We start from the raw sequence: 56,621 nt of genomic DNA on the forward strand, positions 1-56,621 counted from the left end.
CCCAGCTGAGCTATAGCCCCATCAGGGTGGACCGGTTTGTGCCGGGCCTGGGATGCTTCTCGAAGCGCTTGTCCTCGGGAAGTGGCGGCTTAATACGTGCGGTTTTCGCAGATGGCAAGCCTAAAAAATCGGCCCGGTGAATTTTTCTCGCCCGGGCCGATCCTTGTTCGAAATCAGACGTCTTCTTCGTCGCCGGTCACGCCGATGATGTCGCTCATGTCGTCATCGTCGTCGTCTTCGTCGGCTTCCAGGAAGGTATCGTCGTCGTCATCGCCCTCGATTTCGACGTCGTCGTCGCCCATGTCAGGGATATCGTCGCCGGATGCATCGCCGTCTGCGTCCTCGAGCGAGACCAGTTCGACTTCCGTGCTTTCGGTATCGACTTCGGCCACTTCTTCCTCTTCCTGCGCGGCTTCAGCAGCGGCCGCAGCCGAGCTTTCGACGAAGAAGGAGAGCGGGTAGGTCTTGCCCGTGTAAGGAGAAACGATCGGGTTCCGGTTCAGGTCGTAGAATTTCTTGCCGGTTTCCGGATCGGTACGCTTGGTTCCAAGTTCAGCTTTCGCCACTGTTGAGCCTCGTGATCGTGAGAATGGCCGAACCTGAGTTCGGCAAATGCCGTTGAAACCGGCGTTCTGTTCGGAATTTATAAGCCGGTCCCCATAATCGTTGCGGGCCGCCATGTCAAAGCCTAACTTCATGGGCCGTGACCGCAAGCGCCATGCGCCGCGCCGGATGACCGGGCCGATGCTTTGTGCTAGTGAGCCGCGAATACTCGATGGGCAACGTGACGCCGGCAGTTCCCGGTGGTCAGGACGGATGGGCGACATGTATCAGCCACCGCATTTCAGGGAAGATGATCTCGGCGTCCAGCACGCTCTGATCAGGGCGCATCCGCTCGGCCTCTTGATTACGACCGGCGCCTCCGGCCTGATGGCCAATTCCGTGCCCTTTCATCTCGATGCGGCGGCGTCCGAAAAGGGTACGCTTCGGCTGCATCTGGCCAAGGCCAATCCGCAGTGGCGCGATCTCCAAGATGGCGCCGAGCTGCTTGCCGTCTTCCAGGGCGCCGACAGCTATGTCACGCCCTCCTGGTACGAGACCAAGCGCGAGACCGGCAAGGTGGTGCCGACCTGGAACTACGCCGTGGTGCAGGTGCGCGGCACGGCCCGCGTGATCGACGATGCAGACTGGCTGCTTGCGCAGATCACCGCGCTGACCACGCAACACGAGACGCCGCGTGAAAAGCCATGGGCCGTCAGCGATGCACCGGAGGCTTATGTGAAGGCGCAAATGAAGGGCATCGTCGGCGTCGAGATCGAGATCACCGCCATCGAAGGTAAGTGGAAGGTCAGCCAGAACCGGCCGATCGCCGACCGCGAAGGTGTGGCCGCGGGGCTCGGCGAAACGGCGGGCCAAGGCGAGATGACGGATCTCGTGCGCCTCTATGGCGGCCTCGCTGACGCCGGCAAATAGAGTTGAGACACCGGCCGATCGATATCGGCCGACAGCAATGCCTGAAAACATCGGGCGGGATAGAAAGACAAGCATGCCGACCAGTTCAGACCATTTTGTCATCGCCATCGATGGACCGGCCGCCGCCGGCAAGGGCACGCTTTCGCGCCGCATCGCCGAGACCTATGGCTTCCACCATCTCGACACCGGCCTGACCTACCGCGCCACAGCCAAGGCGCTGCTCGATGCCGGCTTGCCGCTCGATGATGAGGCGACGGCGGAAAAAATGGCCCTCGAGGTTGAACTCGCCGGGCTCGATCGCGATATCCTGTCGAAGCATGAGATCGGCGAAGCCGCCTCGAAGATCGCGGTGATGCCGTCGGTGCGCCGTGCGCTGGTCGAGGCACAGCGCAAGTTTTCGGAGCGTACGCCGGGCACGGTGCTTGATGGGCGCGACATCGGTACGGTGGTCTGCCCGCAAGCACCGGTGAAGCTTTATGTGACGGCTTCGGCCGAAGTGCGCGCAAGGCGCCGTTTCGACGAGATCAAGGCCAAGGGGATCGCCGCCGATTTCGCGGCGATTTTCGAAGACGTCAAGCGACGCGACGAACGCGACATGGGAAGGGCCGACAGCCCTTTGAAACCAGCCGAAGACGCGCACTTGCTTGATACGTCGGAAATGAGTATAGAAGCCGCGTTTCAAGCCGCGAAATCGGTCATCGATGCGGCCTTGAACCGAAATTAAGATTTGAGGCGTTCCGCCAGGCTTTGCCCTGACCGCCTTAAACGACAGCCTGAAATTCCGTCCAAGCGCCGGATTGCCTTCGATGAGAGGGCGGACGGGGATCAGGCTCATTCAACACGAACCAACCGGCGCATACGTGTCCAGATATCCGGACACGCAGGAGATTTCATGTCAGTAGCTACTCCCTCTCGCGAAGATTTCGCGGCCCTTCTGGAAGAATCCTTTGCCAAGAACGATCTGGCTGAAGGCTATGTAACCAAGGGTATCGTAACGGCAATCGAGAAGGACTCCGCCGTTGTCGACGTTGGCCTCAAGGTCGAAGGTCGCATTCTGCTCAAGGAATTCGGCGCCAAGGCCAAGGACGGCACGCTCAAGGTCGGCGACGAAGTCGAAGTTTACGTTGAGCGCATCGAAAACGCTCTCGGCGAAGCTGTTCTGTCGCGCGAAAAGGCTCGCCGCGAAGAGAGCTGGGTCAAGCTCGAAGCCAAGTTCGAAGCTGGTGAGCGCGTTGAAGGCGTTATCTTCAACCAGGTCAAGGGCGGCTTCACGGTTGACCTCGACGGCGCGATTGCCTTCCTGCCGCGTTCGCAGGTCGACATCCGTCCGATCCGCGACGTTACCCCGCTGATGCACAACCCGCAGCCCTTCGAAATCCTCAAGATGGACAAGCGTCGCGGCAACATCGTTGTATCGCGTCGTACGGTTCTGGAAGAATCCCGTGCCGAGCAGCGTTCTGAAATCGTTCAGAACCTCGAAGAAGGCCAGGTTGTTGACGGCGTCGTCAAGAACATCACCGATTACGGTGCGTTCGTTGACCTCGGCGGCATCGACGGCCTGCTGCACGTCACCGACATGGCATGGCGCCGTGTGAACCATCCGTCGGAAATCCTGTCCATTGGCCAGCAGGTCAAGGTTCAGATCATCCGCATCAACCAGGAAACCCACCGCATCTCGCTCGGCATGAAGCAGCTCGAGTCGGATCCGTGGGATGGCATCCAGGCCAAGTATCCGGAAGGCAAGAAGATCTCCGGTACCGTCACGAACATCACCGACTACGGTGCGTTCGTCGAGCTGGAGCCGGGCATCGAAGGCCTGATCCACATCTCGGAAATGTCCTGGACGAAGAAGAACGTACACCCCGGCAAGATCCTGTCCACGAGCCAGGAAGTCGAAGTCGTCGTTCTCGAAGTCGATCCGTCCAAGCGTCGTATTTCGCTCGGCCTCAAGCAGACCCTGGAAAATCCGTGGGCGGCATTCGCTCGCAACCATCCGGCCGGCACTGAAGTCGAAGGCGAAGTCAAGAACAAGACCGAATTCGGCCTGTTCATCGGCCTCGACGGCGATGTTGACGGCATGGTGCACCTCTCTGACCTCGACTGGAACCGTCCGGGCGAACAGGTCATCGAAGAATACAACAAGGGCGATGTCGTTAAGGCTGTCGTTCTTGATGTAGACGTCGAAAAGGAGCGCATCTCGCTCGGCATCAAGCAGCTCGGCAAGGACTCGGTCGGCGAAGCTGCTGCTTCCGGCGACCTGCGCAAGAACGCTGTTGTTTCGGCTGAAGTCATCGCCGTCAACGACGGTGGCATCGAAGTGAAGCTCGTAGACCACGAAGACATCACCTCGTTCATCCGCCGCGCTGACCTCGCTCGCGATCGCGACGACCAGCGTCCGGAGCGCTTCTCGGTTGGCCAGACGGTTGACGCTCGCGTCACCAACTTCTCGAAGAAGGACCGTAAGGTCATGCTTTCGATCAAGGCTCTGGAAATCGCTGAAGAGAAGGAAGCCGTTGCACAGTTCGGTTCGTCCGACTCTGGCGCTTCGCTCGGCGACATCCTCGGCGCGGCTCTGAAGAACCGCGGCGAATAATCGCCAGCCGTCAGGCTTGAAGAATAAGAGAACCCGCCGGAGCGATCCGGCGGGTTCTTTGTTTTGGGGAACTGTTCGTGGCGGTCAACGGTCGTTTCGTGTGGCTACTCCCAGCCGACCATCCGCCGGTAGCGCGCATAGGCCTCATCGCTCGCCGGCGCCATCGGCAGGCCGGGACCCGGCAGCATCAGGATAGGCTCGCCCGCCTCGTCAAGCATCGGCGTTGCGATCGCGGATTGCTGCGCGGCCATGAATGCAACGTCCTCGCTGTCATCCGCGGCAAGGTCGTGCTTCTCAAGCGTCCCCGCCTGGTCCGCGCCATCCTGTTCGTCGCCGTCTTCGTTCTCGTCGCCCTGGTCGATATTGCCGTTGTGGTCTTCGCGGTTCATCTCGCGCGAGCCGGCATCGTCGGTCTCGTCCTTGGCGAAGTCGTAAGGCTGCGGCGCATAGGGCACGCCCTCGATGACCTTCATCAGAACCGGCGCGTAGGTGGCGTCGATCATCTGCCGCGTTGCCGATGGCGTGTCGGTATCCGCTTGTGCCGGCTGCCGCGCGGCCGCCTGCGCCGCCACGGCCTCCAGCGGCGAGGGGGCTGCCTGCGCCGTCATCGGCTTCGCGAGCCCGTTCGCCATCAGCATCTGCTCGGCGGGGCGCTTCAGATTATCCGGTATGTCGGCGATCAGCGTGTCGTCGAGCAGGACGTCGATATCGACCGCCGGCTCGACGTCCGCCGCCTCGAGCAGCGTCTCAGTCGCCTGATCGCGGATGATGACCACGATCATGTCGGTCTCGTCCTTCGACAGCGAAGCCGGAATGCCGACCCAGCTCTTCGGGATGATCGGATCGGCCTTGGTGTCGCGCGTGACTGCTGGCTCGGCGGCGACCTCGGTTGCCTCCGCTTCGGCAGGCAGAGCGGATGCCTCCGCTGCGACAGGCGCTTCCGCCGCTTCGTCGGCCGAAAGCGTGGCGCTTGCGGCGGTGATCGCAGCCTTCGGCTCCGCGCGTTCGGCGACGGGAGCCATTGGTGCTTCGTCGGTCATCGCGGCCTGTGCGGTCGCGTCGCCTTCGTGGTCCGCGTTCCCAGCTGCCGCCGTCGACGTCGCCGCATTCCTGGCTCCAGCGCTCTCAGGCGCTGCGGTCGTGGCGCGGGGTGCTGACGCGACTGTATCGCGATGCAGACTGATCTCCGGCCGCTGCTCCGGGCGCGCCGGCGAACCATCGTTCTGGCTGTAGGATTTGAGAACGGCGCGTGTCGCGAGATCGCGATCCCTCGTGCCGATGGTTTCGAGATAGGCGGCGATGCGCGTCGCGGCGGGGCCGGCCGGGTTCTGTAGCGCTTCGGCAAGCAGCCGCAGCGGGATGGCGTGGCCCTGGGCCGCCAGCTGGCGCTCGATCACTTCGATCTTGGCGGGCGGCAGTTTCTGGATCGCGTCAGCCAGCCGCGATGCGAAGACCAGATCCGGTTCGTTATCGTCGCGCGGCTGCGAAAGCGCCTCTCCGGTGGCGGTCAGCACATTGAGCAGCGCCTCGACCATGCGGGCGCGAACGGCAAGCAGCAGGATGTTGAGCTTGGCCGTGGCGCCGGACGTCAGATCAGGGCTCTCGACCTGGTTGACCGGCGCAACCGCGGCGACACCGCGCACGATGTCGCTGGCGCTCAGCGCCGAGGTGGAGCCCTGCGAGGGAAAGCTTGAGCTTGACGCTGCACGAACCGGAGACAACATGGCATGCTTCCTCTTTCGTAAAATGCGCTGAAGCAGGTTACAGGGGAGCCGCGTTCATCGGGCTGTTTTGCATTCTCCGGCGATGTCGCGTGCCTGGAGGACGCTGCATCGCGCCACGGAATGCTCAGAAGTTAATGAGCATCCTAGTGATTCACCGTTAACGAAGCACTAATCATTCGGTGCGTGGCGGCACACTTAGGCTTTGCGTGGTGAGAAGCCGGCAAGCAATCTCAGCTGTGCGCGAAAATATCCGTCTCGCCCCAGCCAAGCAGGTCGAGCTTGGCGCGGGTGGGAAGGAAGGCGAAGCAGGCGGTCGCATGCTCGAACCGCCCGTCGCGAATGAGGCGGTGGGTGAGCTTGTCGCGCAGCGCATGCAGATAGAGCACATCGGACGCCGCATATTCGAGCTGCGCCTGCGATAGCGTCTCCGCGCCCCAGTCGGAGGATTGCTGGGTCTTGGAGATATCGACCTCCAACATCTCCTTCAGATTGTCCTTCAGCCCGTGCCGGTCCGTATAGGTACGGCAAAGGCGCGAGGCGATCTTGGTGCAGAACACCGGCGTCGTCGTCACGCCGAAAGCATTGAAGAGCACCGCGATGTCGAAGCGGCCGTAATGGAAGATCTTCTCGTGTGTCGGATCCGAAAGAAGCGTCACAAGGTTCGGCGCCTCGGTCTGGCCGGCCGCGATACGGATCACGTCGGCCGAACCATCGCCCGGCGAAAGCTGGACGACGCAGAGCCGGTCGCGGCGCGGCACGAGGCCGAGCGTTTCGGTATCGATCGCGATCGCGCCGGTATAGCGGGCTGCATCGGCGGCGGAAATGTCGCCTTCGTGGTAACGGATCGTCGCGGCCATGCTGTCGTCTTTCGCTGAGTAATGATGTTCTGGCGCTATATAGACCCGAAAGCCGCGATCGCAAACCACGCCATTTGGCGTGACGTGGTATCAATCAGCCGCGCGCGGCATCCGGCGCCTTCCTCTGCCAGTCCGGCAGCGGGAAGATGCGATCGTAGGCGAGATTGAACACGAACGCGTAGACCAGATAGAAGAGCGCGAAGGACACGTCCATCATGAAGGCCTGCAACAGGCTGATGCCGAGATACCAGGCGATCAGCGGCAACAGCGCCACAAGCAGACCACCCTCGAACAGCACGGCATGAAGCACGCGCACGGCAAGGCTCTTCTTCGTGCCGCCGGTCAACCGCTGCATCACATGGTCGAAGCCGAGATTGTAGAGATAGTTCCAGCCCGTGGCGATCGTGGCGCCGGCAACGCCGACGACGCCGATGTCGGCGACAGGCATGCCGAAGGCCAGCGCGCCGAGCGGCGTGACAAGGGCAAGACCGATGATTTCGAAGCTGATGGCGTGACGGATACGGTCGGATGTGGATCGCATGAATAACCCCTGTGGGATAGTTCGGGTCGTCCCGAGTTTTTGCCCAGAAGGGGGAGGTCGTCCTCGCAGCGCTGATATAGTGATCTCGCCCGCCAAGGGCAAGATCGTGATGCTCAGTAGTGCGGCGGCCTTGTGATCGCCGGCGCTTCCAGCGCTTGTTCTTCGAGCGAAAGGAAGCGCTCGGTCAGCCGGTCCAGCTTGGCGCGCGTCTGCTCGACCACCTTCCACTGCTCCGTCAGCTGGTCGGACAGTTCCTCGATCGTCTTTGCCTGGTGGGCGATGGTTTCCTCGAGTTGGGTGATACGATCGGTCTGATCAGACATCGGGCTCTCCTTGCCACGACCGGCCAGATGAACCGGTCATGTGATTGCGCTCTCCAAAGCGGAAATAGGCCGCAAGGTCAATCGTTTCGAGAGGGGGCGCCGCCGATTCACAAAGTGAACCGTTTGGTTACTAAAAGCCCTTGCCGCATCTTTTTTTGTGCGCTAGGCCGATGGGTACCAGGGAGGAATACAGATGGATATCGGCAATGGATTTCTGTATCCGGACCGGCTCTTTCCGGCCGATCCGGCAACGCGCAGCATAGCGCGCGAGCTTTACGAGAGCGTCAGCGGTCTCCCGATCGTCAGCCCGCATGGGCACACCGAACCCTCCTGGTTCGCCGACGACAAGCCCTTCGAGGATGCTGCCTCGCTGCTCGTCATTCCCGATCACTATCTCTTCCGCATGCTGCACAGCGTCGGCGTCAAGCTCGACGATCTCGGCGTTCCCCGCCTCGACGGCAAGCCTGTCTCGTCTGGCCGCGACATCTGGCGCACCTTCGCCGCGCACTATCATCTCTTCCGCGGCACGCCGTCCAGCCTCTGGGTCGATCACGCCATGTCGGCCGTGCTCGGCTGCGAGGAGCCGCTGACATCAGGGAATGCGGACGCGCTCTACGATCATATCAACGCGCAGCTGGCCCTGCCGGAGTTCCGCCCGCGCGCGCTCCACAAGCGCTTCGGCATCGAAACAATCGCCACCACCGAGGGCGCGCTCGATCAGCTCCCGCATCACCAGAAGATGGCCGAGGATGGCTGGATCGGCCGTGTGCGCACCACTTATCGCCCCGATAGCGTCACTGATCCCGATGCCGTCGGCTTCCGCGAAAATCTCGCGAAGCTCGGTGAGCTCACCGGTTGCGACGTCGCGAGCTGGGATGGCCTGATCGAGGCGCATCGCAAGCGCCGCGCCTATTTCCGCCAGTTCGGCGCCACCGCGACCGACCACGGCGTCCCCACCGCGTTTACCGCCGATCTCCCGCATTCGGACAAGCAGCGGCTGCTCGACCGGGCGCACAAGGGCACGCTCGAGGCTGGCGAGGCCGAACTTTTCCGTGGCCAGATGCTGACCGAGATGGCCGGGCTTTCGGCGGAAGACGGCATGGTCATGCAGATCCACGCCGGCTCGCGTCGCAATACCGACCGCGAACTCTTCCAGACGCGCGGACCGAACATGGGCGCCGATATCCCGACGCCGACCGATTGGGTCGGCGGGCTCTCGGCACTTCTCGCGAAATACGGCCATGCGCCGGGCCTGCGCGTCCTGCTCTTCACGCTCGACGAAACGACTTACGCCCGTGAACTGGCGCCGATGGCCGGCCACTGGCCCTGCTTGATGATCGGCCCGCCCTGGTGGTTCCACGACAGCCCGGCCGGCATCCGCCGCTATCTCGACCAGGTGGTGGAGACGGCCGGCTTCGCCAATATGGCCGGCTTCAACGACGACACGCGCGCGCTGCTCTCCATCCCCGCCCGCCATGATGTCTGGCGCCGCGAGGTCTGCGGCTTCCTGGCGACGCTGGCCGCCGAACACCGGATATCGCGCCAGGATGCGGCAATCGCCGCCGCCGATCTCTCCTACGGCAACGCCAAGAAGGCCTACAAGCTGTGACCGAACGACTGACGCGCCTCACCGGCCTCGCACATACAGCCAAGCTCCCCGCCTTCAACCGGGATGTGCTGAAGCCTGGTATACTGCATCTCGGCCCCGGCGCTTTCTTCCGCGCCCACTTCGCGCCCTATACGGATGCGGCGCTGGCGCTTGCCGGCGGCGATTGGGGTATCGAGGTGGCAAGCCTGCGCACCGCCGATGTCGCCGATCACTTGAACGAGCAGAACGGCCTCTACACCATGCTGGTGCGCGACACGGAAGGCACTGTCGCGCATGTCATGGGCCCGATCCTGAAAGCCCATGTCGCGACCCGCAATCCCGACGAACTGTTGGCCAGGCTCGAAGACCCCGCCATCCGAATCGTCAGCCTGACGGTGACCGAAAAGGCCTATGGCTTCGATGCCGCCACCGGCGGTCTCGATCTCAAGCATGCGGATATCGCGGCCGACCTCGCAAACCGCCACACACCGCGCGGCGTCATCGGCTATCTCGTCGAGGGCCTCGCCCGCCGCCGCGCCAAGGGCGTAGCACCCTTCACCCCTCTCAGCTGCGATAACCTGCCAAGCAACGGCGCCGTCTTGAAGCGGCTCGTGCTAGATTTCGCCGGCCGCGTCGATCCCGAGCTCAAGGCCTGGATCGAGGCCAACGTCCCATTCCCCTCGACCATGGTCGACCGCATCACGCCTGCCAGCACCGAGGCCACCTATCGCGACGCCGAAACGCTCATCGGCCGCGTCGATCTTGTCGCGATCGAAACCGAACCCTTCACGCAATGGGTCATCGAGGACAGCTTCGCCAGTGGCCGCCCGCAATGGGAAAAGGCCGGCGCGCTGATGGTCGAGGATGTCTCGGCCTATGAGAAGATGAAGCTGCGCATGCTGAACGGCGCGCATTCGCTGCTCGCCTATCTCGGTTATATCGGCGGCTATGAATTCATCCGCGACGTGATGGACGATACCGGCTTAGCCGCCCTCGCGCGCCGCCACATGAACGCCGCCGCCGCCACGCTCGATCCGGTTCCCGGCATCGATCTGGAAGCCTATGCCGACGAATTGACAGCCCGCTTTGCAAACAAGGCGATCGCCCACCGCACCTACCAGATCGCCATGGACGGCACCCAGAAGCTGCCGCAGCGCCTGCTGGAGCCGGCGACGGAAGCACTGGCCGATGGCAGCAAGGCCGAAACCTACGCCATCGCCGTCGCCGCCTGGATGCGTTACGCGCTCGGCATCGACCGCAACGGCAAGGCCTACGAACTCCGCGACCCCCGCGCCGGCGAGATCGCGGCATTGCTGGCGGACATCCCCCGCAACGGCGGCGCCGTCGCTGCCGCTTTGTTCGCGCTTCCCGGCCTTTTCCCGGTAGCGCTGACGGAAAACCTCGCCTGGACCGAGGATGTGGCCAACAAGCTCGACATCCTCATCCAGGACAACAAGCTGCCGCTGTTCTAGCGGTGGTTACTCATTCGGCATAATGTGATGTGGCGGCGAAGATCTCCGCCGCCACACAAGTGATGATGCTCAAGCCCCCGGCTGGGATCAAAACTCTTCCCAGCTGTCCTGCTTGACCGCGGCGTTGCCGACGAAGGCGCTGGCGAGCTTGTTGCCCAGCGCCTTGACGGGCGATGCGACGGGCCGTTCGGTGCCCTTGGCGGCTCGCAAGGGTGCGGCTGCCTGCTGACGTTGTCCGCCCGAAAGCTTGAACATGGTCAGAAGCTCGTTGAGGGACGACACCTCCTGCGACAGGCTGTGGGTCGCCGCCGTGGTCTGCTCGACCATCGCGGCATTCTTCTGCGTGTCCATGTCCATCTGATTGACGGCGGTGTTGATCTGCTGCAGGCCGGAGCTCTGCTCCTGCGCCGCCTCGACGATCGCGCTGACGTGGTGGTTGATTTCCTGGACTTCCGTCACGATCGATTCCAGCGCCCGTCCCGTGTCGCCCACGAGCTGAACACCCTCCTGCACCTGGGTGTTGGAAGCGGTGATCAGCGTCTTGATCTCCTTGGCGGCGCTTGCCGAGCGCTGGGCGAGCTCGCGCACTTCCTGCGCCACTACTGCGAAGCCCTTGCCTGCTTCGCCGGCACGCGCAGCTTCCACGCCGGCATTCAGCGCCAGCAGATTGGTCTGGAAGGCGATCTCATCGATCACGCCGATGATATTGTTGATCTCGCTCGACGATTTCTCGATCTGCTCCATGGCGGACACGGCGCGGCGAACCACCTCGCCGGACTTTTCCGCACCGGCCTTGGCGCGGCTGACCAACGCACCGGCATCCTGCGCGCGCTTGGTGGAATCCTTAACCGTGGTGGTGATTTCCTCAAGAGCCGCGGCTGTCTGTTCGACGGCGGCGGCCTGCTGTTCGGTCCGCTTGGCGAGATCGTCGGCGGCCGACTTGATTTCGTTCGAACCGGATGCGATCCCCGAGGCATTGCCGGCAATCCGGCTGAGTGTCGATTGCAGCTTTTCGGCCGAATTGTTGAAGTCCATCCGCACCCGATCGAGTCCGTCCGCGAAGGGCTGCTGGATGCGATGCGAGACGTCGCCATCCGATAGATGCGCAAGGCCGTCCGCGAGGTTTTCGACGGCGAACTTGATGGCCTCGGCCTCCTTGGCCTTTTGTGCCTCGCGTTCGATGGTCTGCTGCTCGGACAGGCTGCGGTTTGCCACCGCTTCCTGTTCGAGGCGGGTGCGCTCAAGTGCGTTGTCGCGGAAAACGGACACGGCCTGCGCCATCTCGCCGATCTCGTCCTTGCGTTCGAGGCCGGGGACATTGTCGCGGGTTTCGCCGTTGGCCAGCGTCATCATGCGGTTGCGCAGGTCATGAATGGGGCCGGCAATGCCGCGCGAGATGATCAGCAGCGCCGCGGTGATGCCGAAAAGGAAGACGATGCCGAGAGCGGCCAGCGAGGTGACGATGATGCTGTCGCTTTCGCTGGCGATCGCCTTGCTCGTTTCGCCGATTTCCGTCGTCTTCGCCGTGATGACGTTGGCGATGTCCTTCGACAAGCCGAGGATCAGGTCATCCGCCTTGCCGAGTTCGGCCTTCGCCTGCTCGTCGGCATTCGTTCCGGCAAAGGCGGTGGCCTTGTCGAGAATGGCGATGATCGCGTCGGCCTTGGTGATGAAGCCGGTAATCTCGGTGGCTTTTCCCGGCAGGTTGTCCTTGGCGAGACCAAGGCGTTTCTTCAGCGCGTTGGTGCTGTTGCGATAATACTGATTGGACGCCTGGAATTTGGCGTCGGAGGGATCCTGCAGAGTGATCTGGTAGGCGGCAGCCGAAATGGCGTTCAGGTTGCGATCGGCGCGTGCAAGGTCGATGGTCGCCGCGTTGTCGATGGTGATGAAATCGGAATAGCGCGTGTTGGCGCTCTTGTAGTTGCTGGACACCCACGCGACGCCACCGATGCCAATCAGACAGATCGGAACGATGACAGACAAGATTTTGGTGCTAATTTTTCGGTTCTGCAAAAAGGACACGTAAAACCCCATGATTCGACGGCCGTCCCTGGCTTCCCCGTGTTGGAAGCCGTTGCGACGGTGGAGAAATGGACATTCACGGGGAGACGCTCAGTCATTGAGCGAAGTGGACGGCGACGTCTTGTAAGGCTGTCACGCATAACCCGGGAGCGGGCGAACGAGACCGCAGCGCGGCGAGAGCTCTGTTTTTAAACGAGTTATCGTACGCGGGGTCTCGTGAGACCCGGCCGCGATCCTTAGGTAAACGCAGTTAAGGGAGGGTAAAAGTGCAACAACGAGATCGCCCAATGCGCGCTTCTGACTAAGGCAGGTGCGGCGCATCTGCGCTAGCGGATCGCACGGAGTGTTTACCCCTTGACCCTTTCCATCCCCGGATCATAAAGCGGCGTCAGCGACACCCTGCACGGCACYCGCACCCGCGCGACATCGAGCTCATAGCTGCCCGACAGCACGAATTCCTCGCTCACACCTTCGGCGTTGCGCACATAGCCATAGCCGATCGGCTTGCCCACGGTGTAGCCGAAGCCACCGCTCGAGAGCCAGCCGACGCGCTTGCCATCGCGGTAGATCGTCTCGCGGCCGAGCAGCACCACGTCGGGATCATCAGGCACGAAGCAGGCGAGCATCTTCTTGACGCCCGACGCCAGCTGTCGCTCGATCGCCTCGCGGCCGCGAAACGGCGTGGTCTTCTTCGTCTTCACCGCCCAGCCGAGCCCGGCTTCGATCGGCGTATGGTCAGGCCCGATATCCGAGCCCCAGGCGCGATAGCCCTTTTCCAGCCGGCAGCTCTCGATCGCGCGATAGCCGGCATTGACGAGATGCAGCGGAGCGCCCGCCGCCATCAGCGCGTCATAGGCGGTCGTGGCGTATTCGATCGGCACATGCAGCTCGTAGCCGAGCTCGCCGACATAGGTGATGCGCAGCGCTCTGACCGGGCAGCCGGCGATGCCGATGGTTTTCACGCGGCCGAAGGGGATGGCGGCGTTGGAGACGTCGCTGCTTGTGACCTTTTCCAGCACCGCGCGCGCATTCGGCCCCATCAGCGCCAATACCGAATAGGCCGAGGTCACGTCGACCAGTTCGGCATGCAGATCGTCTGGAATATTGCGGGCTATCCAGTCGAAGTCGTGGGTCGCGAAACCGGTGCCGGTAACGATGTAATATTCGTCCTCGGCGATGCGCGCGCAGGTGAGGTCGCATTCGATGCCGCCCTTGTCGTTCAGCATCTGCGTGTAGACGAGCGAGCCCACCGGCCTGGCCACATCGTTGGCTGCGATCCAGGAGAGTGCTTTTTCCGCGTCGCGGCCCTTCAGCGTGAACTTGGCAAACGAGGTCTGGTCGAAAATCACCGCCGCCTCGCGCACCGCCCTGTGCTCGCGGCCCACCGCCTCGAACCAGTTCTGCCTCTCGTAGCTGTAGACGTCCTTAGGTTCCTCGTTGGCGAAGAGATCGGCGAACCAGTTCGGCCGCTCCCAGCCGAGCTTTTCGCCGAAGCACGCGCCCTGCGCCTTCAGCCGGTCGTAGAGCGGCGATTTGCGGCAGGGGCGGCCGCTGGAATATTCCTCGAAGGGGAAGGCCAGCGTGTAGTGCTTACCGTAGGCTTCCAGCGTGCGGGTGCGCACCCAGTCGGTGTCGAAATGCGGGCGGCCGAAGCGGCGGATATCGACCGGCCAGAGATCGTAGGGCGGCTCGCCCTTGAAAACCCACTCCGCCAGCGCCATCCCCGCGCCACCGGCTGATGCGATGCCGAAAGCGTTGAAGCCGGCGCCGACGAAGAAGTTCTTGAGCTCCGGCGCTTCGCCCAGAATGAAGTTGCCATCAGGCGTAAAGCTCTCCGGCCCGTTCAGCAGCTGCTTGACGCCGACATTCTCAAGCGCCGGCACGCGGCCGAGCGCCTGCTCCATGATCTGCTCGAAATGGTCGAAATTGCTGTCGAGCAGCGTGTAGTGGAAGCCATCGGGAATGCCCGACGTCGCCCAGGGGATCGGGTTCGGCTCATAGCCGCCCATCACGATGCCGCCTACCTCCTCCTTGTAATAGGTCAGCCGGTCGGGATCGCGCAGCGTCGGCAGGTTGGAGGGCACGCCGAAGGATTCGGTGATGATGTACTGGTGCTCGACCGAGACCAGCGGCACGTTGACGCCGAAGCGCGCTGCGAAATTGCGCGTCCATTGCCCGGCGCAGACGACGACGCGCTCGCATTCGATGCGGCCCTGCTCGGTGATGACAGCGCGGATGCGGCCCTTGTCGATCTCGAGGTCGATCACCTCCGTATCCTCGAAGATCGAAACGCCCGCCATGCGCGCCCCCTTGGCGAGCGCCTGCGTGATGTCGGAAGGATTGGCCTGGCCGTCGGTCGGGAGATAGGCGGCGCCGATCAGGTCGTCTGTTGTCATCAGCGGCCAGAGATCGAAGGCTTCCTGCGGCGTCAGAAGCTGCATGTCGAGCCCGAAGGATTGCGCCGTGGTCGCCTGCCGCTTCACCTCGGTCCAGCGTTCCTCGTTGCAGGCAAGCCGCAGGCCGCCATTCATCTTCCAGCCGGTGCCGAGCCCGGTCTCGGCCTCCAGCCGCTTGTAGAGATCGACGGAATAGCCGAGCAGCTGGGTGATGTTGGCGCTGGTCCTGAGCTGGCCGACAAGGCCGGCAGCATGGAAGGTGGTGCCCGAGGTCAGCTTCTTGCGTTCCAATAGCACGGTATCCGTCAAGCCGAGCTTGCCGAGGTGATAGGCCGTCGAGCAGCCGATGATGCCGCCGCCGATGACGACAACCTTGGCGGTCTTGGGCAATTCCTTCACCATGTCATTGATCCTGTTCGGCATAGGCGCGCTCGAAGCGCGCGCGGTTTTCGGCGGTATAGGCGGCGTAGTCGAAGTCGATGGTCGAATGGATTTCCGACACCATGCTCCACAGCATCTCGCGTAAGAGAGAGGCGCATTTCATCGCCTGGTAGCGCCGCCAGAGATCCGGCATCAGCGGCATCTGGTAATAGGCCTCCAGCATCGCCCGCTCAGCCTGTTCGGAAAACTCGTTGTTGGAAGCGAGGCCGCCGAGGTCGAAGAGAGGCGTGTTGAAGCCGGCATAATCCCAGTCGATCAGCCAGAGCCTCTTGCCGTCGTCGAGAAAATTGGCGGCCAGCATGTCGTTGTGGCCGAAGGCGATCTCGAACGGCCCGGTCGCCTGCTCCAGCCGCTCCGCCTTGGTCAGAAGATCGGAAAACAGCTGATGATAGGGGCTGCCGGCAGCATCGAGCGTCGCGATATAGTCGCGTACCACGTGAAACACCCAGAAGATCGTGGCCGTGCCGCGAAATTCGCGTGCGATATCGTGATGGCAGGCGCGCACCAGCGGGATCACGCGCTCCAGCGTCCCGGCGTCGCGCAAGTCCTCGGGCGTCAGCGCTCTTGACTCGATGTAGTCGAGCACCAGCACGCCCGGCGCATGGTGGATCACCGCGGGCGAGAGCCCCGCCGCATGCGCCGCCTTGCTCGCCGCGAGCTCGTTCGATCGGCTGATGTGATGAACGGGGATATCGTCGCCCAGCCGCACGACCCGCTTCAGCGCGCCGTCGCGGACCAGATAGTTGCGGTTGGTGATGCCTCCCGTGATCGCCGAGATATCGATCGGACCATTCCATATGCCAAGCGCATGTATCCGGTCTTCAGGCGTCACGCTGTCCCCCTCGCGGCCTATCCTATTGAAATCTTGGCCAGAGCGGGCGCCGCTGTCAAGCGGGGTAAATCGCCGGGCTAGATCGTCGAGCCCGCGCCGTCGAAGACATGACAGCGCGCCGGGTCGAAATAGGCGGTGACATTGGCGCCGCGCTCCACCTTCTGCTGCCCGTCGAGCGCGATCGTCAGCTGCTGCTTGTCCGGCGTCGTCGTGTAGAGCATCGTCGCGCCGCCGAGGTTTTCCAAAAGGTCGATGTTGACTGAAGACAGCGCGATACCGCCCTTGTCGATCAGCGACAGATGCTCCGGGCGGATGCCGAAGGTCACGCTTTCTCCGGCTTGTGCCGAGACGCGGCGCGGCAGCCGCACGCTGTTGCCGCAGACGTTGATCGTTGTCTCGTTGCCGCCGACGCTTTCGATCTTGCCCTGCAGGAAATTCATCTTCGGGCTGCCGATGAAGCCGGCGACGAAACGGTTGGCGGGGTTGTTGTAGAGGTCGAGCGGCGCGCCCACCTGCTCGATGCGGCCGGAGTTCAGCACCACGATCTTGTCGGCCATGGTCATGGCCTCCACCTGATCGTGGGTGACGTAGATCATCGTATTCCCCAGGCTGCGATGCAGCCGGGAAATCTCGACACGCATCTGCACGCGCAGTTCCGCGTCGAGGTTGGAGAGCGGCTCGTCGAACAGGAAGATGCGCGGCTCGCGCACGATGGCGCGGCCGATCGCGACGCGCTGCCGCTGCCCGCCTGAGAGCGCCTTCGGCTTGCGCTGCAACAGCTTCTCGATCTGCAATATCTGTGCTGCCCGCTGCACCTTCGGCTCGATGTCGGCCTTCTTGTAGCCCGCCGTCTCCAGCCCGAAGGCGAGGTTCTTGTAGACCGACATGTGCGGATAGAGCGCGTAGGACTGGAACACCATGGCGATCCCGCGCTTGGCGGGCGCCACCTCGTTCATCCGCTCGTTGTCGAGCATCAGCGCGCCGCCGGAGATTTCCTCTAGCCCGGCGATCATACGAAGCAGCGTGGACTTGCCGCAGCCGGACGGGCCGACGAAGACGACGAATTCGCCTGGATCGATCGCCAGATCGATGCCGTGGATGACGTCAAGCGCGCCATAGCGTTTCTCGACCTTCTGAAGAACGACGCTTGTTGCCATCTCTTGGGTTTCCTTATCTCGTTCTTGTCTGTCCGTTACCGGGTTCTTGCGCGCCAGTCGGCGTATTTCGGGCTGTCGGGTCCGACAGGCAGGGCGATGTCCTGGCCGCTGTCCGACGATTGATAGATGGCGGTCACCAGCTCCAGCGCCCGCCGCGCATCCGCGGTGCTCACGGGCAGCGGGCCGTTGCCTTCCAGATGGGCGTGGAAATGCGCCATCTGCGTGGTGAAGCGTGGTGCCACCGGCTGCCAGTCGCCGATCACGGCGTCGATCCGGCGCTGCACCTCGTCATTGGCGGCAAGGATCGTCCATGGGTCCTTGCCGGGCGAATAGGCCTCGTGGTTGCTCTCGAAGGTGACGTTCTCGAAATGCAGCCTGAGCCGGCTGATTTCCTGCTGCGAGCCGAGCGTGCAGGAAAGCGAGACGAAGGCGCCATTCTCCATTTGCAGGCTCGCCGAGGCGCAGTCCTCGACCTCAATGTCGTTGACGCGGGTCGCGACACGGCCGAAGACGCGCTTAGCCGGTCCCATCAGGTGCAGCAGCATGTCGTGCGGGTGCAGCGCATGCGTCACCAGCACGCCGCCGAGCTCGGTTGCCCACTTGCCGCGCCAGGGAACGGCGTAATAGGCAGGCGTGCGCAGCCAGAAGGTCTCGACCGAGCCCATATAGGGCTTGCCCGCGATCCCCGCCTCGATGATCCGCTTCGCCTTCTCCACGCCGTCGCCGTAGCGATACTGGAAGATCGGCATCAGCACGCCCTTGGCGGTCTTTTCGACGCGCATGATCTCGTCGACGCCGGATAGCGATCCGGTGAGCGGCTTCTCGCAGATGACGTGCTTGCCCGCCTGAAGGGCAGCCACCACCTGCTCGAGATGGATGCCCGGCGGCGTGCAGATGTCCACGATGTCGATGCTCTCGTCGGCGAGAACCTCGGCAAACGAGGTGGTGCGTCCGGCGATCCCGAACTCGTCGGCCACTTCGGCAAGGCGTGCTTCGTTGAGGTCGCAGAGAACAGCCACCTCGAACTTGTCGGGATGCGGCAGATAGCCTTCGACGATATGCGAGCGTCCGATGCCGCAGCCGATGATCGCAACTCTCTTTATGCTCATGGGGTAGGTCTCTTTGGCATGTTCATTGCGGCCGGCCTCAACGCTTCATGCCCGTCGTGGCGATGCCGTCGATCAGCAGCCGCTGGAAGAACAGGAAGAAGAAGAACACTGGCACCAGCGTCAGCGTCGACATGGCGAACAGCCCGCCCCAGTCCGATGTGCTGCTCGAATCGACGAAGGTGCGCAGGCCGAGCTGGATCGTGTAGGTGTCCATGTCGTTGAGGTAGATCAGCGGCCCGAAGAAATCGTCCCAGGTCCAGATGAAGGAGAAGATCGCCGCCGTCGCCAGCACAGGCAGCGATAGCGGCAGCATGATCTTCCAGTAGATCCGCCAGGCGCTGCAGCCGTCCATCATCGCCGCCTCGTCAAGCTCGCGCGGGATCCCGCGGAAGAACTGCACCATCAGGAAAATGAAGAAGGCGTCGCTGGCGAGAAACTTCGGCACGACCAGCGGCAGGATGGTGTTCACCCAGCCGAGGTTGAGAAACAGCACATATTGCGGGATCAGCGTCACGTGATAGGGGATCATCAGCGTGCCGAGCATGATCGCGAACCAGAAGTTCCGCCCGGCAAAGCGCAGCCGCGCGAAAGCATAGGCCGCCAGCGAACAGGCCACCACATTGCCGGTCACCGTCAGCAGCGAAATCACCAGCGAGTTCCAGAAGAAGCGCCCGAAGGTGATGTCGAGCCCGCTCCAGCCGCGCACGTAGGATGTGAAATCGATTGACGACGGAATGAGCGAGGTGGACGAGAAGATCTCGTTTTCCGGCCGAACCGAGGCCGACACCATCCACAAGAGCGGATAGAGCATCAGCAGCGAGGCCATGATCAGCAGCGTGTGCACGACGATCGAGGCCGGCAGGCTGCGCTTGGTGATGTCGGATGGCGGCGCGGCGACCGCGGATGTGATCCCGTTAGTCATCGTAATGCACCCAGTAGCGTGAGGACAGGAACGAGAAGGCGGTGAACACGGCGATGATCAGCACCAGGATCCATGCAAGAGCGGACGCATAGCCCATGCGGAAGTTCCCGAACGCCTCCTGATAGAGATAGAGCGTGTAGAACAGCGTCGAATTGATCGGCCCGCCCGACCCGCCGGAGATGATGAAGGCAGGCGTGAACGCCTTGAAGGCGTCGATCGTCTGCACCACGGCGTTGAAGAAGATGACGGGCGTCAGCAGCGGCAGGGTGATCTTGTAGAACTGCCGGAACTTCGAAGCCCCGTCGAGGCTGGCCGCCTCGTACATGTCGGTCGGGATCTGGCGGAGACCTGCGAGGAAGATGATCATCGGCGAGCCGAACTGCCAGACGCTGAGCGCCACCAGCGTATAGATCGAGTAGCTCGGATGCGAGATCCAGCTCGGTCCCTGGATGCCGATGTGCGAGAGCGCGGCGTTGACCAGGCCGTCACCGGCAAAGAGCTGCCGCCACAGAACGGCGATCGCCACGCTGCCGCCGAGCAGCGACGGGAGATAGAAGACGGCGCGGTAGAAGGTCAGCCCCCGCACCCCCTTGTTGAGCGCCATCGCCACCAGGAGCGCGAAGATCAGCTTGAACGGCACCGACAAGACCACATAGGTCAGCGTCACCTTCATTGCCGCCGCGAACTTCGGGTCCGCGGTGGTGATGCGCACATAGTTCGCAGCCCCCACCCATTCGGGCGAGCGGATCATGTCGAAATCCGTGAAGGACAGGTAGAGCGACACCAGCGCCGGCCCGAGCGTCAGCCCCAAGAAGCCGAGCAGCCATGGAAGAAGAAAGAGATATCCCGGTCCGTTGGCGGCAAGGAGGCGTCGCCAACGGCTGTCGGCGACCACTCCCTGATATTGCTCCGCCGTCGCGGCCCGGTCAGCCGTCGCGCGCATCGCATTGCTCATGTCGGTCAACCCCGCGCGAGAAGGCGCGTGATCTCGTCGACAAGCTGTTTGCCGGCATCGGCTGGCGTGACCTGGCCGAAGGCGACCTGCTCGGCAAGCTGGCGCAGAACGGTCTGGCCTTCGCCGGCGCCTGAAGGAGGCGGTGGCGGCAGCGGCCCGGCGAGATCGCCGAGATTGGCCACATAGTTCAGCGGGATCTTGCCGACATCATCGAGCATGCCGGCCACGACGTCACGCATCGCCTTCGATTCCGGGATACCGCGCTCGACATCGAGCACCTTGGCGGCTTCAGGATCCTTGACGAAGAAGTTGACGTAGTCGACAGCCTGTTCGAGCGCCTTGGACTGCGCCGAGACCGAGAAGAACATCGACGGCTTGCGGTAGTGGCCGCCCTTCGAGTCCGCCTTGATCAGCGGGTAGTTGTTTAGCGTCAGCTTGTCCTTGACCACGGCCTGGAAGCCGACGAATTGGTTGCTGTGCGCATAGTCGATCGCGGCCTTGCCGAGCGTCAGCGGCGCGGTGTCGATCGTGTCCTTGTAGAGCGCCTGCACATCGGGCGGCACGCAGGCTTGCGCCTCGCGGAACTTGGCCCACATGTCGAACCATTCGGAGGCGTCGTCGGCGCCGAAGGCGATCTTCGAATCCGCCGTGTAGAGCGCCTTGCCACGCTGACGCACGTAGTTTTCGAACAGCGGCTCCGCGCCACTGCCGTCGGCAAAGCCGAAGAAGCCCTTGCGTTTGCCCGCCTTGGTGATCTCGGCGCCCATCTTGCCGAGCTCTTCCCAGGTCGTCTTGTTGGTCGGCATCTCGACGCCGGCTTCCTGCAGCGCCACCGTGTTGACGACGGTTGCCGCCGAATTGGCGCCGAGGCTGACGCCATAGAGATGACCGTCGACCTTGCCGCCCTCGATCTGCGCCGGATCGAAATCGTCGAGATTGAGCTTCGACGGCATGTAGGATTCAAGCGGCGCAAGCGCGCCGCGCCGCGCATATTCGACGATATAGCGGTAATCCATCTGGATCACGTCGGGTGCGTTGCGGCCGGCGACCTGGGTCGCCAGACGCGGCCAGTAATCGCTCCAGCCCAGGAACTCGCCTGTTATCGACGTGCCTGAATTCTTGGCCTTGTAGAGATCCGAAACCTTGTTGGTGCGGTCGGCGCGCGGTTGCGAACCCCACCACAAGAGCCGCAGTCGGGCATCGGCGGCAAAAGCCCTTGGCCCCAGTGCGGACAGCGAAAGAAGCGTGGCTCCCCCCGCAACGAAATTGCGTCTGCTCACACGAAACGTCATCTGTTTTTCCTCCTCCCTTGGGGAGCGCCTCCACACGCTCCCGGCTGGTTTCTCTTGCAACAAATAACTATTTGGTTACAAGCTATGAAGAAGCACCGGGACTGTCAAGCGACATGTGGCGGCGGGATCATCAGGCTTGGTTTTTTACAATCTGTTCATAAACAACTATGAGCGCGAGGTTCAAAGGAAAGGGTAGTAGGGATGGATGGCAGCGGAGAGAAGAAACCGGCCAAGCGGCGTTCACAAGAGCGCGTCCTGCAGCGCGATCCCGAGCGAACGCGCGCCGCCATTCTCGAAGCCGCGACCCGGGAGTTCGCCGAAAATGGCATGGGCGGCGCCCGTGTCGATGCCATCGCCGAGCGTGCCGGCACCAACAAGCGCATGCTCTATCACTACTTCGGCGACAAGGAGCAGCTTTATCTGCATGTGCTGGAGGAAGCCTATGTCGGTATCCGCACCGCCGAGCGCGAGCTCCATATCGGCGACCGCAGCCCGGAGGAGGGGATTGCCGAGCTCGCGCTCTTCACCTGGCGCTATTTCCTCAGGCACCCCGAATTCCTGAGCCTGCTCGGCACCGAAAACCTGCACCGCGCCCGCTGGCTGCGCCAGTCGGTGCGGCTGAAGGAGCTGCATTCGCATCTGATCGTCGAACTGACCGAGGTGCTCGATCGCGGCAAGAAAACGGGCGTCTTCATCGATGCCGCCGATCCGCTGAACGTCTATCTGACCATCGCCTCGCTCGGCTATTTCTACATTTCCAACCAGTACACGCTCTCGACGATCTTCGGCCGCGACCTTGCCGATTCCGGGAATCTCGACGCCTGGGAACGCCATATCGTTCACGTCACGCTTGCCTCGATCAAAGCCTGATCGCTGAAATTTAGCCCCGGCTATTGACAGCGCCGCTTCTCCTCTGCCATCAAGTAACTGTTTGGTTACTGGCCGGGAGGAGCCGCGCGGCATCGCGCGTCCGGCATTGCAACACGGTTTTGCAGGGAGGCAGACATGGCACGTCTAGGAATAATTCTGCACGGCGTAACGGGCCGCATGGGCTACAATCAGCACCTCGTCCGCTCGATATTGGCGATCCGCGATCAGGGTGGCCTGACGCTGAAGTCAGGCGAAAAGCTCGAGATCGACCCCATCATCGTCGGCCGCAACGCCGCCAAGATGGAAGAGCTGGCGAAGCGCCACGGCATCAAGCGCTGGTCGACCGACCTCGACGCGGCGCTCAAGAATCCCGACGACCAGATCTTCTTCGATGCCGGCACCACGCTGATGCGCGCCGAACTCCTGTCGCGGGCGCTCGATGCCGGCAAGCATGTCTATTGCGAAAAGCCGATCTCGGATGATCTCGAAGTCGCCATTGCGCTCGCCCGCAAGGCGCGCGGCTCGGGTCTCAAGCATGGCGTCGTGCAGGACAAGCTCTTCCTGCCCGGCCTGCGCAAGCTGGCGCTGCTGCGCGACAGCGGCTTCTTCGGCAAGATCCTCTCCGTGCGCGGCGAGTTCGGCTATTGGGTCTTCGAAGGCGATTGGGGTGTGCCAGCGCAGCGCCCGTCCTGGAACTACCGCAAGGCAGATGGCGGTGGCATCATTCTCGACATGCTCTGCCACTGGCGCTACGTGCTCGACAATCTTTTCGGCGAGGTCAAGTCGGTCTCCTGCCTCGGCGCCACCCATATCGGCACCCGCGTCGACGAACAGGGCAAGCCCTATCATTGCGACACCGATGACGCCGCCTATGCCACTTTCGAGCTCGAGGGCGGGGCGATCGCCCATATCAATTCGTCCTGGGCGGTGCGCGTGCGCCGCGACGATCTCGTCACCTTCCAGGTCGACGGCACCCACGGATCGGCCGTCGCCGGGTTGACGAAATGCTGGACCCAGCACCGCGTCAACACGCCAAAGCCCGTCTGGAACCCCGACCAGCCGCAGACGATCGATTTCTACAAGACCTGGGACGAGGTGCCGGACACGCAGTCCTTCGATAACGGCTTCAAGGTGCAGTGGGAGATGTTCCTGCGCCATGTCGCCGAGGACGCGCCCTGGCCTTACGGTCTGGAGGCCGGCGCCAAGGGTGTGCAGCTAGCCGAACTCGGGCTGAAATCCTGGGCCGAACGCCGCTGGCTCGATGTGCCGGCGCTGGAGTTCTGAGCCATGCCTGATATAGCGCGCTATACACTCATGGTGATCGCGCCTGTTGTCCCGCACGAGAGCGGGGCCTGGCAAACATGGTAGACGATCTATCCATCAACCTCGCGACCATTCGCGAGCAATGTGGCTTCGCCGAAGCGGTCGATCTCTGCCTGAAGCACGGCATCACCTCGATCGCCCCCTGGCGCGATCAGGTCGCCAAGGTCGGGCTCGACGAGGCGGTGCGCATCGTCCGCCAAAACGGCATCAAGCTCACCGGCCTCTGCCGCGGCGGCTTCTTTCCGGCAGCCACGGCGGCGGACCGCCAATCCGCGATCGACGACAACAAGCGCGCTGTCGATGAGGCAGCCGCTCTGGGCGCCGATTGCCTCGTGCTTGTGGTCGGCGGGCTCGCCGGCGGCTCGAAGAATATCGATGAAGCGCGCAACATGGTGGCGGACGGCATCGCCGCCACGCTGCCGCATGCCCGCGCGAGCGGCGTGCCGTTGGCGATCGAGCCGCTGCATCCCATGTATGCCGCCGACCGCTCCTGCGTGAACACGCTCGGCCAGGCGCTCGACATGTGCGAGACGCTGGGCGAGGGGGTGGGCGTTGCGATCGACGTCTACCATGTCTGGTGGGACCCCGATCTGGCACGCCAGATCGCTCGTGCGGGTCAGCTGAAGCGTATTCTCGCGCACCACATCTGCGATTGGCTGGTGCCGACACGGGACATGCTGACCGACCGCGGCATGATGGGCGATGGCGTCATCGACCTGAAGGGCATAAGACGGATGGTGGAGGTATCAGGGTTTTATGGCGCGCAGGAGGTCGAGATATTCTCGGCGCTGAACTGGTGGAAACGCCCGGCCGACGAGGTGATCCGCACCTGCGTCGAGCGCTTCCACGACTGCTGCCGGATCTGATTTGGCAGAACAACATTTTCGTTTCCGCACGCATGAAGGAGGATCATTCGATGGAGAAACGCCGCTTCGCACTGATAGGCACCGGAAATCGCGGAACGACCATGTGGGGCAAGGAATTGCTGGCCGGCTGGCGCGAGCATGTGGATCTGGTGGCGATCGTCGACACCAATTCGCTGCGCGCCGAACGCGCCCGCACCATGATCGGCAGCAACGCCCCGATCTACGAGAATATCGACGCCATGCTCGCCGAACAGCAGGTCGACATGGTCATCGTCTGCACGCCCGATTATACGCATGACGACATCGTTGTGCGGGCGCTGGAAGCGGGCATCGACGTCATCACCGAAAAGCCGATGACCACAGCCGTCGACAAGATCCGCCGCATCCTCGATGCCGAAAAGCGCAGCGGCAAGCGCGTCGACGTCTCCTTCAACTACCGCTACGCGCCGACGGCCGCCAAAATCAAGGAGCTGCTCTCCTCGGGCGAGATCGGCCGCGTCACCTCCGTCGATTTCCACTGGTACCTGGATACCAAGCACGGCGCCGATTACTTCCGCCGCTGGCACGCCTATACGGAAAATTCCGGCAGCCTCTTCGTCCACAAGGCCACCCATCACTTCGATCTCCTGAACTGGTATCTCGACAGCGACCCCGAGGCCGTCACCTCGTTTGCCGACCTGCAGAATTACGGCCGCAAGGGCCCGTTTCGTGGCCCGCGCTGCAAGCTCTGTCCGCACTCAGGCGAGTGCGATTACTACCTCGATCTCGAGGCCGATCCCTTCCTCGACGCGCTCTATGAAGAACCCTCCGAGATCGACGGCTATTTCCGCGATGGCTGCGTCTATCGCGAGGATATCGACATCCCCGACACCATGGTGGTCAGCCTGCGCTACAGGAACAACGTCCACGTCTCCTATTCGCTGAACACCTTCCAGCCGATCGAAGGCCACCACATAGCCTTCAACGGCACCGAGGGGCGGATCGAGCTGCGGCAGTTCGAAAAGCAGCCATGGGAAACGCCGGATGAGGATACGATCCTCCTGATCCGCAATTTTCCGAAGGGCAGGGAGCCGGTCGAGCGCATCGTCGTGCCGCATTTCTCCGGCGGCCACTATGGTGGGGACGACCGCATGCGCAACATGATCTTCAAGCCCGGCATGGAAGACCACCTCGGCCAGCGCGCCGGCACCCGCGCCGGCGCCATGTCGGTGCTGACGGGGATCGCGGCGCTGTCGAGTGCGCGCAGCGGCAAGGTGGTCAAGATCGCCGATCTGATGCCGGAGCTGACGGGCGGCGATGCAAGCCCGGGCCTGAAGGCCGGTTGATGAATGCTGATGGCGAAAGGCCGGCAGATCGTTGCCGGCGCTAGCGTCTCCTCAGGCGCCGACGGCGACCGCTTCCTTCGCCGCCGCGACCTCGATCATCGCAACCCAGTTGCGCGCGATCTGAAGACCGCTGGCATCGGCCGCAGCGCCATCCACGGGAGCGAGATCGGGATGGCGCTCCAGCCAGCCGGGCTCCATGCGCTCGATCGTCGCCTCGAAGCCCGTCTTCCACCCCTCGACCACCGCGCGGCTGGCCTCGAAATGAAACTGCGTGCCATAAGTCGCCCGGCCAAGCCGGAAGGCCTGGTTGCGCACGAGTGGGCTGGTCGCCAGCAGGCAGGCGCCCTCAGGCAAGGTGAACGTATCGCTGTGCCACTCGAAGGTGGTGAAATCGGCATCGAGACCCGAAAGCAGCGGATCGGCCTTTCCCTCGTCCGTCATCTTAACGGGTTTCCAGCCGAACTCCAGCTGCCGGCCGAGATGGTTTTCCGCGCCATAGGCGCGCGCCAGGATCTGCGACCCCAGGCAGATGCCCATCACCGCCTTGCCCGCTTCGCAAAAGCGCTGCATCAGCCGCGCCAACGCGGGCAGATAGGGGTAGTTCGCGTCGTCGAGCGCATCCTGCTCCCCGCCGAGAACGACAAGCGCGTCATGCTCGAAGATGCTCTGCGGCAATCGGCCGTCGAGATAGGGCTGGTAGATGTCGAGCGCGGCATTGGCCTCGGCCAGCGCGATGCCGAGCGAACCCAGCGACGTGTTCTTCATGTTTTCGACCACAACAACCCGCATCGGCATCTCCTGTCTTCCTTTGAGCGACAGGAAGAACACCAAGCCATCGTGCATTGCAATATCCGTTGCGCAGCATCCGGTCACTTCGTAAGCTCGGCGCAACTGGAACGACATGCCCGAAGCCCGACGGAAAGCGCCATGACCGAGAAAAAAGCCCGCGTGACCATTCTTTATTGCACCCAGTGCAACTGGCTGCTGCGCGCCGGCTGGATGGCGCAGGAACTGCTGCAGACCTTCACCGACAGCCTCGGTGAAGTGGCGCTCATCCCCGGCACCGGCGGCAATTTCGAGATCCGCGTCGATGATGAGCTTATCTGGGAGCGCAAGCGCGACGGCGGCTTTCCCGGCCCCAAGGAGCTGAAGCAGCGCATCCGCGATATCATCGACCCCGATCGCGACCTCGGCCACACCGACCGAGCGTCGAAGGAAAGCTGAGCCGTACCCGGCAGGCTCAGCTCGCTCCTAGTCGTAAGGCGAGTTGCAGGTCTTGTAGATCCCCTCATAGGTCACGAAGCGATCCGTCCTGGGATTGTAGCTGCGATATTGATTGCGGCACCAATCGACATGGAAGTTGCGATCGGGCGTGTTCGGCCGCGCGGTCCGCGTCTGTGGCTGCGACGGCTTATAGCGCGTCGGCGGCTGCGGATTATAGTATTGCGGCGCCGGGCCCATTTCGCGCGGGCGATAATAGGTCGGTCCGGTCGCGGTCGGCGGCCGGTAGTTCGGCTGTATGTAGGATGGCGTGAACGATTGCGTCTTGCCGAAGGTGAAGCAGCCGCGAAAATCACACATGGTCTGCACACGCACGATATCTCGATTGCCGATATTTTCGGGAGCGGGCGCCATCGGCATGGCCGAAACCTGGCTGAACGGCATGACGGATAGAATCATAACAACCGGCAATTTCTGAAAAACGCGCATCGCACCATCCTTTTCCTTGAATGACATATAGTGCGCCCGCGCTTTCTTGGCATCGCCCGAAATCCCCGACCGCCCAAAAACCCACCTTTCCCGGCCCTGGCCTCAGACTTTTTTGCGTGGTGTCAGAAAAACTTCAAAAACCCTGTTGACACCAACGGGCCACCCCCGTACATGGCTCTCCGTCGCCCAGATGGCGGAATTGGTAGACGCGCCAGCTTCAGGTGCTGGTACCCGAAAGGGTGTGGAGGTTCGAGTCCTCTTCTGGGCACCATTCCATTTTTGAGAAACATAGATTTCTCAACTATTTCAAGACTTAGCAAGTATCTTCGATACGCTTTCCGGTTCACCGGAAGCCCTCACGGGGCTTGTCTTGAAATGCGCTAGGCTCACTAAAGCCGGAACTTGGCAGTATCGTCGGCGGATACCAACAGCGATCTCCACCATCCTAGATCAAGGCGAATTTGAGCGGTCTCTTGGGGATACTCGCCCGGAGGCATCGAAGGCTTATCCACGGATAGACGTGGAGTTTGACCGACTGGTCGTGGATGCCGCTCGCCTCGCTGTCGAGCCCCCGAAGCCCGATAGCCCCCTCGAGGTTCACCGGGCGGCGCAACGCCTCGCTGAACAATGGGCGAAGCAGCCGGTTTTCGTTGGGGGTCGAGAAGTCGCCGGGGATCATCCTGATGCCGCTGACGTTCTTCGCGAACATCGGGGCCTCCCGCGTTTAAGCCATTTTTAGACTAAGCAACCGCTGCTGCCATCCCCAGGCAAATATCGTCATCTAGAAGAATGCCGCTCGTTAGTCTGGTGACCATCTCGTCATATGAGAACCGCCAGTTCAACGCTCCCGTCCCGTCCGCTTTCGCATGGTTGACCGGATTGAGCTGATAATGCGTCTCTTCCAGCGTCAGCCCATAAACAAATGTTTCAGCAAGCTGATAGTTCTGATCGAAAAAGCTAGGCTGCATAGCGACATTGTAGGTGAGATGGCTTGCGATGAAACGAGCCTCAACACTCGCATAAGCTATACCGGCATATCTCTTGCCTTGGGGCATATCTATCCCGGTGCCGAAGAACTGACGGGCAAGCATTATGCTTAGGTCGTACGCATTGGTATCGTCGCCGCGAGCCGTCAAAATCTCGTACAGGAAGTCATGGAGAAGCTTTTGAGACTTCTTACGCGGCGTGAAATAGGCATCTGCCCTACCGGCCTTGTCTCTTATCGCAAGAGGAAAGAAGAACGGATCTTCATTGGACTTTCGAGAGAACTTAGTGATCGTGAACAGCTTTCCCAAATCGGGCCGCAGTTCAATGATGGTGCCAAGTTCGGACGTGGCTCCGTAGAATATGCTCTCGCCCTTTTCATTAAAGCGGCCTTTGGAAGCGAAGACCGCTGGCGGATAGATAAGTTCCGAAACATTCTGAAAGAGACGTGCGCGCTCGTTCCACCTCGCCCGGTAAATAGCTTCATTTTTGAGGGTGATCGCGCTGAAAATTCCGCCCTCTGTGACGCTCTTCAACAGTGTGGCTCTCGTATCGTCCCCACCTGCACCGATGGGCTTGGCCTTCAATCGCTCAATTTTACGCTTCATCTCAAAATACTTAGGGGATGAAATCTTCATCTCTTTCGCCTCTGCAAAATCAGCGTGGGTCCTTCGCGATTGTCGCTGCTACCGGATTTTCGCACAAGCGGCCAACTACGCCATTGCACCTAAAAGGTGGCTGGCTTAACGTAATGCTGCGGTCCACAATCCCGGAAGCACTCGGAGGGTTGAGACCGCTCTAAGAGACTGAAATAACGGCCGAATTGCCGATTTATTCGGCGGTTCGATTTGGTGCCGGAACACCTCTTCTGGGCACCATTCCATTTTTGAGAAACCTAGATTTCTCAATTAATTTGAGACTTAGCAGGTACATTTCGTACGCTTTCCGGTTCACCGGAAGCCCTCACGGGGCTTGTCTTCATTTGCGTCAGACTTATTGAATCCGAGCCTTTGCATTGTCGTGCCGGATACCAACGGCAATACGGATCATTTCCAGCTGTTGTTCACACTCCTCTTAATCCCCGCGAGGTGCGTGAGAGGGTGAAGCTCACCCAGGCCCAGATGGCGCCGCTGATGGGTATGAGCCTCTCCGGCTACCGCAAGTGGGAGCAAGGTCAGCGTCGCATCAGTGGCCCAGCTGCGGCGTTGTTGAGGGTAATTGAAAAGGAGCCGGATGCCGTGCGCAGGGTTCTGACGGGCAGTGCGCGCTGAGCCAGCGCCCATTCGTTACTGCCTCATGGCAAGTGCCGATAAGCCTATTTCTACCTCTGCCCGCACAGGCATGTTTTCATGCAACTCTGCCAAGTATTGTAGCGCAATCTGTCCCTTAGATAAGCCCCAATCTCTTTCCATCCTCTTCGAATGATGTTTAGGTCACTCCGCTGGGAGGCGACGATATTCATCGATAGTATTCGAGGGACCGGGTGCTGAATGACGAACGTGACGTCTTCTTCCGATAATGGCCGCCGCATCACGCTGAGGGTCGATCTGACGGGCGTGCTTGCCTGTCTGCTCATGGCCGTCATCATTGGCTGTGCCGTCATGAGCTATGGCACAAGACATCGGATCGACGACGTCGTGCAGCCGGTCGGGCCGAAGGCCACGCAGCAGCAGGCGGTCGATGGCGATGTCGCCAATGGTGGCTAGCAGTCCCGCATGCAGGGCGGCCGTTCGGGTCGCCGCTTGATCATCACCATCTGAGATAACGACGGCCGAGGGCCGCGCCGATGGCGGTCACCAGCGCAATCGCGATCGTGTACCAGGTGGCGACGAAGAGCGGGCTGTCGTCGATGCAATGCCAGGCGTAGAGCGCTGACGCGATCGTGCTGGCGGCAAGGCCGGCGGCAGCACCCGCAAGCGCCGGTCGGCGCGGCGCACCGGCCCGGAGCGCCAGGATGAATCCTGCAAGCGGCGCGATCGACAGAAGCGGGATGAGCGCCAGGCAATAGGCTGCATTGTGCCCCATCATCTGCGGTTCCCAAAGCTCTCGCGGCAACACCTGGAGCTCGATGAGAACGGCAGCCGCAAGCACGCCTGTCGGCGCCAGAAGCGCCCACGACGCGGCGCTGACGGGGACGTCGGGGCGGCCGATGCGAAACACGATCGTCGATGCGAGAATGGCGAGCACCAGCATCAGGCTCACCTTGAAGAGCACGCGGACGGTACCGACCATGCTCGTGATATCGTGGCGGATGCCGATCGCGAACACCAGGATCAGCGCCGAAACGACGACGCTTGAAACGAGCGCCGTCTTCAGCGCGCGCCCCAGCCGCATCCGGACAGGCGCGTCCTCGGTCAACAGGCTGATCAGCTCATTCGTCTTCAACACGTCCACTCCGATCGTCCGTCTCGCCGCGATAAAAGGCGGCAAGTTTCTTCAGCGCCCGGTGCAGCGAAACGCGCACCGCACCCTCGCTCATCTTCAGCCGCTCCGCCGTTTCCCGGATCCCCGCGCCGCCGATCGAGATCGAGCGAACGATGTCGCGCTGCGGATCCTTCAGCCGTTCCAAGAGGTGGATGGCGTCGAGCCGGTCCATCGCATCGGCGGCCTCATCGTCGCTCGCAACCGTTTCCATCACATCCTCGATCGGCACGCTCACATGCCGTCCGCGTCGGCGCAGGCTGTCGATCAGCTTGTTGCGCACGATGGCCGACAGCCACGGACCGATCGGCCGCGCCGGGTCCCAGGTGCCGCGTTTCAGGTGCACCGCAAGCAGCACTTCCTGCACCACGTCTTCCGCCTCGCTTGCCGGCGCGCCGAACTGCTCGCAACGCCTTCGCGCCATGGCGCGCAGATGCGGCGTCACCGCCAGAAGAAAGCGCTGATAGGCCTGCGCGTCGCCATCAAGCGCCCGTCGCATCCAGTCTGCCCATTCCTCTTCACGCGCCGAATAAGTCACCCGACATCATCCTCTACGAACGGGCACATGCAGTTGTTACCGGACCTTGGAAATATTTCGCAGACCTCGCAAGGCCGCATCGCTTAAAAAGCGTCGCGGGGGCGAGCTGAAACCTGTTGAGGAGGGGAAAAGGCCCGCTTAGCGGACGGGCTGGTAATGACCGCGCAGCGGCACCTGGCTGCCGGTGGAAATCACGCCGTCGCGGTCGCACACATAGACGGTCATCGGCATTCCGCCGGAGCGGAAGATCTCGTCGTAGCGCCGGCGCACGAATTGCGTCTCGGTGCGGCAGGTCAGTTTCGGCTCCAGCGAAGGGTCGGTCGGCGCCTTGACGCCGGGCAGGTTTGGATAGGGATAGGCCGATTGCACCCGCCCCTGGCCGGCGCGCGCCCAGTCGGTCGAAAACGCCGGCGCGGGAAGAACGCCGCTCGAAAGCGTCAGCGCCACGAGAACGATTTTTTCGAAATTACCAAGCCGCATCAATTCCCTCCGGCCGTTTGCCGGTCTCTCTATCAATGCTCTGGATGTAAGCATGCCATTGTTGAGCATCAAGCGGAAGCACGCGCCGCTCCCGCAAACGTGACCTCATGCGAGCCTATGCCGGCTTGCGGAAATAGCCGCGAAACGTCGGGTGGGCAAAGAGGCTGGCGAGGATGGCAAAGCCCGCGCCGAGGAGGAAGCCGGCGAAGAACCCGCCGATGACGCCGGCAATCAGCAGCGCCGTCTTGCCCGGCCCGTTGGCCTTCAGCGGCGGCTCGGCCTGCGAGATCACCCGCACATTGCTGCGCGACAGGCTCTGCTCTTCGCTGGTCTGGCCCGACCGCTTCAGCACGGTCTCGTAGATATCGCGCGCGGCGGTCGCCTTGCGCTGCAATTCGTTGAGCTCGACCTGCTTGTCGGAGGTGTTCACCTGCAGGGCTTTTTGAACCGAGAGCTCCTTGGAAACAGCATCCTCGGCCTTCTTCGCCTGCTGGTATTCGCCCTGCGCCGTGCTCGCCAGCCGCTGCAGCTCGCCGCGGATCTGGTCGGATATGCTGTTCAGCGATGAGCGCGCCGCCTGCAGGCGCGGATGGCGCGTGCCCATCTGGCTCTCGAGGCTGCTCACCATGGCGGCCTGCGTCGAATATTGCTGGCGCAGCGTTGCAAGCGCGGTTGAAACGCCGCCGCCCTGCGAGGTGCCGCCGACCACGTCCTCGAAGCGCAGGTTGGCGGCAGCATCGGCGCGTGCTTTTGCCTGGATCGTCTTGTCCTGCGCGGTCACCAGCAGCGTGTTGAGCGAGGCCAGGCGCTGATCGGAGATCAGCCCGTTCTGCGTCGAGGCCATGTCGTTGTCGGCGCGGTAGGTCTCCACCGCCTGCTCGGCCTCCTGCACTTTCTGGCGAAGGTCGGTCAGGCGGTTGTCGAGTGTGGTCGAGGTATCCTGGTAGAGCCCGGTGCTTGCGCCGTCTTCTTCCTGCAGGAAGGACGCGACGACCTGGTTTGCCAGCCGCGCCGATTTCTCGGCATTCTTAGTGGTGACGTCCAGCGAGACCACATAGGTGGAGCTCTGGCGGGTGATCACCAGCGCCTTCTGCAGCGCGCTGACGACGGCAGCGCTATCGGCCCGGCCGGCGTTGAATTCTGGATCCTGGTCGAGCTTCATCGCATCGGCGACGCGGCGCATCACGTTGCCGGAGCTCAGGATCTGCACCTGGCTGTCGATCATCGCCGAGATCATCTCGGGCGAGGGACCGGAGGCCTGCGTGCTGGGATCGTTGAGGCCGATCTGGCGCGGATCGAAGTAGAGCGTCGTGTTGGCTGTGAATTTCTGCGTCGACATCGGCAGCACGACTGCGCCGGCAACCGCGCCAAGCACGGAGAGACCAAGAATGAGGAGGCGCTTGTTCCAGATCGCCTGGATCGCCGAGCGGGTGTCGAGCAACGGTCCGCTTTGTTCCGGCACGTGGACGACGGCGGGCGCGATCACGGGTGCAGCGACAGGCTCCGTCACCGGCGTCGTAAGGGGCGCTGGTGCCGCCTCGCGCGCGACGGTGCTGGCGGATCGAGGCGCAGCGTCGGCGCTCGGCTGGATCGGCGTGTCGCGCTCGGTCGTCCGCGCGGGCTCGGCGGCGGGCGGTACCGGTCTCGATCGGCTCTGCGGTTGCGTGTCTTGCGGGGGGCCGTCGGTGATCAGTGAGGTGGGCGCAGGCTTGGCGGGCACGAAGTCGGACGGGCGCAGCACCGGTCCGGGCGTGCCGGTCCGGTTGGGCTCGGTGTTCGGCGGCTCATAGCTGCGCCATTGCGGCAGCCGGCCAACCTTGTTCCTGTCAAACTGGTTCATGCGCGCGCTCGTTGCTCGCCTTTAAAATACTGGCGACGTGAGCTCGACTTTAGAAATCCTTAGCTAACGGACCGTTAAGATGCCGGGAGAGCATGAAGACGAATGATCGGCTGAAGCCTGGAAGCGGTATCGATGAGCAACAAATCCTCCCCCCGGCGGCGCCTCGCGGCGGCCGTCCTGGCAACGATCTTGCTCCAGGCCGGTGGCGCCAGCGCGCAGGGCACATGCCTGCAGGGCATCAACCTCTCGGGCGCTGAATTCGGCGAGCGCGGCGGCGAGGTTTTCAAGGCTTATGCCTACCCATCCAAGGAAACCATCGCCTATTTCGCCAAGAAGGGCTTCAACACGGTGCGTCTGCCCTTTCTATGGGAACGCCTGCAGCCCGAGCTCGGCAAGCCGCTCGACGAAGCCGAGCTGCAGCGTCTGAAGGACGCGGTCGAGCTTCTGCGCAAGCAGCACCTGACCATTATTCTYGATCCGCACAATTACGCCCATTACGACAAAGTGATGATCGGCACGCCGCCGGTCACCGATACCGCCTTCGCGGAATTCTGGGCGCGGTTGGCGATCGAATTCTCCAATCAGGAAGATGTGATCTTCGGCCTGATGAACGAGCCTTATGACATCGGCGCGGATGCCTGGCTGAAGGCCGCCAATGCCGCGATCCGCACGATCCGCGCGACGGGGGCGAACAATCTGATCCTCGTTCCCGGCACCCGCTTCACCGGCGCCCATTCCTGGCAGGCGGATGCGCCGGGTGGCGCCAACGGCACGGTCATGTTGGGCGTTCGCGACCCACGCAAGAACTACGCATACGAGGTGCACCAGTATTTCGATCAGGATTCCTCCGGCATGCACGCAGAGTGCAGCGGCAACGACAGCGCGCTCAATGCGGTGACTGCAATGACCGACTGGGCGAAGAAGAACAACACGCGCGTCTTCCTCGGCGAGTTCGGCGTATCGCAGGACAAGTCCTGCGTGGCGGGTCTCGGTCGCGTACTCAATCACATGCAGGCAAACCCGGATGTCTGGCTCGGCTGGACCTATTGGGTGGCGGGCGACTGGTGGCCGGAGACCGAGACGCTGAACGTCCAGCCGCGCAACGGCAAGGATCGCCAGCAGATGACGGCGCTGGAAAACGCCATTAAAGCCCCGCCCGCCGATAAGGCCAAGTGCAAGACACTGGTGGATTGAGGCCATGGCAGGCAAGGGCACGACCGTTAAAGAGCCGATTGATTACAGCATCCTTGCTGTCAGCGTGCTCGGCGTGACCTACAACGCCATCCTTGCCTTCATCAATCACAACATCATGCCGCTGACACCAACCGCCGTGGTGATGAGCGAGATCCTGATCCTCGCCTACAGCTTCGGCTATATCCTGAAGAAGGGAATATTCGAGGAGGATATCATTCCTCTCGGCTATCTTCTCGCGACGATCGTGCTGACTGTCTACGTGATGGTCATCAACAAGGCCGGCTATATCGATCATCTGCGCAATGTCCTGATCATCTTCGCCTTCACCGTTCTCGGCCGCTGGAGCAACGAGCGAACGCTGCGGCTCGCCTTCAAGATCTGCTGCCTCACGGTTCTGGCCGTGCTGGTTTGCGAGATAATCTCGACGCCCGCCTATGTCGCGCTCGTCCATCCGGCGGAGTATTTCCAGAACACCCGCGGCGTGCCCCCCGCCACCTATAGCGATTCAGGTCTGTTTCGCGGCGCGCTCGGCTTCGAGGGCCGTTTCTCGTTCGGCCTGATCGATCATCGCTCCTCCTCGATCTTCCTTGAGCAGGTGTCGCTCGCCAATTTCTGCGGCGTCATGGTCATCTATCTTGTAAGCTTCGCCAATCGCATCACGCTGTTCGATCGCCTGATCTTCGTCACCACGATCGTGCTCATCCTGGTGACCAACGACACCCGCACCATGCTGATCTTCGCCATCGTCAGCGCCGCCGGCTATGTCATCTATCCCTTCATCCCGAAGATCTTCAATTTCCTGATGATGCCGGGTATCGTCATGGTCGGCTTCATCATCCATGCCTTCAAGCCGAACGCCCATGACGACGACTTCGTCGGCCGCATCAGCGGCACGGTCCGCAACATCATCGCCATGGATCTGCCGGCAACGATGGGGCTGGAGCTCGACAAGGCCACCACCTTCGTCGACAGCGGCTACGTCTACATCACCTACGGCGCCACCGTCTTCGGCCTCATCCTCTTCTGGCTCTTCGTCTCCTTCTATCCGGCCGGCCAGACGCCGAACCAGAAGCGGCTCTGCCATTCCCTGTCGCTCTTCATGTTTCTGAACCTGATGATCGGCTCGACCGCGATTTTCTCCATGAAGACCGCCGGCCTCGGCTGGCTTCTCGTCGGCTTTCTCAAATTCAACGAGGGCACCGCGGCCACGGCGGGGATGCGCGGTTCCACGACGCAAAGTGAACGGACTCCGATAGGAAACGCCGTAAGCTGACGGTCGATGGGATGTTCCGGCCATTGAGGCCGCTCTTCTCGATAAACTTGGTGCAGCGGCGTGAGCGTCGTGCTTGATCGGCCATGGCGCTTTGATCTAAGCACGCTCGACGGTCGATGCCGCCTAAACAAGGCCGACGCTTGAACAAGGCCAATGGCTAAACAAGGAATATGACGCATGACGCAATATGTACTGACGGTAGCCTGCAAATCGACACGCGGCATCGTTGCGGCGATTTCGACCTATCTGGCCGATAAGGGCTGCAATATCATCGACAGCTCGCAGTTCGACGATCTCTCAACCGGCATGTTCTTTACCCGCGTCAGCTTCATCTCCGAAGAAGGCGCTGCGCTGTCTGCTATCCGCGAAGGCTTCCAGCCGATCGCCGAGAAATTCGCGATGACCGCGGAGATCCATGACGGCGACCAGCGCATGAAGGTGTTGCTGATGGTCTCGCGCTTCGGTCACTGCCTGAACGACCTGCTCTACCGCTGGAAGATCGGTGCGCTGCCGATCGATATCGTCGGCGTCGTCTCCAACCACTTCGATTATCAAAAGGTCGTCGTCAATCACGACATTCCGTTCCACCACATCAAGGTGACGAAGGAAAACAAGCCCGAGGCCGAAGCGCAGATCATGCAGATCGTCGAATCGACCGGTACGGAACTCGTCGTGCTCGCCCGCTACATGCAGGTGCTCTCCGACGCCATGTGCAAGAAGATGTCCGGCCGCATCATCAACATCCACCACTCCTTCCTGCCGTCTTTCAAGGGTGCTAACCCCTACAAGCAGGCCTATGAGCGTGGCGTGAAGCTGATCGGCGCCACCGCGCACTACGTCACCGCCGACCTCGACGAAGGCCCAATCATCGAACAGGACACCGCGCGCATCACCCATGCGCAGTCGGCCGATGACTACGTGTCGATCGGCCGTGACGTCGAGAGCCAGGTTCTCGCCCGCGCCATCCACGCCCATATCCACCACCGCGTCTTCTTGAACGGCAACCGCACCGTGGTCTTCCCGGCAAGTCCGGGCAGCTACGCCTCCGAGCGCATGGGCTAAGCACTTGGTATCGGGCGTCCTCTAATTCCTTGGCCAGTAATTCCTGGGCCGGTAATTCCTAGTGATGACGCCCGATCCCTTGCTTGCCGATAGCAAGCTGTCGATTATCTGCTTATTGTGCAGGATCGAATCGTGCGGTGGGGGAATACCATGACCGATGAAACGCTCGCTCAGCGTCTCGAGCTTCCGCGTCCTGATGTGACGGCCGAGGAAGCCGGAGACATCCTGCAGTCGCGTTACGGTCTGTCGGGCCAGCTCAGCGAACTCGGAAGTCAGCAGGACCGCAACTACCGCGTCGATACCGGCGATCAGACATATGTCCTGAAGATCTGCCACATGATCTACGAGACGATCGAGCTCGAGGCGCAGAATGCCGCGATCCGTCATCTCGCCGGCATCGAGGGCGCGCCGCGCGTGCCGCGCGTGGTCGCCTCCACCGATGGCCAGGACATCGTCGCCGTCGTCGTCCGCGACCAGACCTATCAGGTTCGCCTGCTCGAATATCTCGAAGGCGAGGGGCTGACCAAGCCCTCCCATCTTCCCCGGCAATCCGTGGCGGCGCTGGGCGCGCTTTGCGCCAATCTCGCCAAATCATTGGCCGATTTCGACCACCCCGGCCTAGACCGCAATCTGCAATGGGACCTGCGCCGCGCCGGCCCGGTCGCCGTCCAGCTCCTGTCGGCGATCACCGATGGCGCCGCGCGTGACCGCATCGCCAAGAACATGGTCGCCGCCGTTCGTCGCGTGCAGCCCTTCGCGCCGGCGCTGCGCCTGCAGGCCGTCCATCACGACGTCACCGGCGACAATGTCGTCAGCCGCCGTGACGAAAAGGGCCGCCTCATCCCGGATGGCGTCATCGATTTCGGGGATATCATCCGCGGCTGGCTGGTCGGCGATCTCGCCGTCACCTGCGCCTCGCTGCTGCACCAGGCCGATGGCGACCCCTTCTTCGTGCTGCCCGCCGTCAAGGCTTATCACGAGGTCTATCCGCTGAAGGAAGAGGAGCTCAGGGCGCTCTGGCCACTGGTCGTCGCCCGGGCCGTCATCCTGGTGGCGAGCAGCGAGCAGCAGATCGCGATCGATCCCGAAAACGAATATGTCCGCGCCAACCTCGTGCTCGAGCAGCGCATCTTCGATACCGCCATCGCCGTTCCCTTCGATCTCATGGAAACGGCGATCTTGAAGACGGCGGGCATCGAGCTCCCCGCTGTTGCGACCGAGCATTGGCATCCGCTGCTGCCGGATCTCGATCTTCAAAACATGCTCTATGTCGACCTCGGCGTCGAAAGCCAGCACTTCGCCGCCGGCAATTGGGGCCAGGGCGATATGGACTGGCGCCTGCTTGCCCGCGCCGCCTCCGAGGCAGATGCCGCCGCCACCCGCTACGGCGAATACAGGCTGTCGCGCGCCCGCCTGCTGAGCACCAGGCCGTCGGCCACCTACGCCCTGCATGCCGATATCTGCCTGGCCGCCGGCAGCGCGATCGCTGCCCCTTTTTCTGGCCGTATCAGCTGGCAGAACCACCATCTCGTGCTCGAGGGTGCCGATATCAGCCTCCATCTCGACGGTCTCGACCCATCGGTCGAAGACGGTGCCGAGCTCGAATCGGGCCAAGCGATCGGCGTGGTCTCCGGCGAGCAGGGTTCGCTCGGCGGCTTGCGCGTGCAGCTCTCGACGCTGAAAGGCGCCGAGCCGCCGCTCTTCTGCACGCCCGCCGAAGTCTTCGCCTGGTCGACGCTCTGCCCGTCGCCGGCAGTCTTGCTCGGCAAGGGCGTCGAGGCGCCGAAGCCCGTGGACGCGGAAATCCTTGCCGTCCGCACGGCCCATTTCGCCGCCGCCCAGAAGCATTATTACGAGACCCCGCCGCGCATCGAGCGCGGTTGGAAGGAGTACATGTTCGATGTCGAGGGCCGCGCCTATCTCGACATGGTCAACAACGTCACCATTCTCGGCCACGGCCACCCGCGCCTGGCGGATGCCGTCGGCGAACAATGGCTGCGGCTGAACACCAATTCGCGCTTTCACTACGCCGCCGTCGCCGATCTCTCCGAGCGGCTGGCGGCTCTGGCCCCCGAAGGTCTCGACACCGTCTTCCTGGTGAATTCGGGGTCGGAGGCCAATGATCTTGCGCTGCGGCTCGCCTGGGCGCACACCGGCGCGCGCAACATGCTGAGCCTGCTGGAGGCCTATCACGGCTGGTCGGTGGCGAGCGATGCCGTCTCCACCTCGATCGCCGACAACCCGCAGGCGCTGACGACGCGCCCCGATTGGGTCCACCCGGTCGCCGCGCCCAACACCTATCGCGGCGAGTTTCGCGGCCCCGATTCCACCGGCGACTATCTGCAGAGCGTTGTCGCCGCGCTGGAACTGATCGACGCCAGCGGCGAGCGGCTGGCGGGCTTCATCGCCGAGCCGGTTTACGGCAACGCTGGTGGCATCGCGCTGCCGCACGGCTATCTCGCCGCCGTCTATGGCCAGGTGCGGGCCCGTGGCGGTGTCTGCATCGCCGATGAGGTACAGGTCGGCTATGGCAGGCTCGGCCATCATTTCTGGGGCTTCGAAGAGCAGCAGGTGGTGCCCGATATCATCACGGTCGCTAAGGGCATGGGCAACGGCCACCCGCTCGGCGCCGTCATCACCACCCGCGCAATCGCCGATTCGCTGGAGAAGGAAGGCTATTTCTTCTCCTCGGCCGGCGGCAGTCCGGTCAGCTCCGTCGTCGGAATCACCGTGCTCGACATCATGGCCGACGAGGCGCTGCAGCAGAATGCCCGCGAGATCGGCGATCGGCTGAAGGGCCGGCTGGTGGCGCTGATGGATCACCATCCGCTCATCGGCGCCGTGCATGGCATGGGGCTTTATCTCGGCGTCGAGTTCGTCCGCGACCGCGAAACGCTGGAGCCGGCGACTGAGGAGACAGCGGCAATCTGCACGCGCCTGCTCGAACTCGGCGTCATCATGCAGCCGACCGGCGATCATTTGAACGTGCTGAAGATCAAGCCGCCGCTCTGCCTTGCCGCCGAAAGCGCCGATTTCTTCGCCGACATGCTGGAAAAGGTGCTGTCCGAGGGCTTGTGAGCGGCCTTATTAGGCCGCCCCGCCTGCCTGGCCGTCCAGCCAGGCCACCAGACCATCCAGCGTCTGCAGCCCGTATTCGACGGCGCCAAAGCCGATGACGAACTGACGCCGCGCGCGGGTGGGATGCAGCTGGCGCATGGTCAGCACCGTCTTACCGTCGGTCTGCTCGTCGAAGGTCACCGTCACCCTGAAGCGATCGGGGTCCTCGGGGTCGGGCGTGCCGTAGTCCATGACGATCCGCTCGTTGGGCACGATCTCGAGGAAGCGCATGAGATTGGGAAAGCGCTGCTCCCGGCCCTCGAACATGCCCACCATGTCGAACCGCCACACGCCACCTTCGCGGATATCGGCCTCGATGCTCTCGATCGCAAGGCCGGCGGGACCATACCATTGCGCCAAGGCATTGGGGTCCATCCAGGCAGCAAAGACCCTGTGGCGGGGATGATTGATGACCTTCACCAGTACGATTTCGCGGTCCAGAGACCAGCTGTCAAACGGATCTGCCATGTGCTTCAATCTCCTCCCACTTCATCTTGCGTATTGTCGAGATAAGTCTCCAGGCGATCCAGCCGCTGGCTCCAGCGCAGCCGCTCGGATGCCATCCAGTCCGCCGCCTCGTCGAAGCGCGCCTGCACCAGACGGCACCAGCGGCTACGGCCGCGCTTCTCGCTGGCGATCAGCCCGCAGTCCTCAAGTACCTTCAGATGCTGGACGAAGGAGGGCAGGGCCATGTCGAAGGGCTCCGCCAGGATGCTGACCGATACCTCGCCCTCGGCCAGCCGCGAGACCACCGCGCGGCGCGTGGGGTCGCTGAGGGCGTGAAAGGCGAGGTCGAGCGGGGTCGAATGATAGGGCATGTCGTTTTTTACGGCAGGCTGGATTGCGGGTCAATATTAGAAAGGTGCTTGCCTTAGTGATTTAATCTGATACAAAGGCAATAGCCTTAGTATCTAACCTGTGAGGAGGATGGCACGATGGCAGTTCGTATCGATCTCGTGATCTCGCTGGATGGTTTCGCCACGACGACCGACCAGACGCCCGAAGTCCCGTTCGGCGAGGATTGGCCACGTCTCGTGGGCGCTTACATGGCCACGCGGACCTTCCGCGAACGCGTCTTCAAGGACACCAGCGGCAGCGGCACCACCGGCCTCGACGACGACTATGCGCGGGCCTATTTCGAGAATATCGGCGCCGAGATCATGGGCGCCGGCATGTTTGGACTGCTCAATTTTCCCGACGATCCGGACTGGCGCGGATGGTGGGGCGACGAACCGCCATTCGGCTGCCCGGTCTTTGTTCTCACCCACAGGAAGCGCCCGTCGATCGAGATGGCCGGTGGCACGACGTTCCACTTCCTCAGTGCCAATCCGGTCGATGCGCTGGCGCAGGCGACGAGGGCGGCCAACGGCAAGGATGTACGCATCGGCGGCGGACCGACGGTCGTGCGCGATTTTCTGAAGGCCGGTCTCGTCGATCAGCTTCATGTCGCGATCACGCCGATTCTTTTGGGTCGCGGCATCCGCCTGTGGGATGATTTGCGCGGCCTCGAAGCGGGTTACACGGTCAAATCCGAAACCGCTCCCAGCGGCACGATCCACCTGACTTTCAAGCGTTAATCGCCACGCGCGGGCATTAACCATTTCGGTCATTTCGAGGCTTACAGACTTTTAATCAAAAGCCCCATTGCCGGAATCAGACGCACTCCCTATCTCTGGCTGCGAGCGGCGGAGAGTTCCGTATCGTCATACCAAGTGCACAAAGACCTGCTAATGGTCTTCTCGTGAATTCGGATTTGGCGGAATGATATTTTCCTAATCGCCGACATTTTGACACGTTTCGGAATATGTTTCCGACAGTTCGTTATGTATTCTCTACAAATAAGGTAGATTATACGGAACGCCAACCGCCGGTCCCGGCATGCCCCGGGGCCCGAAGCAAGCACGACGCAGAAGAAAGGAATGAGACATGAACGACTTTGAAATTCTTGCCACGCTCCTGATGCGCCCGGTGCTTGGCAGTGACCGTCCGGGCGCTCTCTCCCGCCCGAACTGTCGAATGTGACCTTCGTCCCCCCTTAAACGGTAAAAGACAAGTCAATTCGCCATCGCCGACGCACTCCGCGCGGCAGGAGTTCTATGCATGAAAAAAGAAGTTATCGAATACGCAGGCGTGCCCGTTGGCATCGTCATTCCCGATGAAAATCGGCTGAAATTCATCGCCGTGAAGTATCACGTCCACGATCTCGACGAGCAGCACTTCAGCTCGCCGGCCGAGGTCAAGCACGCGATCCACGACCTGATGACCCGCCGTCATCCCAAACCCATCCATGCCTGAGGGCATGGTTCGATGCCGGCTTGAAATGGCCGGGCGAAAACAATTCGAGGATATCTGACCGGTCCCGCCTGAAGCGGGGCCGGTCTTGTTTTTTGGCCTTCCATATCGTCCTATCGCCTCCTGCTGATCGCCCTGTTCGCGAAAAGCCCACTGACGAAGAGGACGCAGCGCTTGCTCAATTTGCTCACCGATATCGAAGGCCTCTCCGTCGGCCACGCCACGGACGTCGGCCTCGGCTCCGGCGTCACCGCCATCGTTTTCGATAAGCCGGCGGTGGCCTCCGGCGTCGTGCTCGGCGGTGCACCGGGCGGCCGTGATACCGCGCTGCTCGACCCGTCGATGACAGTAGCCGAAGTCGATGCGTTCGTGCTCTCGGGCGGCTCCGCCTTCGGGCTCGATGCCGCCGGTGGCGTCCAGGCCGGCCTGCGCGCCATGGGTCGCGGCTTTCCGGTCGGAAACCAGCGCGTCCCCATCGTTCCGCAGGCGATCCTGATGGACCTCCTGAACGGCGGCGACAAGGATTGGGGCCTGCAATCGCCCTATCGCGATCTCGGCTACGAAGCCTTCCGCGCTGCCGCGAAGGGTTCTTTCGCGCTCGGCACGGTCGGCGCCGGCACCGGCGCCACCACGGCGACCTTCAAGGGCGGCCTCGGCTCGGCCAGCGCCCGCTCGTCAGCCGGCCACACGATCGCGGCCATCGTCGCCGTCAATGCGCTCGGCTCGGCGACGGTGGGCGAGGGGCCGCATTTCTGGGCGGCGCCTTTCGAACAAGACAGTGAATTCGGCGGCCTCGGCCTGCCGCAGGCGATCGACGCGCGCGATACCGCCATGCGCCTCAAGGGCATGAACACCACCGCCACGACCATCGGCGCCATCGTCACCGACGCGGTGCTGACCAAAGCCGAAGCCCATCGCCTCGCCATCATGGGCCATGACGGCTTTGCTCGCGCGCTGTTGCCCGCGCATCTGCCGCTCGATGGCGACACCATCTTCTCCGCCGCCACCGGCGCGAAGCCACTCGGTGGGCTACCCGAATTCCTGGAACTCTGCCACCTCGCCACGCTTGTCATGGCCCGCTCCATCGCCCGCGGCGTCTATGAGGCGACGGCCCTTCCAGTGGAAGGCACCCAGCCGGCATGGCGGGACCGCTATGCCGATTGCGTCTGATGGATTAGAGCATGGTATTGGTCCGAATGCGGAGACGGTGAGATGCAGATACGCGCCCTGATGTATTTCGACGAACTGGTCCGCACCAATTCGATGCGCCAGGCCGCCGAAAACCTGAACGTCGCGCCAACAGCGATCAGCCGACAGATCGAGAACCTCGAATATCATTTCGGCGCGCCGCTGGTGGAGCGTAGCGCCCGTGGCGTCAAGCTGACGGCCGCCGGCGAGTTGCTCGCGGCCCGCGCCGGCCGGACCCTGCGCGAGCTCGATCATGTCGGCCAGCTGATCGAGGATCTGAAGGGCCTGCAGGCAGGCCGTGTCGCCATTCACGCCAATGGCGCCACCGTCGCCAATCTCCTGGCGCCGGCCCTGGCCGAATTCAGCCTCAAATATCCCAAGCTGCATTTCGAGGTCACCATCTCCAGCGCCCGCCAGGCCGTCGAGGCGGTCAATGGCGGCGAGGCGGATATCGCCGTCACCCTGTTTGCGCCGGCCGTATCGGGCACCAAGGTCCGCCTGCGCTCCGAGATCGCCTACGACCTGATCGTCGCGACAGGCCATCCTGCAGCCGAGCGACAGGAAGTGAGCCTCAAGGATATAGCCGACTATCCATTGGCGCTGCCCGACCAATCCTTCGGCTTCCGCCAGGCTTTCGATACACTGTTCGAAAAGGCCGGGCTGAGCTTCGATGCCGTCTTCGTCACCAGTTCGCTGGAGATGCTGAAGGAACTGGTGCTGAGCGGTGCCGCCGCCACGCTGCTGCCGGCGCTGACGGTGCGCCGCGAGATCGAGGCCGGCCAGCTGCGGGCCGTGCCGCTGGCGCCAAGAAGCGCCATCCGCACCCATGTTGATCTCTGTGTCGCGCCCGATCGCCAGCTATCCTTTGCCGCCTCCAAGCTTCTCGATTTCATCGAGCGCTTCATGCGCGAGCGCGCCGGCGGTCCGGTCGGCAAGGGCTGAGGAAATGCAACGACCGCCAACCGACGGTCTTTGACTTGTATCGCCTTGGGCTTGCATCGAGCGGGAAATTCCTGTGTAGCTCTTTCGGCTACACTGAGCACACAAAATCGTCATTGTGTGTGCACAGGCGCAATGACACTCTATCGGCAATCGGCCAGTTGCAGCAAGCGGCGGCCATGAAGGGGACATGATGATCAAGCTTTCGCTCGCGCCTTCCGCGCGCCTCGTTCGTCGTCTTTCGCTTGGGGCCGCCGTCTCGGCCGGGCTGGTGATGCTGAGCCTGACGCCGGCTGAGGCCGCCAAGACCACGCTCAGCCTCGGCATGACCATCGAGCCCACGGGCCTCGACCCGACGATCGCCGCCCCCGTCGCCATCGGCCAGGTCACCTGGCAGAACGTCTTCGAGGGTCTGGTGACGATCGACGAGGCCGGCAAGGTTCAGCCGCAGCTGGCGAAAAGCTGGGAGATCTCGCCGGACGGACTGACCTATACGTTCAAGCTGCGCGAAGGCGTCACCTTCCATGACGGACAGGTCTTCGATTCCGCCTCCGCCAAATTCGCGCTCGACCGTGCCCGCGGCAAGGATTCCGTCAATCCGCAGAAGCGCTTCTTCGCCTCCATCGCTTCGATCGATACGCCCGATGCCGCGACACTGGTGCTGCATCTTTCCGAGCCCACCGGCAGCCTGCTCTATTGGCTCGGCTGGCCGGCCTCCGTCATGGTGGCGCCGAACTCTGCCGCCGACGATAAGACCAAGCCCGTCGGCACCGGCCCCTTCAAGTTCGTCAGCTGGRCCAAGGGCGACAAGGTCGAGCTGGAAAAGAACGCCGGCTATTGGAACAAGGACGTGTCGGTCGCGCTCGACAAGGTGACTTTCCGCTTCATCGCTGATCCGCAGGCGCAGGCAGCCGCGCTGAAATCCGGCGACGTCGACGCCATCCCCGAATTCGCAGCGCCCGAGCTGATGACCTCCTTCGACGGCGATGCCAGGCTGACGACCAAGATCGGCAACACCGAGCTCAAGGTCGTGGCCGGCATGAACAATGCCGAAAAGCCTTTCAACGACAAGCGCGTGCGCCAGGCGCTGATGATGGCGATCGACCGCAAGACGGTGATTGAAGGCGCCTGGTCCGGCTTGGGCACCCCGATCGGCAGCCACTACACGCCGAATGACCCCGGCTATGTCGACCTGACGGCCAAGCTGCCCTACGATCCCGAAAAGGCCAAGGCCTTGCTTGCGGAAGCCGGCTACCCCGATGGCTTCACCTTCACCATCAAGTCGCCGCAGATGGCCTATGCGCCGCGCAGCGCCGAAGTCATGCAGGCCATGCTCGCCGAAATCGGCGTCACCATGACCATCGAGCCCACCGAATTCCCGGCCAAGTGGGTCCAGGACGTGATGAAGGACCGCGCCTACCAGATGACCATCGTCGCCCACGCCGAGCCGATGGACATCGACATCTATTCCCGCGATCCCTACTACTTCAACTACAAGAACCCTGAATTCAACGCGCTGATGAAGAAGGTCCAGGAAACCACCGATCCGGCCGCGCAGGCCAAGATCTACGCCGAAGCCCAAACCATCCTCGCCGACGACGTCCCCGCCCTCTTCCTCTTCGTCATGCCCAAGCTCGGCGTCTGGGACAAGAAGCTGAAAGGCCTCTGGGAAAACGAGCCGATCCCGTCGAACGTGCTCACCAACGTCTCCTGGGACGAGTAGGTGGCGGGAGGGTTTGTGTTGGTGGGAGAGGTTGGAGAGGTGAGGGTAAGCGATACGCTGACGGCAAGCACCGAGCTTGCGGCCCCCCCTCATCCGACCCTTCGGGCCACCTTCTCCCCGTGGGGGAGAAGGGGAGGTTTGCGCGAGCGGCTCACCACGAGTCTCTTCTCCCCAACGGGGAGAAGGTGCCGGCAGGCGGATGAGAGGGCCACACGCGCGACGTTCACTTACGGCGAAACCGCAAAGAGCCATCGCCCTACCAAGGTTACCCCCCTCTGCCCTGCCGGGCATCTCCCCCACAAGGGGGGAGATCGGCTAGACGCATCCGCTCGCTCCGACCTCAACGTTCAGCAATGCCATCGCAACGATTCGATCTCCCCCCCTGTGGGGGAGATGTCCGGCAGGACAGAGGGGGGTATCGCGGCCACCGAGCCTGCGGCCCCCTCATCCGGCTGCCGCCACCTTCTCCCCGCTGGGGAGAAGAGACTCGTAGCGGGCCGCTCGCTCCCTCTTCCCTTCTCCCCGACGGGGGGCGGAAGGACGGGTCGAGACCAGCGGCTCGGCCCCGGTCAGTGGCCCGAAGGGTCGGATGAGGGGGCTCCGCACGCCGGGAGCAAACGCACCGATCTCCCCACCCCAAGAGCCGCCGCATGATCGCCCTCGTGCTCCGTCGCGTCGCCGGCCTCGTCCTCACGCTGCTTGTCGTCTCGCTGCTGATCTTCGCCGTCATGGACATGCTCCCCGGCGACCCGGCCTCGATCATGCTCGGCACCTCGGCCTCGCCGGAAACGCTCGCCGCCCTCCGTCACGAACTCGGCCTCGACCGCTCGCTCCTGGTGCGCTACGCCGAATGGCTGGCAGGCGTCTTCACCGGCGATCTCGGGCGTTCCTACACCTATGGCGTCCCCGTCGCCGGCCTCATTCTCGAGCGCCTCGCCGTCACCCTGCCGCTCGCCCTCATCGCCATCCTGCTCTCCGTCGCCATCGCCATCCCCCTCGGCGTCACCGCGGCCTCCAGGCGCGGCGGTATTGTCGATGCGATCGCGGCCGTCTTCTCGCAGGTCAGCATCGCCGTGCCGGCCTTCTGGGTGGCGCTGCTGTTGATCATCCTGTTTTCGACCACGCTCGGCCTGATGCCGGCGGGTGGTTTTCCGGGCTGGAGCGCCGGTGTCTGGCCGGCACTGAAGGCCTTGCTGATGCCGGCAGTGGCGCTGGCGCTGCCGCAGGCGGGCGTGCTCACGCGCGTCACCCGCTCGGCGGTGCTGGACACGCTGCATGAGGATTTCACCCGAACCGCCCGCGCCAAGGGTCTGTCATCAGCCACCGTGCTCTGGCGCCATTCGGTGCCCAATGCGCTTGTGCCGATCCTCACCATTCTCGGCCTGCAAGCCACCTTCCTGGTGGCCGGCGCAGTCCTGGTCGAGAATGTCTTCAATCTCCCCGGCCTCGGCCGTCTCGCCTATCAGGCGCTGTCGCAGCGCGATATCGTCGTCATGCAGGATGTGGTGCTGTTCTTCGCCGGCCTCGTCATCCTCATGAATTTCCTGGTCGATCTCTCCTATCTCGCGATCGACCCGCGTCTGAGAAAGGGGATCTGAGATGGCACCCCTGGTCTCGACCGCAACAAATATCGGCCGCCGCCGCATGCGCGGCGTCAAGCGCGTCAACCTCATCATCGGCGCCGCGATCGTCGCGTGTCTGGTGGCCATCGCGCTCGTGTCGCTCGTCTGGACGCCGCTGCCGCCGACGAAGATGCAGATCATCCACAAGCTGCAGCCGCCTCTCGGCTTCGGCCTTCTCGGCACGGATCAGCTCGGCCGTGACGTGCTCTCCATGCTGATGGTCGGCTGCTGGAATTCGCTCTCGATCGCCATCGTCGCCGTCGCCATCGGCGGCACGCTCGGCACCATCGCCGGTCTTGCCGCGGCCGCCTTTCGCGGCATCTCCGAAACGCTTCTGATGCGCGTCTGCGACGTCATCTTCGCGCTCCCGCCGATCCTCTCGGCGATGATGCTTGGCGCCTTCCTCGGCGGCGGCCGGCTGACGGCGATCGCCGCCATCGCAACCTTCCTCATTCCGGTCTTCGCCCGCGTTGCGCTGGCAAGCGCGCTGCAGGCCTGGAGCCGTGATTATGTGCTGGCAGCCCGCGCGCTTGGCAATACGCGGCTGGCGATCTCGCTCCGCCACGTTTTGCCCAATATCATGAGCCAGCTCATCGTCCAGGTAACCATCCAGCTTGGCCTCGCGGTGCTCACCGAAGCGGGCCTCAGCTTCCTCGGTCTCGGCCTTGCCCCGCCGGCGCCGAGCTGGGGGCGGATGCTGGCCGATGCGCAGACCTATCTTGCCCTTGCTCCCTGGCTCGCCATCCTCCCCGGTCTCGCCATCGCGCTCTCCGTCCTCGGCTTCAACATGCTGGGCGACGGCCTGCGTGATCTCCTGGATCCCCGTGAGGCCAGCCGCTGATTGAAAAAGGCCGCTGATTGAACAAGCCGCTGATTTGATGATGTCATTTTGAAAGACCGCGCCATGACCGAGATCGACCTGAGCATCCGCGACCTGAAGCGGCACTTTGCGGCGAAGAGCCTGTCTCCGCTGGAATACTGGCTGGCGCTGGAGCCGCATATCGCGGCCTGGGAGCCGCACATCGCCGCGCTCTATCTTTACGATCCCGACGCCGCCCGCGCGCAGGCCAAGGCCTCCACTGAACGCTGGGCGAAGGGCGAGACGCTGGGCCCGCTCGATGGCATCCCGGTCACGCTGAAGGAATTGATCGCTACGAAAGGCCAGCCCGTCCCGCTCGGCACCAGGGCCGTGGAGCTGACGCCGGCGCTAGAGGACGCCCCCCTCGCCGCCCGCATGCGCGAGGATGGCGCCATCATCTTCGCCAAGACCACGTGCCCCGACTACGGCATGCTCTCCTCCGGCCTCTCGAGCTTCCACAAGCTCAGTCGCAATCCGTGGGATGTCAGCCAGAATCCCGGCGGTTCCAGCGCCGGCGCCTCGGCGGCGGCAGCAGCCGGCTATGGCCCGCTCCATATCGGTACCGATATCGGCGGCTCCGTGCGGCTCCCGGCCGGCTGGACCGGCATCTTCGGGTTCAAGCCCAGTCACGGCCGCATCCCGGTCGATCCATATTACGTCGGCCGCTGTGCCGGGCCGATGACGCGCACAGTCGATGATGCGGCGCTCGCCATGGCGACGCTCTCGCGACCGGACTGGCGCGACGGCACCAGCCTGCCGCCAAACGACATCGACTGGACCGATCTCGATATCGATCTTTCAGGCATGCGCATCGGCCTGATGCTCGACGCCGGCTGCGGCCTTGATGCAGAGGACGAGGTGAAGGCGGCGGTCGTTGCGGCGGCAAAACAGTTCGAGAAAGCCGGCGCCGTCATCGTGCCGGTCGGTCCGGTGCTGTCGCGGGCGATGCTCGATGGGCTCGACAATTTCTGGCGCGCCCGCTTCTGGGGCGATATCGAGGGGCTGAGTGAGGAGCGCCGCGAGAGCATTCTTCCGTATATCTACGGCTGGGCCAAGGGCGGAGCCGATGTCAGCGGCGTTGCCGCCGTCAAGGGCTTCAACCAGACGATCGAGATGCGCAAGGCCTGCGGCGCGCTGTTCGAGACGGTCGATGCCGTGCTGTCGCCCACCAATCCCATCGTCTCCTATCCAGCCGAATGGGCCTCGCCGACCAACGATCCGGCCCGGCCCTTCGAGCACATCGCCTTCACCGTTCCCTGGAACATGTCGGAGCAGCCGGCCTCGTCGATCAATTGCGGCTTCTCCCGATCCGGCATGCCGATCGGCCTGCAGATCGTCGGCCCCCGCTTCGACGACATGCGCGTTCTGAGACTGTCGAAAGCCTTCGAGACATGGTCCGGCGGCGTCACCGCATGGCCGAAGCCGCCGGTCAGCTGATCGGTCGACGATAACCGTTGGGCTGCTCGTAGAGCCAGCCGATGCGCTGCACGGCCTCTTCGAAATTCTCGCGCACCACCGTCATGGTATGGCCGGTCGCGTGCAGGATCGTCTCCGCATCCTCCATGATCGCCACATGCCCCTTCCAGAACACCAGGTCGCCGCGTCGCAGCTCCTCGCGGGTTATCGGTGTGCCAAGCGCTGACGCCTGCATGTCGGTGTCGCGCGGCGCGGCGCGGCCGGTCATCAGCATGGAAAGCTGCACCAGGCCGGAGCAATCGATCCCGAGCCCGGAGCGTCCGCCCCAGAGATAGGGCGTTTCGACAAAGCGGGCCGCGATGTCGACATAGTCGACACGATCAAGCGCGCCGATCGGCTGCACATGCTTGGCGAAAATGGCAGTGCCGTCTTCAAGCGTCACATAGTGGTTGCCGCGCGCCTCCGCGGTGCCGGCCACCGCCACGCGGCTGCCCATCGAAAGAATGTCGTTATAGGGTTTGCGCAGCTCCGGCTCGCGATAGAGGAAGGTGCGCTGAACGGTGACGATATGGGTGGGCGCGGGCACCTTATCGCTCACAGCGCTCTCGGGCAGATAGCCGACGTAGTTGTCGGACCGAGCCTTGATCCAGCACCATCCGTCGGCGCGGTCGAGCACGGTCACGTCCTCGCCGAACAAGAGTTCGGTGTCGATACCAATGGTCGCGTCCGGTCGCGGCCGCAGCCCCACGACGGGCACGGTAACGCGTGCCGGCGTCCCGTCGGTAAAGCGCTGCGCCGTGACCTGTCCTTCCAGCCCGCGCTCGGCGAGGTCTTCCCTGAAGGCGTGCAGGCGGCGGTCGAGCGTGGTCATGGTCTTGTCCTCAAAGTCACAGCCGGCGCCCGTGCTCGCGCACGCGGTCGCCCAGTTTTTCCAGGTAAAGCGCGCCGCCCACGGTGCGCTTGATCAGCACGTTGCGCCGGTCGCTGTCGTCGCGCACCCGGTCCACCAGCCCCATCTCGCCCATCGTATCGAGCGCCCGGGTGATGACCGGCTTGGTGACATTGAGCTCGGCGGCCAGTCCGCGCACGGTATGCGGCGGCGGCACGAGATAGATATGCAGCAGGATCGCCATCTGGCGCAATGTCAAATCGCGGTCGTCGTGGCGAACCTGGTCGAGCGAGACGCCATGCCAGAGCCCGAGCGCCTGCGATGCGATCAATTCGATCGGCACGGCCCCTCCCGCATTCGTTACGCCTGCGTTCCATTTTCCGGCACACACTCGCGCAACGCAATGGGGCGGCTGATCTGCCGCCCCACAGGGTGAATAAAATTTTAACGATCGGAGTCTAGCGCACGCTCTCGCGGATGTGGTGGTAAAGCGCCCGGATCGCCTGCGCCTCGCCGCCGCCGGGCGAATGCGGACGCTCCGAAGGCGCCCAGCCGTAAATGTCGAAATGCGCCCAGCTCTTGGCATGGCTGACGAAGCGCTTGAGGAACAGCGCCGCCGTGATCGCTCCCGCCATGCCGCCTGCCGGTGCGTTGGTGATGTCGGCGAACTTGGCGCGGATATCCTTTTCGTAGCCGGCATAAAGCGGCAGCCGCCACAGCGGATCGTCGGTCTCGATGCTCGATTCCATAAGGTCTCGCGCGAGATCCGTATCGTCGGTGAAGAAGGGCGGGAGATCAGGTCCGAGCGCCACGCGTGCCGCCCCCGTCAGCGTCGCCATGTCGATCATAAGGTCCGGCTCTTCCTCGTCGGCATAAGAAAGCGCGTCGGCGAGGATCAGGCGACCTTCGGCGTCGGTGTTGTCGATCTGCACCGTCAGGCCCTTGCGGCTCTTGTAGATGTCGCCGGGGCGGAACGCGTTGGACGAGATCGAGTTCTCGACCACCGGGATGACGACGCGCAGGTCGACCTTCAGCTTGGCGTCCATGATCATGAGCGCCAGGCCCATGACGTTGGCAGCCCCACCCATGTCCTTCTTCATCAGAAGCATGGAGGAGGCGGGCTTGATGTCGAGACCGCCGGTGTCGAAGCACACCCCCTTGCCGACCAGCGTGATCTTGCGATGCCCCTTCTTGCCCCAGCGCAGCTCCATCAGGCGCGGCGCGTCGGCGCTGGCGCGGCCGACCGTGTGCACGAGAGGGAAGTTATGCCGGAGGTCGTCGCCCGAGATCACCGAGATCTCCGCCTTGTAATGCGCCGCAAGCCCGCGGAACGCCGCTTCCAGCTCGTTCGGGCCCATGTCGTTGGTGGGTGTGTTGATCAGGTCGCGCGCAAGGAACACGCCGGCCAGCTGCCGCTTGATATCGGCGGCATCGGCATCGCGCGGGATCATCAGCGTGCCGGCCGGCTGCTTTTCGGATTTGTAGCGGTCGAAGCGGTAGCTCCCGAGGCCGAAGCCGAGCGCCAGCCGGTTGGCCGTCAGCGGCGCCGTCTCGATGTGCCAATCGCCCGCCGGCAGCGCGCGCGCCAGCTTGCCGGTGATATAGGGCTGTTCCGAAGGATTGGTGCCGAGGCCGAAGAGAGCCCCGCCGAGATGGCCTTCCGAAGTCGGGATCAGCAGCAGCGAGCCGCTCTCGGCCTTGTAGCCTGCCTTCTTCGCCCAATCGAGCGCGATCGGATCGATCGTCCCGGTTTCGATATGCGCCGGCGTGACGGCGAAGATCGGCAGGGTCTGGCCGCCCTTGCTATTGAAGGGGGTCGGTCTTTCGATGAACTGGAACGGGGGCATTGTTTATCCTTAGGCGTCGTCCGGGAATCGCATCTTAACGTTCCGTTAGGGTTAACAGACTATTGCTTGAGCGTAGATTGCGTCAAAGCCTTTCCCTGTTCCGCTTTTAGGTCAGGCGCCGATTTCTGATTTCAGGAAACCGCGATGACTGCTTTGGTCGACACTTATTCGAAAACCCGTCTTCTCCAGTGCGCGGCAACCGCGATGCTGGCCCTGATGCTGGCCGGCTGCAACACCACCAAGGACAAGATGACCACGGGCTCCATCCCGGTCGCGCTGAACAAGCCGGTCGAGACGATGAACGATCAGGAAGTGCGCTCCGCCACCGATCGCGTCGGCCAGGCCTACGAGAAGAACCCGCGCGATCCCGTCAACGGCGTCAACTACGCCAATCTCTTGCGCATGCAAGGCAGGGATGCCCAGGCGCTTGCTGTCATGCAGCAGGTGGCGATCGCCAATCCGCAGGATCGCAACGTGCTGGCCGCTTACGGTAAGGCGCAGGCCGCCGCCGGCCAGCTGCAGCAAGCGCTCGACACCATCGGCCGAGCCCAGACGGCCGATCGTCCCGATTGGAAGCTCGTCTCCGCCCAAGGCGCCATCCTCGATCAGCTCGGCCGCTCGAGCGAGGCGCGCCAGCGCTATCGCGACGCGCTCGATCTGCAGCCGGGCGAGCCGTCGATCCTCTCCAATCTCGGCATGTCCTACGTGCTGACCCGCGACCTCAGGACCGCGGAAACCTATCTGCGCCAGGCAGCAAGCCAGCCGACGGCCGATAGCCGCGTGCGCCAGAATCTCGCGCTCGTCGTCGGCCTGCAGGGCCGCTTCCCGGAAGCTGAAAAGATCGCCCGCGGCGAACTCTCGCCGCAGCAGGCCGATGCCAACGTCGCCTATCTCCGCTCGATGATGTCGCAGCAGAATTCCTGGCAGAAGCTCGCCGCCAAGGATGTCGGCGCTGAAGCAAGCAGCGCCAACTGATTAAAGCCTACCGGCCGCTCAGGCCTGACACGACAAGCTGCAGGCCAAGCCCGGCCATGACAGCGCCGGCCGCGCGGTCGATCCATTTCTTCGCGGCGAGATAGATTAGGCGTGGGTGCCGGGCCGAGAAAGCCAGCGCCACGATCGTGTACCATCCGGCCTCGACGGCGAAGACCCCAAGCGGGATCGCCACGAACAATTCCAGCGGAATGGTCTTCGGCAAGAGTGCCGCGAAAATGCTGGCATAGACGACGATCGTCTTCGGATTGCTGACCTGTGTCAGGAACGCCGTCATGAAGCTGCGGCCGACGGCGCGGTTGGCGGCGGTCGTCTCGCCGATCTCGAGCGGCTCGCCGGCGCCGCACCAAATCCTGTAGGCGATATAGGCGAGATAGAGCCCGCCCGCGACCTTCAGCGCCAGATAAAGCCACCCGAACTGCGAGAGCAGGGCCGTCAGCCCCGCCAGCGCCAGGATGCTGAACAACACCCCGCCGAGCCCCATGCCGGCAGCCGCCGCAAGCCCGTCGACGCGCGAGCGCGACACGGCGATCCTGGAGACGAGAACGAAGCTCGGCCCGGGGCTCATCGCCCCGATCGAGAGCGTTGCTATAATGCTGAGAAAGACGCTGAGTGACGACATGGCGATGGTCCGTGGGTGGGGGTGACGTCGTCGAATGTCACACGACCCCGCGCGGCGGTCCATCCTAAAAATCGGTAGTGCTCGGTCGAGGCGCTTAGAACCGGTCGGCGACCTGGATACCGGCGGGTCCGAGAATGACGGCGACCAGAACCGGCAGGAAGAACAGGATCATCGGCACGGTAAGTTTCGGCGGCAGCGCGGCGGCCTTCTTCTCCGCCTCGTTCATGCGCTCGTCGCGGCCTTCCTGGGCAAGCACGCGCAGCGCCTGCGAGACCGGCGTACCGTAGCGATCGGCCTGCATCAGCGCCTGCACGACAGACTGCACGATCGGAATCTGCGTGCGCGTACCGAGGTTTTCGAGCGCCACGCGGCGATCCGGCAGGAAGGAGAGCTCGGCCGTCGTCAGCACCATTTCTTCGGCGAGCGGCGGAGAGGCTTCCCCGAGTTCTTCAGAGACGCGGCGCATCGCGGCTTCGATCGAAATACCGGATTCCACGCAGATCAGCATCAGGTCCAGCGCGTCCGGCCAGGCGCGCTTGATCGAATGCTGCCGCTTTTTCATCTTGTTGGAGATGAAGATGTTCGGTGCGTAGAACCCGACATAGGCAAAACAGAGCGTCGCGAGAAAGCGGATCGGCGTCGGCTTGTCGACAAGGTGGTCGAGGCCGAACACCCAGAAGATCGCCAGCGCGAAAAAGCAGAAGGGCAGGAGGAAGCGCGCGACTAGGAACATGTTGAGCGCGTTTTCCGAGCGATAGCCCGCCGCGCGCAGCTTGTTCATGGTGTTCTCGTCGACCAGCGCCTCGCGCAGGTTGAAGCGTTCGACGATCTGGCGAACCGAGCGGTTGTTCTGCGTGCGCAGCGACGCCTTGCTGCCGGTCGATTCCGCGTTCATCCGCGCGCGTTCGCGGGCGCGCATCTGCTCGCGCTCCGTCGAGACCGCCTTCATGCGCTGGTTGAGATCGCCGCGCTCGAAGAAGGGGATGGCGAGCGTGTAGAGCGTCGCGAACACCGCGAGCGCCACCAGCACCGCGATCAGCATCGAAGGGTCTGTCAGGGAACTCGCAAGATCGGACGACATCGCATTGCCTCGGTTAGATATCGAAATTGACCATGTTGCGCATGACGAAGATGCCGATCGACATCCATACCGCCGATGCGCCCATGATCAGGTGACCGCGCGGGTCGGTGAAGAGCACCATCATGTATTGCGGCGAGGTCATGTAGACGAGCGTCGCGACGATGAACGGCAGCGCGCCGATGATGACGGCGGAAGCCTTGGCTTCCATCGAAAGCGCCTTGACCTTGGCCTTCATCTTCTTGCGTTCGCGCAGCACCTTGGAGAGGTTGCCGATCGCTTCCGAAAGGTTGCCGCCGGCCTGCGATTGAATGGCGATGACGATCGCAAAGAAGCTCACCTCCTGCAGCGGCATGTGGTTGACCATGCGCGTGCAGGCATCGGGCACGCTGAGGCCGACCTGCTGGCTTTCGACCACGCGCCGGAACTCGCCCTTGACCGGCTCCTTGC

Annotated in this window: 54 protein-coding genes and 2 tRNA genes (2 of these 56 cut by a window edge); 26 read left to right on the top strand and 30 right to left on the bottom strand. The window is 62.9% G+C overall.

Features of this window, described 5'->3' with window-relative positions; translation table 11 throughout:
* Both AC1DOG_RS13445 and AC1DOG_RS13450 read right to left on the bottom strand, forming a co-directional pair.
* Positions 1-20, bottom strand: a tRNA-Ala gene (locus AC1DOG_RS13445); it reaches 56 nt to the left of the window's first position.
* A gap of 153 nt (positions 21-173) precedes the next feature.
* Positions 174-566, bottom strand: a complete 393-nt coding sequence (locus AC1DOG_RS13450; protein ID WP_018899129.1) for a TIGR02300 family protein — start codon at positions 564-566, stop codon at positions 174-176.
* Positions 567-825: 259 nt separating this feature from the next.
* Between AC1DOG_RS13450 and AC1DOG_RS13455 the strand changes: the two genes are divergently transcribed.
* The 3 genes from AC1DOG_RS13455 to rpsA all read left to right on the top strand — a co-directional run bounded on the left by AC1DOG_RS13455 (position 826) and on the right by rpsA (position 4,066).
* Positions 826-1,473 (top strand): FMN-binding negative transcriptional regulator, encoded by a 648-nt coding sequence (locus AC1DOG_RS13455; protein WP_477928620.1) that lies wholly within the window; start codon positions 826-828, stop codon positions 1,471-1,473.
* 73 nt (positions 1,474-1,546) lie between these two features.
* Entirely contained in the window at positions 1,547-2,197 is a 651-nt protein-coding gene (gene cmk / locus AC1DOG_RS13460) for a (d)CMP kinase (RefSeq protein ID WP_477928622.1), read from the top strand.
* 168 nt (positions 2,198-2,365) lie between these two features.
* Positions 2,366-4,066 (top strand): 30S ribosomal protein S1, encoded by a 1,701-nt coding sequence (gene rpsA, locus AC1DOG_RS13465; protein ID WP_018899132.1) that lies wholly within the window; start codon positions 2,366-2,368, stop codon positions 4,064-4,066.
* 104 nt (positions 4,067-4,170) lie between these two features.
* Here rpsA and AC1DOG_RS13470 read toward each other — a convergent pair whose 3' ends face one another.
* The 4 genes from AC1DOG_RS13470 to AC1DOG_RS13485 form a co-directional block, all read right to left on the bottom strand.
* Entirely contained in the window at positions 4,171-5,790 is a 1,620-nt protein-coding gene (locus AC1DOG_RS13470; protein ID WP_477928624.1) for a hypothetical protein, read from the bottom strand.
* 230 nt (positions 5,791-6,020) lie between these two features.
* A complete protein-coding gene (locus tag AC1DOG_RS13475; RefSeq protein ID WP_477928626.1) occupies positions 6,021-6,647 on the bottom strand; it encodes a ribonuclease D in 627 nt (208 codons plus the stop codon).
* 94 nt (positions 6,648-6,741) lie between these two features.
* Positions 6,742-7,188 (bottom strand): PACE efflux transporter, encoded by a 447-nt coding sequence (locus tag AC1DOG_RS13480; RefSeq protein ID WP_477928628.1) that lies wholly within the window; start codon positions 7,186-7,188, stop codon positions 6,742-6,744.
* Between the two features lie 113 nt (positions 7,189-7,301).
* Positions 7,302-7,511 carry a SlyX family protein gene (locus tag AC1DOG_RS13485; RefSeq protein WP_018899136.1) on the bottom strand — a complete coding sequence of 70 codons (210 nt, stop codon included), beginning with the start codon at positions 7,509-7,511 and terminating at the stop codon, positions 7,302-7,304.
* A gap of 193 nt (positions 7,512-7,704) precedes the next feature.
* Between AC1DOG_RS13485 and uxaC the strand changes: the two genes are divergently transcribed.
* Both uxaC and AC1DOG_RS13495 read left to right on the top strand, forming a co-directional pair.
* Positions 7,705-9,120, top strand: coding sequence for a glucuronate isomerase (gene uxaC / locus AC1DOG_RS13490; protein ID WP_477928631.1), 1,416 nt, complete (start codon positions 7,705-7,707; stop codon positions 9,118-9,120).
* On the top strand, positions 9,117-10,571 hold the full coding sequence (locus AC1DOG_RS13495) for a mannitol dehydrogenase family protein (RefSeq protein WP_477928633.1): 1,455 nt from the start codon (positions 9,117-9,119) through the stop codon (positions 10,569-10,571). Before uxaC ends, AC1DOG_RS13495 begins: the two co-directional genes overlap by 4 nt.
* Before the next feature lie 87 nt (positions 10,572-10,658).
* On the opposite strand, the gene AC1DOG_RS13500 is transcribed toward AC1DOG_RS13495, so the two are convergent.
* From AC1DOG_RS13500 to AC1DOG_RS13535, 8 genes are all read right to left on the bottom strand, one after another.
* Positions 10,659-12,608, bottom strand: a complete 1,950-nt coding sequence (locus AC1DOG_RS13500; RefSeq protein ID WP_477928635.1) for a methyl-accepting chemotaxis protein — start codon at positions 12,606-12,608, stop codon at positions 10,659-10,661.
* Positions 12,609-12,943: 335 nt separating this feature from the next.
* A complete protein-coding gene (locus AC1DOG_RS13505; protein WP_477928637.1) occupies positions 12,944-15,394 on the bottom strand; it encodes a GcvT family protein in 2,451 nt (816 codons plus the stop codon).
* Between the two features lies 1 nt (position 15,395).
* Positions 15,396-16,265, bottom strand: a complete 870-nt coding sequence (locus AC1DOG_RS13510; RefSeq protein ID WP_477928639.1) for a phosphotransferase — start codon at positions 16,263-16,265, stop codon at positions 15,396-15,398.
* Between the two features lie 77 nt (positions 16,266-16,342).
* Positions 16,343-17,422, bottom strand: coding sequence for an ABC transporter ATP-binding protein (locus AC1DOG_RS13515; RefSeq protein WP_018899141.1), 1,080 nt, complete (start codon positions 17,420-17,422; stop codon positions 16,343-16,345).
* A gap of 35 nt (positions 17,423-17,457) precedes the next feature.
* The gene (locus tag AC1DOG_RS13520) at positions 17,458-18,531 is read right to left on the bottom strand and encodes a Gfo/Idh/MocA family protein (protein ID WP_477928642.1); all 1,074 of its coding nucleotides are present in this window, start codon (positions 18,529-18,531) and stop codon (positions 17,458-17,460) included.
* A 37-nt stretch (positions 18,532-18,568) separates the two neighbouring features.
* Positions 18,569-19,453 carry a carbohydrate ABC transporter permease gene (locus AC1DOG_RS13525; RefSeq protein ID WP_018899143.1) on the bottom strand — a complete coding sequence of 295 codons (885 nt, stop codon included), beginning with the start codon at positions 19,451-19,453 and terminating at the stop codon, positions 18,569-18,571.
* Complete coding sequence (locus tag AC1DOG_RS13530; RefSeq protein ID WP_026283119.1) at positions 19,446-20,408, bottom strand: carbohydrate ABC transporter permease; 963 nt, start codon at positions 20,406-20,408, stop codon at positions 19,446-19,448. The genes AC1DOG_RS13525 and AC1DOG_RS13530 overlap by 8 nt, the downstream gene beginning before the upstream one ends.
* A 5-nt stretch (positions 20,409-20,413) precedes the next feature.
* A complete protein-coding gene (locus tag AC1DOG_RS13535; RefSeq protein WP_477928645.1) occupies positions 20,414-21,700 on the bottom strand; it encodes an ABC transporter substrate-binding protein in 1,287 nt (428 codons plus the stop codon).
* 201 nt (positions 21,701-21,901) lie between these two features.
* On the opposite strand from AC1DOG_RS13535, the gene AC1DOG_RS13540 reads away from it, so the two are divergent.
* From AC1DOG_RS13540 to AC1DOG_RS13555, 4 genes are all read left to right on the top strand, one after another.
* Entirely contained in the window at positions 21,902-22,570 is a 669-nt protein-coding gene (locus AC1DOG_RS13540; protein WP_477928647.1) for a TetR family transcriptional regulator, read from the top strand.
* Positions 22,571-22,705: 135 nt separating this feature from the next.
* Positions 22,706-23,854, top strand: a complete 1,149-nt coding sequence (locus AC1DOG_RS13545) for a Gfo/Idh/MocA family protein (RefSeq protein ID WP_477928649.1) — start codon at positions 22,706-22,708, stop codon at positions 23,852-23,854.
* 77 nt (positions 23,855-23,931) lie between these two features.
* The gene (locus AC1DOG_RS13550) at positions 23,932-24,759 is read left to right on the top strand and encodes a sugar phosphate isomerase/epimerase family protein (protein ID WP_477928651.1); all 828 of its coding nucleotides are present in this window, start codon (positions 23,932-23,934) and stop codon (positions 24,757-24,759) included.
* Positions 24,760-24,809: 50 nt separating this feature from the next.
* The gene (locus AC1DOG_RS13555) at positions 24,810-26,084 is read left to right on the top strand and encodes a Gfo/Idh/MocA family protein (RefSeq protein WP_477928653.1); all 1,275 of its coding nucleotides are present in this window, start codon (positions 24,810-24,812) and stop codon (positions 26,082-26,084) included.
* Between the two features lie 51 nt (positions 26,085-26,135).
* On the opposite strand, the gene AC1DOG_RS13560 is transcribed toward AC1DOG_RS13555, so the two are convergent.
* Entirely contained in the window at positions 26,136-26,873 is a 738-nt protein-coding gene (locus AC1DOG_RS13560; protein WP_477928970.1) for a type 1 glutamine amidotransferase, read from the bottom strand.
* A gap of 138 nt (positions 26,874-27,011) precedes the next feature.
* On the opposite strand from AC1DOG_RS13560, the gene AC1DOG_RS13565 reads away from it, so the two are divergent.
* Complete coding sequence (locus tag AC1DOG_RS13565; protein WP_113197242.1) at positions 27,012-27,308, top strand: Rdx family protein; 297 nt, start codon at positions 27,012-27,014, stop codon at positions 27,306-27,308.
* Between the two features lie 27 nt (positions 27,309-27,335).
* On the opposite strand, the gene AC1DOG_RS13570 is transcribed toward AC1DOG_RS13565, so the two are convergent.
* Positions 27,336-27,794, bottom strand: a complete 459-nt coding sequence (locus tag AC1DOG_RS13570) for a BA14K family protein (RefSeq protein ID WP_477928656.1) — start codon at positions 27,792-27,794, stop codon at positions 27,336-27,338.
* A 184-nt stretch (positions 27,795-27,978) separates the two neighbouring features.
* Between AC1DOG_RS13570 and AC1DOG_RS13575 the strand changes: the two genes are divergently transcribed.
* A tRNA-Leu gene (locus AC1DOG_RS13575) sits at positions 27,979-28,065 on the top strand.
* A gap of 174 nt (positions 28,066-28,239) precedes the next feature.
* Here the strand turns inward: AC1DOG_RS13575 and AC1DOG_RS13580 are convergent.
* Entirely contained in the window at positions 28,240-28,503 is a 264-nt protein-coding gene (locus AC1DOG_RS13580; protein WP_477928658.1) for a hypothetical protein, read from the bottom strand.
* A 31-nt stretch (positions 28,504-28,534) separates the two neighbouring features.
* The gene (locus AC1DOG_RS13585) at positions 28,535-29,416 is read right to left on the bottom strand and encodes a hypothetical protein (RefSeq protein WP_477928660.1); all 882 of its coding nucleotides are present in this window, start codon (positions 29,414-29,416) and stop codon (positions 28,535-28,537) included.
* A 450-nt stretch (positions 29,417-29,866) separates the two neighbouring features.
* Here AC1DOG_RS13585 and AC1DOG_RS13590 point away from each other — a divergent pair, with 450 nt between their 5' ends.
* Positions 29,867-30,049 carry a helix-turn-helix domain-containing protein gene (locus AC1DOG_RS13590; protein WP_477928662.1) on the top strand — a complete coding sequence of 61 codons (183 nt, stop codon included), beginning with the start codon at positions 29,867-29,869 and terminating at the stop codon, positions 30,047-30,049.
* Positions 30,050-30,268: 219 nt separating this feature from the next.
* Positions 30,269-30,484: a hypothetical protein gene (locus AC1DOG_RS13595; RefSeq protein WP_477928664.1), complete on the top strand. Its 216-nt coding sequence runs from the start codon at positions 30,269-30,271 to the stop codon at positions 30,482-30,484.
* Between the two features lie 43 nt (positions 30,485-30,527).
* On the opposite strand, the gene AC1DOG_RS13600 is transcribed toward AC1DOG_RS13595, so the two are convergent.
* The 4 genes from AC1DOG_RS13600 to AC1DOG_RS13615 all read right to left on the bottom strand — a co-directional run bounded on the left by AC1DOG_RS13600 (position 30,528) and on the right by AC1DOG_RS13615 (position 34,057).
* Entirely contained in the window at positions 30,528-31,166 is a 639-nt protein-coding gene (locus AC1DOG_RS13600; RefSeq protein WP_477928666.1) for an NrsF family protein, read from the bottom strand.
* Positions 31,150-31,737, bottom strand: coding sequence for a sigma-70 family RNA polymerase sigma factor (locus tag AC1DOG_RS13605; RefSeq protein ID WP_477928668.1), 588 nt, complete (start codon positions 31,735-31,737; stop codon positions 31,150-31,152). The genes AC1DOG_RS13600 and AC1DOG_RS13605 overlap by 17 nt, the downstream gene beginning before the upstream one ends.
* Positions 31,738-31,875: 138 nt before the next feature.
* On the bottom strand, positions 31,876-32,217 hold the full coding sequence (locus tag AC1DOG_RS13610; protein WP_477928670.1) for a hypothetical protein: 342 nt from the start codon (positions 32,215-32,217) through the stop codon (positions 31,876-31,878).
* A 115-nt stretch (positions 32,218-32,332) separates the two neighbouring features.
* Positions 32,333-34,057: a GumC family protein gene (locus AC1DOG_RS13615; RefSeq protein WP_477928672.1), complete on the bottom strand. Its 1,725-nt coding sequence runs from the start codon at positions 34,055-34,057 to the stop codon at positions 32,333-32,335.
* A gap of 132 nt (positions 34,058-34,189) precedes the next feature.
* Here AC1DOG_RS13615 and AC1DOG_RS13620 point away from each other — a divergent pair, with 132 nt between their 5' ends.
* The 4 genes from AC1DOG_RS13620 (at position 34,190) to AC1DOG_RS13635 (ending at position 40,664) form a co-directional block, all read left to right on the top strand.
* The gene (locus tag AC1DOG_RS13620) at positions 34,190-35,251 is read left to right on the top strand and encodes a glycoside hydrolase family 5 protein (protein WP_477928674.1); all 1,062 of its coding nucleotides are present in this window, start codon (positions 34,190-34,192) and stop codon (positions 35,249-35,251) included.
* A gap of 4 nt (positions 35,252-35,255) precedes the next feature.
* Positions 35,256-36,524 (top strand): hypothetical protein, encoded by a 1,269-nt coding sequence (locus tag AC1DOG_RS13625; protein WP_477928676.1) that lies wholly within the window; start codon positions 35,256-35,258, stop codon positions 36,522-36,524.
* A gap of 177 nt (positions 36,525-36,701) precedes the next feature.
* Entirely contained in the window at positions 36,702-37,586 is an 885-nt protein-coding gene (purU, locus tag AC1DOG_RS13630) for a formyltetrahydrofolate deformylase (protein WP_477928678.1), read from the top strand.
* Positions 37,587-37,736: 150 nt separating this feature from the next.
* Positions 37,737-40,664, top strand: coding sequence for an aminotransferase (locus AC1DOG_RS13635; RefSeq protein ID WP_477928680.1), 2,928 nt, complete (start codon positions 37,737-37,739; stop codon positions 40,662-40,664).
* Between the two features lie 9 nt (positions 40,665-40,673).
* Here the strand turns inward: AC1DOG_RS13635 and AC1DOG_RS13640 are convergent, their stop codons facing one another.
* Both AC1DOG_RS13640 and AC1DOG_RS13645 read right to left on the bottom strand, forming a co-directional pair.
* Positions 40,674-41,171 carry an SRPBCC family protein gene (locus tag AC1DOG_RS13640; protein WP_477928682.1) on the bottom strand — a complete coding sequence of 166 codons (498 nt, stop codon included), beginning with the start codon at positions 41,169-41,171 and terminating at the stop codon, positions 40,674-40,676.
* A gap of 5 nt (positions 41,172-41,176) precedes the next feature.
* A complete protein-coding gene (locus AC1DOG_RS13645) occupies positions 41,177-41,521 on the bottom strand; it encodes an ArsR/SmtB family transcription factor (RefSeq protein WP_018899165.1) in 345 nt (114 codons plus the stop codon).
* A gap of 117 nt (positions 41,522-41,638) precedes the next feature.
* On the opposite strand from AC1DOG_RS13645, the gene AC1DOG_RS13650 reads away from it, so the two are divergent.
* The 8 genes from AC1DOG_RS13650 to AC1DOG_RS13685 all read left to right on the top strand — a co-directional run bounded on the left by AC1DOG_RS13650 (position 41,639) and on the right by AC1DOG_RS13685 (position 50,763).
* Positions 41,639-42,280, top strand: coding sequence for a dihydrofolate reductase family protein (locus tag AC1DOG_RS13650; protein ID WP_477928685.1), 642 nt, complete (start codon positions 41,639-41,641; stop codon positions 42,278-42,280).
* A gap of 523 nt (positions 42,281-42,803) precedes the next feature.
* Positions 42,804-42,998, top strand: coding sequence for a hypothetical protein (locus AC1DOG_RS13655; protein WP_018899167.1), 195 nt, complete (start codon positions 42,804-42,806; stop codon positions 42,996-42,998).
* A 171-nt stretch (positions 42,999-43,169) separates the two neighbouring features.
* The gene (locus tag AC1DOG_RS13660; protein WP_477928687.1) at positions 43,170-44,165 is read left to right on the top strand and encodes a P1 family peptidase; all 996 of its coding nucleotides are present in this window, start codon (positions 43,170-43,172) and stop codon (positions 44,163-44,165) included.
* 42 nt (positions 44,166-44,207) lie between these two features.
* Entirely contained in the window at positions 44,208-45,125 is a 918-nt protein-coding gene (locus tag AC1DOG_RS13665; RefSeq protein ID WP_477928689.1) for a LysR family transcriptional regulator, read from the top strand.
* Between the two features lie 190 nt (positions 45,126-45,315).
* The gene (locus AC1DOG_RS13670) at positions 45,316-46,845 is read left to right on the top strand and encodes an ABC transporter substrate-binding protein (protein WP_477928691.1); all 1,530 of its coding nucleotides are present in this window, start codon (positions 45,316-45,318) and stop codon (positions 46,843-46,845) included.
* 650 nt (positions 46,846-47,495) lie between these two features.
* Positions 47,496-48,443 carry an ABC transporter permease gene (locus AC1DOG_RS13675; RefSeq protein ID WP_477928693.1) on the top strand — a complete coding sequence of 316 codons (948 nt, stop codon included), beginning with the start codon at positions 47,496-47,498 and terminating at the stop codon, positions 48,441-48,443.
* A gap of 1 nt (position 48,444) precedes the next feature.
* Positions 48,445-49,308, top strand: coding sequence for an ABC transporter permease (locus AC1DOG_RS13680; RefSeq protein ID WP_477928695.1), 864 nt, complete (start codon positions 48,445-48,447; stop codon positions 49,306-49,308).
* A 63-nt stretch (positions 49,309-49,371) separates the two neighbouring features.
* The gene (locus tag AC1DOG_RS13685; RefSeq protein WP_477928697.1) at positions 49,372-50,763 is read left to right on the top strand and encodes an amidase; all 1,392 of its coding nucleotides are present in this window, start codon (positions 49,372-49,374) and stop codon (positions 50,761-50,763) included.
* On the opposite strand, the gene AC1DOG_RS13690 is transcribed toward AC1DOG_RS13685, so the two are convergent.
* The 3 genes from AC1DOG_RS13690 to AC1DOG_RS13700 all read right to left on the bottom strand — a co-directional run bounded on the left by AC1DOG_RS13690 (position 50,756) and on the right by AC1DOG_RS13700 (position 53,478).
* A complete protein-coding gene (locus AC1DOG_RS13690; RefSeq protein WP_477928699.1) occupies positions 50,756-51,613 on the bottom strand; it encodes a C40 family peptidase in 858 nt (285 codons plus the stop codon). The genes AC1DOG_RS13685 and AC1DOG_RS13690 overlap by 8 nt on opposite strands.
* Positions 51,614-51,629: 16 nt before the next feature.
* Positions 51,630-51,974, bottom strand: a complete 345-nt coding sequence (locus AC1DOG_RS13695; protein ID WP_477928701.1) for a MarR family transcriptional regulator — start codon at positions 51,972-51,974, stop codon at positions 51,630-51,632.
* A 115-nt stretch (positions 51,975-52,089) separates the two neighbouring features.
* Entirely contained in the window at positions 52,090-53,478 is a 1,389-nt protein-coding gene (locus AC1DOG_RS13700; RefSeq protein ID WP_477928703.1) for a leucyl aminopeptidase family protein, read from the bottom strand.
* 144 nt (positions 53,479-53,622) lie between these two features.
* On the opposite strand from AC1DOG_RS13700, the gene AC1DOG_RS13705 reads away from it, so the two are divergent.
* Positions 53,623-54,453 carry a tetratricopeptide repeat protein gene (locus AC1DOG_RS13705; protein WP_477928705.1) on the top strand — a complete coding sequence of 277 codons (831 nt, stop codon included), beginning with the start codon at positions 53,623-53,625 and terminating at the stop codon, positions 54,451-54,453.
* 7 nt (positions 54,454-54,460) lie between these two features.
* On the opposite strand, the gene AC1DOG_RS13710 is transcribed toward AC1DOG_RS13705, so the two are convergent.
* From AC1DOG_RS13710 to AC1DOG_RS13720, 3 genes are all read right to left on the bottom strand, one after another.
* Complete coding sequence (locus tag AC1DOG_RS13710) at positions 54,461-55,093, bottom strand: LysE family translocator (RefSeq protein ID WP_477928707.1); 633 nt, start codon at positions 55,091-55,093, stop codon at positions 54,461-54,463.
* A gap of 94 nt (positions 55,094-55,187) precedes the next feature.
* Positions 55,188-56,174 (bottom strand): type II secretion system F family protein, encoded by a 987-nt coding sequence (locus AC1DOG_RS13715; RefSeq protein ID WP_111563096.1) that lies wholly within the window; start codon positions 56,172-56,174, stop codon positions 55,188-55,190.
* A gap of 13 nt (positions 56,175-56,187) precedes the next feature.
* A protein-coding gene (locus AC1DOG_RS13720; RefSeq protein WP_113009722.1) for a type II secretion system F family protein crosses the window boundary here: on the bottom strand, positions 56,188-56,621 show its end. The gene runs 574 nt beyond the window's last position; the window shows 434 of its 1,008 coding nt (coding positions 575-1,008); its start codon lies beyond the right edge, outside the window; it ends in the stop codon at positions 56,188-56,190.

The sequence above is a fragment of the Rhizobium sp. 01N48 genome, from assembly GCF_056399145.1.

Bases quoted from the DNA above. Each gene is read 5' to 3' on its own strand.
- AC1DOG_RS13455 (WP_477928620.1), top strand. From the start codon at position 826: ATGTATCAGCCACCGCATTTCAGGGAAGATGATCTCGGCGTCCAGCAC.
- cmk (WP_477928622.1), top strand. From the start codon at position 1,547: ATGCCGACCAGTTCAGACCATTTTGTCATCGCCATCGATGGACCGGCC.
- rpsA (WP_018899132.1), top strand. From the start codon at position 2,366: ATGTCAGTAGCTACTCCCTCTCGCGAAGATTTCGCGGCCCTTCTGGAA.
- AC1DOG_RS13470 (WP_477928624.1), bottom strand. From the start codon at position 5,790: ATGTTGTCTCCGGTTCGTGCAGCGTCAAGCTCAAGCTTTCCCTCGCAG.
- AC1DOG_RS13475 (WP_477928626.1), bottom strand. From the start codon at position 6,647: ATGGCCGCGACGATCCGTTACCACGAAGGCGACATTTCCGCCGCCGAT.
- AC1DOG_RS13480 (WP_477928628.1), bottom strand. From the start codon at position 7,188: ATGCGATCCACATCCGACCGTATCCGTCACGCCATCAGCTTCGAAATC.
- AC1DOG_RS13485 (WP_018899136.1), bottom strand. From the start codon at position 7,511: ATGTCTGATCAGACCGATCGTATCACCCAACTCGAGGAAACCATCGCC.
- uxaC (WP_477928631.1), top strand. From the start codon at position 7,705: ATGGATATCGGCAATGGATTTCTGTATCCGGACCGGCTCTTTCCGGCC.
- AC1DOG_RS13500 (WP_477928635.1), bottom strand. From the start codon at position 12,608: ATGGGGTTTTACGTGTCCTTTTTGCAGAACCGAAAAATTAGCACCAAA.
- AC1DOG_RS13515 (WP_018899141.1), bottom strand. From the start codon at position 17,422: ATGGCAACAAGCGTCGTTCTTCAGAAGGTCGAGAAACGCTATGGCGCG.
- AC1DOG_RS13520 (WP_477928642.1), bottom strand. From the start codon at position 18,531: ATGAGCATAAAGAGAGTTGCGATCATCGGCTGCGGCATCGGACGCTCG.
- AC1DOG_RS13525 (WP_018899143.1), bottom strand. From the start codon at position 19,453: ATGACTAACGGGATCACATCCGCGGTCGCCGCGCCGCCATCCGACATC.
- AC1DOG_RS13530 (WP_026283119.1), bottom strand. From the start codon at position 20,408: ATGAGCAATGCGATGCGCGCGACGGCTGACCGGGCCGCGACGGCGGAG.
- AC1DOG_RS13535 (WP_477928645.1), bottom strand. From the start codon at position 21,700: ATGACGTTTCGTGTGAGCAGACGCAATTTCGTTGCGGGGGGAGCCACG.
- AC1DOG_RS13540 (WP_477928647.1), top strand. From the start codon at position 21,902: ATGGATGGCAGCGGAGAGAAGAAACCGGCCAAGCGGCGTTCACAAGAG.
- AC1DOG_RS13545 (WP_477928649.1), top strand. From the start codon at position 22,706: ATGGCACGTCTAGGAATAATTCTGCACGGCGTAACGGGCCGCATGGGC.
- AC1DOG_RS13550 (WP_477928651.1), top strand. From the start codon at position 23,932: ATGGTAGACGATCTATCCATCAACCTCGCGACCATTCGCGAGCAATGT.
- AC1DOG_RS13555 (WP_477928653.1), top strand. From the start codon at position 24,810: ATGGAGAAACGCCGCTTCGCACTGATAGGCACCGGAAATCGCGGAACG.
- AC1DOG_RS13560 (WP_477928970.1), bottom strand. From the start codon at position 26,873: ATGCGGGTTGTTGTGGTCGAAAACATGAAGAACACGTCGCTGGGTTCG.
- AC1DOG_RS13565 (WP_113197242.1), top strand. From the start codon at position 27,012: ATGACCGAGAAAAAAGCCCGCGTGACCATTCTTTATTGCACCCAGTGC.
- AC1DOG_RS13570 (WP_477928656.1), bottom strand. From the start codon at position 27,794: ATGCGCGTTTTTCAGAAATTGCCGGTTGTTATGATTCTATCCGTCATG.
- AC1DOG_RS13580 (WP_477928658.1), bottom strand. From the start codon at position 28,503: ATGTTCGCGAAGAACGTCAGCGGCATCAGGATGATCCCCGGCGACTTC.
- AC1DOG_RS13585 (WP_477928660.1), bottom strand. From the start codon at position 29,416: ATGAAGATTTCATCCCCTAAGTATTTTGAGATGAAGCGTAAAATTGAG.
- AC1DOG_RS13595 (WP_477928664.1), top strand. From the start codon at position 30,269: ATGACGAACGTGACGTCTTCTTCCGATAATGGCCGCCGCATCACGCTG.
- AC1DOG_RS13610 (WP_477928670.1), bottom strand. From the start codon at position 32,217: ATGCGGCTTGGTAATTTCGAAAAAATCGTTCTCGTGGCGCTGACGCTT.
- AC1DOG_RS13615 (WP_477928672.1), bottom strand. From the start codon at position 34,057: ATGAACCAGTTTGACAGGAACAAGGTTGGCCGGCTGCCGCAATGGCGC.
- AC1DOG_RS13625 (WP_477928676.1), top strand. From the start codon at position 35,256: ATGGCAGGCAAGGGCACGACCGTTAAAGAGCCGATTGATTACAGCATC.
- purU (WP_477928678.1), top strand. From the start codon at position 36,702: ATGACGCAATATGTACTGACGGTAGCCTGCAAATCGACACGCGGCATC.
- AC1DOG_RS13635 (WP_477928680.1), top strand. From the start codon at position 37,737: ATGACCGATGAAACGCTCGCTCAGCGTCTCGAGCTTCCGCGTCCTGAT.
- AC1DOG_RS13640 (WP_477928682.1), bottom strand. From the start codon at position 41,171: ATGGCAGATCCGTTTGACAGCTGGTCTCTGGACCGCGAAATCGTACTG.
- AC1DOG_RS13645 (WP_018899165.1), bottom strand. From the start codon at position 41,521: ATGCCCTATCATTCGACCCCGCTCGACCTCGCCTTTCACGCCCTCAGC.
- AC1DOG_RS13650 (WP_477928685.1), top strand. From the start codon at position 41,639: ATGGCAGTTCGTATCGATCTCGTGATCTCGCTGGATGGTTTCGCCACG.
- AC1DOG_RS13655 (WP_018899167.1), top strand. From the start codon at position 42,804: ATGAAAAAAGAAGTTATCGAATACGCAGGCGTGCCCGTTGGCATCGTC.
- AC1DOG_RS13665 (WP_477928689.1), top strand. From the start codon at position 44,208: ATGCAGATACGCGCCCTGATGTATTTCGACGAACTGGTCCGCACCAAT.
- AC1DOG_RS13675 (WP_477928693.1), top strand. From the start codon at position 47,496: ATGATCGCCCTCGTGCTCCGTCGCGTCGCCGGCCTCGTCCTCACGCTG.
- AC1DOG_RS13680 (WP_477928695.1), top strand. From the start codon at position 48,445: ATGGCACCCCTGGTCTCGACCGCAACAAATATCGGCCGCCGCCGCATG.
- AC1DOG_RS13685 (WP_477928697.1), top strand. From the start codon at position 49,372: ATGACCGAGATCGACCTGAGCATCCGCGACCTGAAGCGGCACTTTGCG.
- AC1DOG_RS13690 (WP_477928699.1), bottom strand. From the start codon at position 51,613: ATGACCACGCTCGACCGCCGCCTGCACGCCTTCAGGGAAGACCTCGCC.
- AC1DOG_RS13700 (WP_477928703.1), bottom strand. From the start codon at position 53,478: ATGCCCCCGTTCCAGTTCATCGAAAGACCGACCCCCTTCAATAGCAAG.
- AC1DOG_RS13705 (WP_477928705.1), top strand. From the start codon at position 53,623: ATGACTGCTTTGGTCGACACTTATTCGAAAACCCGTCTTCTCCAGTGC.
- AC1DOG_RS13710 (WP_477928707.1), bottom strand. From the start codon at position 55,093: ATGTCGTCACTCAGCGTCTTTCTCAGCATTATAGCAACGCTCTCGATC.
- AC1DOG_RS13715 (WP_111563096.1), bottom strand. From the start codon at position 56,174: ATGTCGTCCGATCTTGCGAGTTCCCTGACAGACCCTTCGATGCTGATC.